Annotated in this window: 49 protein-coding genes and 2 tRNA genes (1 of these 51 running past the window's edge); 34 read left to right on the plus strand and 17 right to left on the minus strand. The window is 71.2% G+C overall.

Annotated elements, in window-relative coordinates:
- Positions 1-231: 231 nt before the first annotated feature.
- The 3 genes from Pph01_RS28900 to Pph01_RS28910 are packed head-to-tail and all read right to left on the minus strand — an operon-like array spanning position 232 to position 2,972.
- Positions 232-987, minus strand: coding sequence for an FAD:protein FMN transferase (locus Pph01_RS28900; protein WP_239117093.1), 756 nt, complete (start codon positions 985-987; stop codon positions 232-234).
- Entirely contained in the window at positions 984-1,574 is a 591-nt protein-coding gene (locus tag Pph01_RS28905; protein WP_204076328.1) for an FMN-binding protein, read from the minus strand. The genes Pph01_RS28900 and Pph01_RS28905 overlap by 4 nt, the downstream gene beginning before the upstream one ends.
- A 9-nt stretch (positions 1,575-1,583) precedes the next feature.
- Positions 1,584-2,972 carry a ferredoxin reductase family protein gene (locus Pph01_RS28910; RefSeq protein ID WP_239117094.1) on the minus strand — a complete coding sequence of 463 codons (1,389 nt, stop codon included), beginning with the start codon at positions 2,970-2,972 and terminating at the stop codon, positions 1,584-1,586.
- 198 nt (positions 2,973-3,170) lie between these two features.
- On the opposite strand from Pph01_RS28910, the gene Pph01_RS28915 reads away from it, so the two are divergent.
- From Pph01_RS28915 to Pph01_RS28980, 14 genes are all read left to right on the plus strand, one after another.
- Entirely contained in the window at positions 3,171-3,911 is a 741-nt protein-coding gene (locus Pph01_RS28915; protein WP_275412880.1) for a response regulator transcription factor, read from the plus strand.
- A gap of 14 nt (positions 3,912-3,925) precedes the next feature.
- Entirely contained in the window at positions 3,926-5,380 is a 1,455-nt protein-coding gene (locus Pph01_RS28920) for a sensor histidine kinase (protein WP_204076329.1), read from the plus strand.
- Between the two features lie 83 nt (positions 5,381-5,463).
- The gene (locus Pph01_RS28925) at positions 5,464-5,877 is read left to right on the plus strand and encodes a phage holin family protein (RefSeq protein ID WP_239117095.1); all 414 of its coding nucleotides are present in this window, start codon (positions 5,464-5,466) and stop codon (positions 5,875-5,877) included.
- 31 nt (positions 5,878-5,908) lie between these two features.
- Positions 5,909-6,427, plus strand: a complete 519-nt coding sequence (locus Pph01_RS28930) for a MaoC family dehydratase (RefSeq protein WP_204076330.1) — start codon at positions 5,909-5,911, stop codon at positions 6,425-6,427.
- The gene (locus Pph01_RS28935; protein ID WP_204076331.1) at positions 6,427-7,587 is read left to right on the plus strand and encodes an acyl-CoA dehydrogenase family protein; all 1,161 of its coding nucleotides are present in this window, start codon (positions 6,427-6,429) and stop codon (positions 7,585-7,587) included. The genes Pph01_RS28930 and Pph01_RS28935 overlap by 1 nt, the downstream gene beginning before the upstream one ends.
- Entirely contained in the window at positions 7,587-8,048 is a 462-nt protein-coding gene (locus Pph01_RS28940; RefSeq protein WP_239117111.1) for an HIT family protein, read from the plus strand. The genes Pph01_RS28935 and Pph01_RS28940 overlap by 1 nt, the downstream gene beginning before the upstream one ends.
- 10 nt (positions 8,049-8,058) lie before the next feature.
- Positions 8,059-8,952, plus strand: coding sequence for a haloalkane dehalogenase (locus tag Pph01_RS28945; protein WP_204076332.1), 894 nt, complete (start codon positions 8,059-8,061; stop codon positions 8,950-8,952).
- An 11-nt stretch (positions 8,953-8,963) separates the two neighbouring features.
- Complete coding sequence (locus tag Pph01_RS28950; RefSeq protein ID WP_204076333.1) at positions 8,964-10,145, plus strand: sensor histidine kinase; 1,182 nt, start codon at positions 8,964-8,966, stop codon at positions 10,143-10,145.
- A 158-nt stretch (positions 10,146-10,303) separates the two neighbouring features.
- On the plus strand, positions 10,304-11,062 hold the full coding sequence (locus tag Pph01_RS28955) for a LytR/AlgR family response regulator transcription factor (RefSeq protein WP_204076334.1): 759 nt from the start codon (positions 10,304-10,306) through the stop codon (positions 11,060-11,062).
- A gap of 7 nt (positions 11,063-11,069) precedes the next feature.
- Positions 11,070-11,441: a hypothetical protein gene (locus tag Pph01_RS28960; RefSeq protein WP_203956131.1), complete on the plus strand. Its 372-nt coding sequence runs from the start codon at positions 11,070-11,072 to the stop codon at positions 11,439-11,441.
- Entirely contained in the window at positions 11,438-12,910 is a 1,473-nt protein-coding gene (locus Pph01_RS28965; protein WP_204076335.1) for a sodium/solute symporter, read from the plus strand. Before Pph01_RS28960 ends, Pph01_RS28965 begins: the two co-directional genes overlap by 4 nt.
- Before the next feature lie 213 nt (positions 12,911-13,123).
- The gene (locus Pph01_RS28970) at positions 13,124-13,450 is read left to right on the plus strand and encodes a DUF485 domain-containing protein (protein WP_239117096.1); all 327 of its coding nucleotides are present in this window, start codon (positions 13,124-13,126) and stop codon (positions 13,448-13,450) included.
- Positions 13,447-15,057: a monocarboxylic acid transporter gene (locus Pph01_RS28975; RefSeq protein ID WP_204076336.1), complete on the plus strand. Its 1,611-nt coding sequence runs from the start codon at positions 13,447-13,449 to the stop codon at positions 15,055-15,057. Before Pph01_RS28970 ends, Pph01_RS28975 begins: the two co-directional genes overlap by 4 nt.
- Before the next feature lie 182 nt (positions 15,058-15,239).
- Positions 15,240-15,803, plus strand: a complete 564-nt coding sequence (locus tag Pph01_RS28980) for a TetR/AcrR family transcriptional regulator (protein WP_204076337.1) — start codon at positions 15,240-15,242, stop codon at positions 15,801-15,803.
- 7 nt (positions 15,804-15,810) lie between these two features.
- Here Pph01_RS28980 and Pph01_RS28985 read toward each other — a convergent pair whose 3' ends face one another.
- The 3 genes from Pph01_RS28985 to Pph01_RS28995 all read right to left on the minus strand — a co-directional run bounded on the left by Pph01_RS28985 (position 15,811) and on the right by Pph01_RS28995 (position 20,344).
- A complete protein-coding gene (locus tag Pph01_RS28985) occupies positions 15,811-17,379 on the minus strand; it encodes a WS/DGAT/MGAT family O-acyltransferase (protein WP_308441925.1) in 1,569 nt (522 codons plus the stop codon).
- A gap of 219 nt (positions 17,380-17,598) precedes the next feature.
- Positions 17,599-19,287: a DNA polymerase/3'-5' exonuclease PolX gene (gene polX / locus Pph01_RS28990; RefSeq protein WP_204076338.1), complete on the minus strand. Its 1,689-nt coding sequence runs from the start codon at positions 19,285-19,287 to the stop codon at positions 17,599-17,601.
- An 82-nt stretch (positions 19,288-19,369) separates the two neighbouring features.
- Positions 19,370-20,344, minus strand: coding sequence for an aldo/keto reductase (locus tag Pph01_RS28995; protein WP_204076339.1), 975 nt, complete (start codon positions 20,342-20,344; stop codon positions 19,370-19,372).
- 66 nt (positions 20,345-20,410) lie between these two features.
- Between Pph01_RS28995 and Pph01_RS29000 the strand changes: the two genes are divergently transcribed.
- Positions 20,411-21,037 (plus strand): TetR/AcrR family transcriptional regulator, encoded by a 627-nt coding sequence (locus tag Pph01_RS29000; RefSeq protein ID WP_204076340.1) that lies wholly within the window; start codon positions 20,411-20,413, stop codon positions 21,035-21,037.
- Positions 21,038-21,099: 62 nt separating this feature from the next.
- Positions 21,100-22,029: a GNAT family N-acetyltransferase gene (locus Pph01_RS29005; RefSeq protein ID WP_204076341.1), complete on the plus strand. Its 930-nt coding sequence runs from the start codon at positions 21,100-21,102 to the stop codon at positions 22,027-22,029.
- Here Pph01_RS29005 and Pph01_RS29010 read toward each other — a convergent pair.
- Positions 22,016-23,398 (minus strand): MFS transporter, encoded by a 1,383-nt coding sequence (locus Pph01_RS29010; RefSeq protein WP_204076342.1) that lies wholly within the window; start codon positions 23,396-23,398, stop codon positions 22,016-22,018. The two genes, Pph01_RS29005 and Pph01_RS29010, sit on opposite strands and share 14 nt — an antisense overlap.
- Before the next feature lie 107 nt (positions 23,399-23,505).
- On the opposite strand from Pph01_RS29010, the gene Pph01_RS29015 reads away from it, so the two are divergent.
- Both Pph01_RS29015 and Pph01_RS29020 read left to right on the plus strand, forming a co-directional pair.
- Entirely contained in the window at positions 23,506-24,369 is an 864-nt protein-coding gene (locus Pph01_RS29015; RefSeq protein ID WP_204076343.1) for a helix-turn-helix transcriptional regulator, read from the plus strand.
- Between the two features lie 380 nt (positions 24,370-24,749).
- Positions 24,750-25,139: a DUF2203 domain-containing protein gene (locus Pph01_RS29020; RefSeq protein WP_239117097.1), complete on the plus strand. Its 390-nt coding sequence runs from the start codon at positions 24,750-24,752 to the stop codon at positions 25,137-25,139.
- Positions 25,140-25,173: 34 nt separating this feature from the next.
- Here the strand turns inward: Pph01_RS29020 and Pph01_RS29025 are convergent, their stop codons facing one another.
- Complete coding sequence (locus Pph01_RS29025) at positions 25,174-25,947, minus strand: sirohydrochlorin chelatase (protein ID WP_239117098.1); 774 nt, start codon at positions 25,945-25,947, stop codon at positions 25,174-25,176.
- Positions 25,948-26,280: 333 nt separating this feature from the next.
- Between Pph01_RS29025 and Pph01_RS29030 the strand changes: the two genes are divergently transcribed.
- The 3 genes from Pph01_RS29030 to ligD all read left to right on the plus strand — a co-directional run bounded on the left by Pph01_RS29030 (position 26,281) and on the right by ligD (position 29,503).
- Positions 26,281-27,159, plus strand: a complete 879-nt coding sequence (locus Pph01_RS29030) for a ribokinase (RefSeq protein ID WP_204076479.1) — start codon at positions 26,281-26,283, stop codon at positions 27,157-27,159.
- Positions 27,160-27,295: 136 nt separating this feature from the next.
- Complete coding sequence (locus Pph01_RS29035; protein WP_204076346.1) at positions 27,296-28,294, plus strand: phosphotransferase enzyme family protein; 999 nt, start codon at positions 27,296-27,298, stop codon at positions 28,292-28,294.
- A gap of 30 nt (positions 28,295-28,324) precedes the next feature.
- Positions 28,325-29,503, plus strand: a complete 1,179-nt coding sequence (ligD, locus tag Pph01_RS29040) for a non-homologous end-joining DNA ligase (protein WP_204076347.1) — start codon at positions 28,325-28,327, stop codon at positions 29,501-29,503.
- On the opposite strand, the gene Pph01_RS29045 is transcribed toward ligD, so the two are convergent.
- From Pph01_RS29045 to Pph01_RS29055, 3 genes are all read right to left on the minus strand, one after another.
- Positions 29,479-31,815, minus strand: a complete 2,337-nt coding sequence (locus Pph01_RS29045; protein WP_204076348.1) for an FAD-dependent oxidoreductase — start codon at positions 31,813-31,815, stop codon at positions 29,479-29,481. The two genes, ligD and Pph01_RS29045, sit on opposite strands and share 25 nt — an antisense overlap.
- A 56-nt stretch (positions 31,816-31,871) precedes the next feature.
- Positions 31,872-32,987, minus strand: coding sequence for an alpha/beta hydrolase (locus tag Pph01_RS29050; RefSeq protein WP_204076349.1), 1,116 nt, complete (start codon positions 32,985-32,987; stop codon positions 31,872-31,874).
- Between the two features lie 86 nt (positions 32,988-33,073).
- A complete protein-coding gene (locus Pph01_RS29055; protein WP_204076350.1) occupies positions 33,074-35,977 on the minus strand; it encodes a helix-turn-helix transcriptional regulator in 2,904 nt (967 codons plus the stop codon).
- Between the two features lie 289 nt (positions 35,978-36,266).
- On the opposite strand from Pph01_RS29055, the gene Pph01_RS29060 reads away from it, so the two are divergent.
- The 4 genes from Pph01_RS29060 (at position 36,267) to Pph01_RS29075 (ending at position 40,837) form a co-directional block, all read left to right on the plus strand.
- Positions 36,267-38,456, plus strand: coding sequence for a molybdopterin-dependent oxidoreductase (locus tag Pph01_RS29060; protein ID WP_239117099.1), 2,190 nt, complete (start codon positions 36,267-36,269; stop codon positions 38,454-38,456).
- Between the two features lie 3 nt (positions 38,457-38,459).
- On the plus strand, positions 38,460-38,924 hold the full coding sequence (locus Pph01_RS29065; RefSeq protein WP_203884875.1) for a hypothetical protein: 465 nt from the start codon (positions 38,460-38,462) through the stop codon (positions 38,922-38,924).
- 91 nt (positions 38,925-39,015) lie between these two features.
- Positions 39,016-40,284, plus strand: a complete 1,269-nt coding sequence (locus Pph01_RS29070) for an MFS transporter (protein WP_204076352.1) — start codon at positions 39,016-39,018, stop codon at positions 40,282-40,284.
- A gap of 115 nt (positions 40,285-40,399) precedes the next feature.
- Positions 40,400-40,837 (plus strand): hypothetical protein, encoded by a 438-nt coding sequence (locus Pph01_RS29075; protein ID WP_204076353.1) that lies wholly within the window; start codon positions 40,400-40,402, stop codon positions 40,835-40,837.
- A 60-nt stretch (positions 40,838-40,897) separates the two neighbouring features.
- Here the strand turns inward: Pph01_RS29075 and Pph01_RS29080 are convergent.
- Together Pph01_RS29080 and Pph01_RS29085 are read right to left on the minus strand one after the other, a co-directional pair.
- Positions 40,898-40,969 (minus strand) — tRNA-Val (locus Pph01_RS29080).
- 26 nt (positions 40,970-40,995) lie between these two features.
- Positions 40,996-41,067, minus strand: a tRNA-Gly gene (locus Pph01_RS29085).
- A 186-nt stretch (positions 41,068-41,253) separates the two neighbouring features.
- Between Pph01_RS29085 and Pph01_RS29090 the strand changes: the two genes are divergently transcribed.
- The 7 genes from Pph01_RS29090 to Pph01_RS29120 all read left to right on the plus strand — a co-directional run bounded on the left by Pph01_RS29090 (position 41,254) and on the right by Pph01_RS29120 (position 50,475).
- On the plus strand, positions 41,254-44,664 hold the full coding sequence (locus tag Pph01_RS29090) for a phosphodiester glycosidase family protein (RefSeq protein ID WP_204076354.1): 3,411 nt from the start codon (positions 41,254-41,256) through the stop codon (positions 44,662-44,664).
- 105 nt (positions 44,665-44,769) lie between these two features.
- The gene (locus Pph01_RS29095; protein ID WP_204076355.1) at positions 44,770-45,315 is read left to right on the plus strand and encodes an XdhC family protein; all 546 of its coding nucleotides are present in this window, start codon (positions 44,770-44,772) and stop codon (positions 45,313-45,315) included.
- A 76-nt stretch (positions 45,316-45,391) separates the two neighbouring features.
- The gene (locus tag Pph01_RS29100) at positions 45,392-45,955 is read left to right on the plus strand and encodes a DJ-1/PfpI family protein (protein ID WP_204076356.1); all 564 of its coding nucleotides are present in this window, start codon (positions 45,392-45,394) and stop codon (positions 45,953-45,955) included.
- A gap of 173 nt (positions 45,956-46,128) precedes the next feature.
- A complete protein-coding gene (locus Pph01_RS29105; RefSeq protein WP_204076357.1) occupies positions 46,129-46,404 on the plus strand; it encodes a hypothetical protein in 276 nt (91 codons plus the stop codon).
- An 8-nt stretch (positions 46,405-46,412) separates the two neighbouring features.
- A complete protein-coding gene (gene glmS / locus Pph01_RS29110; protein ID WP_204076358.1) occupies positions 46,413-48,230 on the plus strand; it encodes a glutamine--fructose-6-phosphate transaminase (isomerizing) in 1,818 nt (605 codons plus the stop codon).
- A gap of 126 nt (positions 48,231-48,356) precedes the next feature.
- Positions 48,357-49,316: a Bug family tripartite tricarboxylate transporter substrate binding protein gene (locus tag Pph01_RS29115; protein ID WP_204076359.1), complete on the plus strand. Its 960-nt coding sequence runs from the start codon at positions 48,357-48,359 to the stop codon at positions 49,314-49,316.
- Positions 49,317-49,413: 97 nt separating this feature from the next.
- Positions 49,414-50,475 (plus strand): mechanosensitive ion channel family protein, encoded by a 1,062-nt coding sequence (locus Pph01_RS29120; protein WP_204076360.1) that lies wholly within the window; start codon positions 49,414-49,416, stop codon positions 50,473-50,475.
- Here Pph01_RS29120 and Pph01_RS29125 read toward each other — a convergent pair.
- Entirely contained in the window at positions 50,470-52,035 is a 1,566-nt protein-coding gene (locus tag Pph01_RS29125) for a hypothetical protein (protein ID WP_204076361.1), read from the minus strand. The two genes, Pph01_RS29120 and Pph01_RS29125, sit on opposite strands and share 6 nt — an antisense overlap.
- Positions 52,036-52,067: 32 nt before the next feature.
- Positions 52,068-53,159 carry a DUF5685 family protein gene (locus tag Pph01_RS29130; RefSeq protein ID WP_204076362.1) on the minus strand — a complete coding sequence of 364 codons (1,092 nt, stop codon included), beginning with the start codon at positions 53,157-53,159 and terminating at the stop codon, positions 52,068-52,070.
- A 441-nt stretch (positions 53,160-53,600) separates the two neighbouring features.
- Here Pph01_RS29130 and Pph01_RS29135 point away from each other — a divergent pair, with 441 nt between their 5' ends.
- Positions 53,601-54,191, plus strand: coding sequence for an Rv1733c family protein (locus tag Pph01_RS29135; RefSeq protein ID WP_204076363.1), 591 nt, complete (start codon positions 53,601-53,603; stop codon positions 54,189-54,191).
- Between the two features lie 16 nt (positions 54,192-54,207).
- On the opposite strand, the gene glgC is transcribed toward Pph01_RS29135, so the two are convergent.
- On the minus strand, positions 54,208-55,434 hold the full coding sequence (gene glgC / locus Pph01_RS29140; protein WP_204076364.1) for a glucose-1-phosphate adenylyltransferase: 1,227 nt from the start codon (positions 55,432-55,434) through the stop codon (positions 54,208-54,210).
- A gap of 98 nt (positions 55,435-55,532) precedes the next feature.
- Here glgC and glgA point away from each other — a divergent pair, with 98 nt between their 5' ends.
- Complete coding sequence (glgA, locus tag Pph01_RS29145; protein ID WP_204076365.1) at positions 55,533-56,729, plus strand: glycogen synthase; 1,197 nt, start codon at positions 55,533-55,535, stop codon at positions 56,727-56,729.
- On the opposite strand, the gene Pph01_RS29150 is transcribed toward glgA, so the two are convergent.
- Positions 56,701-57,671, minus strand: the 3' portion of a protein-coding gene (locus Pph01_RS29150; RefSeq protein WP_204076366.1) for a zinc-dependent alcohol dehydrogenase family protein. The gene runs 73 nt beyond the window's last position; the window shows 971 of its 1,044 coding nt (coding positions 74-1,044); its start codon lies beyond the right edge, outside the window — the gene reads right to left on this strand; the stop codon is at positions 56,701-56,703. The two genes, glgA and Pph01_RS29150, sit on opposite strands and share 29 nt — an antisense overlap.

Below are 57,671 nucleotides of genomic sequence, written 5' to 3' on the forward strand. Positions count from 1 at the left end.
CCGGCGTGCCGGTTCCATAACCGCGACCGCTACCGCCGCCCCCACCACTACCAACGCCGGAAAGCCGGCAAAGACCGCTGGACCTTCACCTACACCGGACGAACCACCGGACCACGCATCAACCACCCCACGCGAACATGACCAGCACACCCAGCCGGAACCGACGCCGGAAGGCCCGGCAAACGCCGCCGACCGGGGATGACTCCTGCCCCGAGCGCGGAGACGAAGACGTCAGTCAGTGAGGATCGCCAGCTTTGGGAAGTCTCCTGTGTGCCAGGTGGAGCCGGAGGCCGTGACGGCGAAGGCCTCGAAGCCTTCCAGTTCTCGGACCCAGTCGCGGGCGGCGTCTCCCATGGCGAAGGCTGCCGTGGCGTACGCGTCGGTCATGGTCAGGCTCTCTCCGATCAGCGTGATGGAGGCGAGCGCCGTCGCGGGGCGGCCGGTGTGGGGGTCGACGATGTGCGCGCCGCGCTCGGCCGTGCCCGAAGTGGCGACCGCCAGATCGCGCCCCGTCACCACGGCGGCGAGCTCGCCTGGACGCAGGGGATGGGCGATGCCGACCCGCCAGGGACTGCCGGAGGCGGCGGATCCGGTGAGCCGCACGTCGCCGCCGCCGTTCACGCAGTGGTTCGCCGCTCCCGCCCGCGTCAGGATGCGTGAGGCCCGTTCGATCGCCCAGCCCTTCACGACGGCCGACGGGTCGAGACGGCCGCCGGGGTGGGACGTGAAGTATCCGCGGGACACGCGCGACGCCTCGTCACACAGGCGCAGGACCTCCGCGACCTCCGGTGGGCAGCCGGCCAGGGTGATCTCACCTCTGTCCAGCCGGCTGACCACGCTCTCCGGCCGGTAGGTCGAGAATGTCTCGTCGACCCGGTGTAGCCACTCCACGGCCTCGGCGATGGCAAGTTCGACGCCTTCGAAGCCACCGTCCCGGACGTCGAAGGAGAAGACGGTGCCCATCACATGCTCGACATGTCGGGTCACAGGCCGGCCCGGTCGAGCGCGCTCTGCAGGGACTGGACGTAGCCGTCGCTTGTGTAGGTCGCGCCGGAGACCGTGTCGATCTGAGCGGACTGGGCGGCCAAGGCCTCCTGATCGAGGATCGGCAGTGCCTCGCTGTTGATGCTGAAGTCCCTGCGGCTCTCCTGCGGGGCCTGGAGGACCTGCACTCCCGTGATCTTCGCGTCGGAGAGTACGAGCTGCACCTGAACGGGACCGAACCGTGTGTCGGCGACAGCGCCGCCGACGACCTTCTCGCCGGCCGTCTCGCCCAGGCTCGCGCCGTCGCCAGACCAGCTTCCCGGGCTCGCCGTGACCTTCGGTGCGGCCTTTCCGGCGCCCGACGCCGTGCCCTTGCCCTTGTCTGTGCCCGAGGCCGTCCCCTTACCCGTGCCCGTGCCCTTCTTGCCGGACGTCGCCGGAGCCTCGGCCTGACCGTTCGCGTCGCCGGCTGGAGGGTCCGACACGACGCCCGGGCGTTCCGCGGCCGCAGTGACGTTGTGGGGCTTGAAGGACAGCAACAGCACAAGGCCGGTGGCGGTGACGATCACGGCGAATATCGCTCTTCGCATGGGCGCCCTTCAGAACTCGAACGATTCGTGGTGGATACGACGGCGGGGCACGCCCGCGGCCCGGAGCGCGGGGATCACACGGCCGGTCATGCCGGTCGGCCCGCAGACGTAGACATCGTGGTCGGGCAGGTGGGGGACCAGCGCCGTAAGCGAATGAGGAGTGAACGGGTCGCCCACCACGCTGCGGGGCCCGACGCAGTAGAGGAGCCCCGTGCCCCGTCTCGCGGAGATCTGCTCAAGTTCGGTACGGAACACCAGGTCCTCGGACGTCCGGGCACGATAGAGCAGCGTCAGGTCGCCGGGCGCCGCGGGGATCGACTCGAACAGAGCCCGCAGCGGCGTGATGCCCACTCCTCCGGCGATCAGAAGCACCTTGCGCCTCGTACGGCGTCTCGCGGTGAACGAGCCGTACGGCCCCTCCGCGAGGACTCTGGTCCCCGGGCGTATCCGGGCCAGCCCCCTGCTGTGGTCACCCAGGTCCTTCACGGTGATCCGCAACTCGCTGCGGCGGGGGGCGGCCGACAACGAGTAGGGATTGGCCGACCACCACAGTCCGCGGGTGAGAAACCGCCAGCGGAAGAACTGACCCGGCTCGATCTTCAACTTGTCGAGGCGGCGCCCGGCGATGTGGATCGAGATGACCCCTGGAGCCTCCTCGATGACCCGGGTCACCGTGAACCGGTGCAGCAGGGCTTGCCGTATCGGGGTGAGGAACCGGTACCACACCAACACCAGGGCGACCCCGATGTAGAGGGCGTACCACGCGAGCTGAGCCGGCCGGTTCCCGATGAACTCGTTGCCGTCGGCCAGAACGTGCCCGAAGGCCAGCCATGCGGCCAGGTAGGTGTAGAAGTGCAGGTGGAACCAGGTCTCATAGCGCAGTCTCGGCCTGATCGCCCGGGCGGAGACGATCCCGACACCGACCAGGAGAAGCACGGCCACGGTGGCCTTGAGCACGTCGGGGTAGGTCAGGTTCAGCGTGACGGTCTCGCTGACGACGCCGGTGCCGTCGGTCACCGCGTAGCCCCAGATGATCAGAAGCGTGTGGCTCACCGCCAGGCACACGACGTATCGCCCGCCCATCGAGTGCCAGCGGGCGAGCCGGTCGGAGCCGACACCGTGCTCCAGCACCGGGATGCGTGCCATCAGCGCGAGCAGCACCGTGATCGCGTACCCCGCGAGCAGACCGGTGATCCGGCCCGCGCCGGTCAGCCATCCGTCCAGGCCCACCACGGCCGGGGTGTTCGCCCACCACAGTCCCAGCACCGCCACGGCGCCCGCACCGATGGCCGAGATCGCGGCGGCCGGGATCGCGCCGGTGGTCATGTCGCCGGTCATGCCGGCGGTCATGTCGCTGCTCACGTCGCTGGTCATGTCGCCGGGCGCGTCGGTGATCACGCGAACGCCTCCCTTCTCGGTTGAACCGTCGAGCCGTCTCCGAGCGAGAGCCTGGCTCGCCGGAGTGCCTGTCGGATCACCACCGTGCCACCCGAACCTCTGAGTTGCCCTTGAAAAGGGGCAAAACGGATTATTCATAGGATTCTCAGAGACAACACAGAGAGTAGGCAGGGTGACCAGGAAGGACCCTTAGAGGCCATGCAGCCCGTTTCCCTCCCGCTTCCGAAGGTGCTCCGCCCCGACGGCACCCCTGTCAGGGTCCTCGTCGTCGATGACGAGCCCGATCTGGTCGAGGTCCTCAGCGCGGTCCTGCGCTACGAGGGCTGGGATGTCCGTGCCGCCGCTGACGGCCTGAGCGCCGTGACCGTGGCCCGCGACTTCCGGCCGGACGCGGTGCTGCTCGATGTGATGCTGCCCGACATCGGCGGTCTCGAGGTGCTCCGGCGACTGAGGTCCGAGGCGCCGCAGGTGTGCGTGCTGTTCCTCACCGCCAAGGACGCCGTGGAGGACCGGATCGCCGGGATCACCGCGGGCGGCGACGACTACGTGACCAAGCCGTTCAGCCTGGAAGAGGTGCTTGCCCGGCTGCGGGGGCTGCTGCGCCGCGCGGGCATGGCCCAGACCGCGGTGGGCACCCCACTGGCGGTGGGGGATCTCGTGATGGACGAGGACGCGCGGGAGGTGACCCGTGGCGGAGAGTTCGTCGAGCTGACTCCGACCGAGTTCGAGTTGCTGCGCTTCCTGATGCGCAATCCGCGCCGGGTGCTCAGCAAGGCGCAGATCCTGGACCGGGTCTGGTCCTATGACTTCGGCGGTCAGGCCCATGTCGTCGAGCTGTACATCAGCTATCTGCGCAAGAAGATCGACGTGGGCCGCCCGCCTCTCATTCACACGGTCCGGGGTGTGGGATACGTCCTCAGACCACCGGAAAAGCCATGAAGCCCTTGAACGCCATGAAGTCCTTGAACGCCGTGAGGCCACGCACGCTTCGGGCCCGTCTGGTGGCCGGAGTGCTCGTGTTGCTCGCACTCGCCTGCGCGGCGGTCGGCGTGGCGACCTCTCTCGCGCTCAGGGGGTTCCTGCTGCAGCGGGTGGACCAGCAGTTGTCGATGACGGTCGGCAGGTTCGCCGCCAGCCTGGAGCACCACGATGAGAACGGCGAAGACGGGGACAGCAGGGGGCAGTCGCGAGGCACGCTCGGAGTCCGCCTCGTGGGCGGGCACGTGACCGACGCCGCCGTTGTGGCGTCCGGGACCGTGCGCCTGACCCTGTCCGCGGCCGACGCGTCCGTCCTGGCCGGTGTGCCGCTTGACGGCAAGGCCCACAGCGTGGACTTGACGGTTCTCGACGACTATCGCGTGATGGCCGTCGCCGGCGCCGACGGCGACGTTCTGATCAACGGGCTCCCGATGGAAGGCGCCAACGCCACGCTTCACCGTCTTCAGCTCGTCGAGGCCGTCGTCTTCGCCGCTGTCATGGTGGGCACGGGGGTCGCCGGCACGATCTGGGTACGGCTCTCGCTCCGCCCCTTGCAGCGCGTGGCGGCCACGGCCCGGCGGGTGACCGAGTTGCCGCTGGCCAGCGGGGAGGTGGAGCTTCCCGAGCGGGTGCCGTACGACGACGACAGGACCGAGGTCGGGCAGGTCGGCGGGGCCTTCAACCGCATGCTCTTCCACGTCGGCGACGCGCTGGCCAGGAGGCACGCGAGTGAGCAGCGGATGCGCACGTTCGCGGCCGACGCCAGTCACGAGTTGCGCACGCCGCTCGCGACCGTCCGTGCGCACGTCGAGCTGGCCCGGAGGGACGCCGCCCCCGTTCCCCCTGCCGTACGGCACGCCCTGGAGCGGATCGACGCGGAGTCCGCCCGGATGCGGTCGCTCGTCGACGACCTGCTGTTGCTGGCCAGGCTCGACGAGGGCAGGCCGCTGGCCCGGGACGAGGTGGACCTCAGCCGCCTGGTCATCGACGCGACGGGAGACGTACGTGTGTACGGCCCGGGCCACCGGTGGCGGCTGGAGCTTCCAGAGGAGCCGCTGACGGTGACCGGGGACGTCGACCGGCTCCACCAGGTCGTCGCCAACCTGCTCGGCAACGCCCGGCTGCACACTCCGGAGGGCACCACTGTCACCGTCGCCCTCCGGGTCTCCGGCACGGGGGAGGCCAGGAGGATCGAGCTGACCGTGGCCGACGACGGGCCGGGCATCCCGGAGGAGCTGCAGAAGGAGATCTTCGAACGCTTCGTCAGGGTGGACAAGGCCCGTTCGCGGGCGTCCGGCGGCAGCGGCCTCGGCCTGGCCATCGTCCGGGCGGTGGTCGCCGCCCACGGAGGGACGGTCGACCTGGAAAGCCGTCCGGGTCGTACGGTGTTCCGCGTGTTCCTCCCGGCCAGGGATCCGGCCGTTTCTTGACCGAAACTTTCATCTCCCTCCGGGTGGGTTAGGGCTCCGGTCTGCGGGTAGGCCGCACCCCATCGCTGGAAGGGAGGCATGTCATGACCGACCAGATGATCAGGCAGACCGAGACGCCGTCGACCGGCGAACTGGTGCGACGCCTTTCCGAGGACGTCTCCCGGCTCGTCCGAGACGAGCTGCGCCTGGCCAAGGCGGAGATGACCCAGAAGGGCAAGCAGGCGGGCCGGGGCGCGGGGCTGTTCGGCGGGGCGGGAGCCATGGCCTTCTACGGCGGGGCCGCCTTGGTGGCCGCCGCCATCCTCGCTTTGGCGCTGGTGCTGCCCGGATGGGCGAGCGCGCTCGCCATCGGCGTCCTGCTGCTGATCGTGGCGGCCGTGCTGGGCATGCTCGGCAAGGGACAGGTGTCCCGGGCGACGCCGCCGACGCCCGGCCGGGCGATTCATGGGATCAAGTCCGACATCGACGCCGCGACACCGCACAAATCGTATCGATGATCCGCGGGGGTCATCCGAATACGATTCCAGTGTGACGGTGCATGAGGCCCGGATCGGGCGCTACTACGAGGATTTCGTGGTCGGAGACGTCTACCAGCATCCCCTCGGCCGGACCATCGGCGAGGCGGACAACACCTGGTTCACGTTGCTGACGATGAACACGAACCAGAACCACTTCAACGCTCATTTCGCGGCCAACGCGCCGGTCGGGCGGATCATCGTCAACTCCGGCCTGTCGGTGGCGATCGTGCTCGGGTTGTCGGTCATCGACGTCAGCCAGACCGCGATGATGAACCTCGGCTGGGACGAGATCAAGCTCACCCATCCCGTCTTCGTGGGCGACACGCTCTACGCGGAGTCGATCGTGATCGAGGCGCGGGAGTCCAGGTCGCGGCCGTACGCCGGCATCGTGACGTGCCGGACGCGCGGGCTCAACCAGGACGGCGACGAGGTCATGTCCTGGCGCCGTTCCGTCATGGTCTACCGGCGGGACGCGCCGCACGACAAGGGCTACTTCCCGCGCGCCAAGACCGGCCCGCTGGAGGCGTGATGGACTTCGAACTGAACGAAGACCAGCGGCTCTTCCAGCGGACTCTCCGGGAGTTCGTCGAAAAGGACATCGTGCCGGTCGCCTCCGAATGGGAGCGGTCCGGGCGCTACCCCGCGGAGATCGTCGAACGGTTCCGCCAGATGGGGCTGTTCGGCATCACGGTCCCCGAGGAGTACGGCGGGCTCGACCTCGACCGGGTGTCGTTCGCCCTCGTCTTCGAGGAGATCGCCCGGGGCTGGATGGGGGTGGCCGGCATCCTCGGCTCGCACTCGCTCGCGACCTGGATGATCGCCCGGCACGGCACCGAGGAGCAGCGCGCCCACTGCCTTCCCGACCTGGCCACCGGTGCCCGCCGTACGGGGATCGCCCTGACCGAGCCCGGCGCGGGGACCGACCTGCAGGGCATCCGCACCCGCGCGGTCAGGGACGGGGACGAGTACGTCATCAACGGCACGAAGACGTGGATCACCAACGCCCGGCACGCCGACCCGCTGCCTGTGCTGGTGAAGACCTCCGAGGAGACCCCCGCGCACCGCGGCATGTCGGTGCTGCTCGTCGACGGCTCGCGGGAGGGCCTCACGATCAGCAGGGACCTGCCGAAGCTCGGCTACAAGGGCACCGAGACGTGCGAGGTGGTCCTGACCGACGTGCGCGTCCCCGCGTCCTGCCTGCTCGGAGGCGTGGAGGGGCGGGGGATGCAGCAGGTGTTGTCGGCGCTCGAGCTCGGCCGCATCAACATCGCCGCGCGGGCCGTGGGCGTGTCCCAGTGCGCCTTCGACGCGGCACTGGGCTACTCGCGGCAGCGGCAGGCCTTCGGCCAGCCGATCGCGGACTTCCAGGCCGTCCAGCTCAAGCTGGCCGACATGGCCACCGAGATCCAGGCCGCCCGGCTGATGACCTACTGGGCGGCGGTGCGGTCGGAGGCGGGCGCCGTCGCCAGCGAGGCCGCCATGGCCAAGTACTTCGCCTCGGAGGTCGCGCTCAAGGCGACGATGGAGGCGATGCGGATCCACGGCGGCTACGGCTACTCCCAGGAGTTCGTGGTCGAGCGCCTCTACCGCGACGCGCCGCTGATGGCGATCGGCGAGGGCACCAACGACGTGCAACGGCTGGTGATCGCCCGGGCGCTCGTCCAGGGCACCGCCACCCTCGGCTGGTGATGGACAATACCGAGATGCCGAATGCGGGGCCGTACGTGCCCGGATGCCTGTTCTGCGAGATCGCGGCCGGGGAGCGGCCGGCCCATGTGGTCTTCTCCGACGAGATCGCGGCGGCCTTCCTCGACGCCCGGCCGGTGTTCAAGGGCCATGTGCTCGTCGTCCCCCACGGGCACATCGAGACCTTGACCGACCTGCCGGTCGAGGTGGTGGGCCCCTTCTTCGAGCGGGTCCAGGCCGTCGCGCGGGCGGTCGAGGAGGGCATGGAGGCCGCCGGCTCCTTCGTGGCCATGAACAACCGGGTCAGCCAGAGCGTCCCGCACCTGCACGCCCATGTCGTCCCCCGCAACCGCAAGGACGGCCTGCGCGGCTTCTTCTGGCCGCGCATGAAGTACGCCGACGACGCGGAGGCCGCCGAGATCGCCGACCGCATCCGGGCGGCGCTCAAAAAATCTACATCGTAAAGGACCGCGCATGGACGTCCTCCGCACCCCCGACGAGCGCTTCACCGGTCTCCCCGGCTTCCCGTACGAGCCTCGCTACGCCGACGTGGGCGACGGGCTGCGGATGGCGTACGTCGAGGCGGGTCCCGCCGACGGGCCGCCGGTTCTGCTGCTGCACGGCGAGCCGAGCTGGTCGTTCCTCTACCGCCACGTCATGGAGAAGCTCGCCGCGGCGGGACTGCGGGCCGTCGCGCCCGATCTCATCGGCTTCGGCCGGTCGGACAAGCCGGCACGGCCGGAGGACCACTCCTACGCCCGTCACGTGGAGTGGACCCGCGCGCTCGCCTTCGACGTGCTCGACCTGCGCGGCGTGACGTTGGTCGGGCAGGACTGGGGCGGCCTGATCGGCCTGCGGCTCGTCGCCGAACATCCCGGCCGGTTCGCCCGGGTCGTCGCGGCCAACACGGGTCTGCCGACCGGCGACATCCCCATGCCGGAGGTCTGGCACCGCTTCCGGGAGGCGGTCGCCACCGCGCCCGTCCTCGACGTCGCGAGGTTCGTGCAGTCCGGCTGCGCCACGACGCTCTCCGACGACGTACGGCGGGCCTACGACGCGCCCTTCCCATCGGAGGAGCACAAGGCGGGGCCGCGGGCCATGCCGGGGCTGGTGCCCATCACGCCGGACGACCCGGCGTCGGAGGCCAACCGGGCGGCCTGGGCCACGCTGACGACTCTGGACCTGCCGTTCCTGGTGGCCTTCTCCGACGGAGACCCCATCACGGGCGGGATGGCGCCGATCCTGAAGAAGTCGATGGCGGGAGCCGCCGGGATCGACCACCCCGTCATCAAGGGCGCCGGTCACTTCCTCCAGGAGGACGCCGGTCCCGAGCTGGGGGAGATCGTGGCGGCCTTCGTACGCGAGTAGGCTCCGGCGGCGTGGAACCGCTCGTCGCCGCCCTCGTCGTCGTGGCACTCATCGCGGTGCCGGCCATCGTTCTGTGGCGGGTCCTGCGCGGCCGCCGCGACCTCGGGAGCAGTCCCGCCGAACGGGCCACCTTCGAGACCCTGCACACGGCGTCGCTGGCCGCACCGCCCCTTCGGGCCGGGCTGACCCCCGCGGGGGCGCTCAAGGCGTCCCGCCACCTGCGCGAGCTGCTCGGCTCGCGCGCCGTCGCCATCACCAACGGCGAGGAGCTGCTGGTCTACGACGGCGCGGGGGAGCACCACGCGCGGGAGGCGTTCGCCCACGCGGCGGAGACGTTGGAGGACGGCCGCACGCAGGTGCTCGCCCTCGACTGCGGGCTGCCGGAATGCCCGATCCGGCAGGCCGTGGTGGTCCCGCTCACCACGGACGACCGGGTCATCGGCTCGCTGGCGGCGTACGGCGACCACACCTCGGCGGGGCTCGTCCGGGCGGCGCAGGAGGTGGCCCGCTGGGTCGACTCCCAGCTCGAACTGGCGGAGCTCGACCGGTCGCGGACCATGCTCATGGAGGCGGAGGTTCGGGCGCTGCGCGCGCAGATCTCGCCGCACTTCATCTACAACTCGCTCACCACCATCGCGTCCTTCGTCCGCACGGATCCCGAGCAGGCGCGGGAGCTGCTGCTGGAGTTCGCCGACTTCACCCGTTACTCGTTCCGGCGGCACGGCGACTTCACGACGCTCGCCGAGGAGCTCCGGTCGATCGACCGCTACCTCACCCTCGAACGGGCGCGCTTCGGCGACCAGCTGCAGGTGACGCTCCGCGTCGCGCCCGAGGTGCTGGCGGTGGCCGTGCCGTTCCTGTGCCTGCAGCCGCTGGTGGAGAACGCCGTACGGCACGGCCTGGAGAGCAAGCCGGGCGTCGGCCACGTCACGATCATCGCCGAGGACGCCGGAGCCGAGTGCGGCATCACCGTCGAGGACGACGGCATCGGGATGGACCCTGAGCACCTGCGCCGCGTGCTCGCGGGGGAGGACAGGTCGGGCGCCGGCGGCATCGGCCTGGCCAACGTGGACGAGCGGCTGCGCCAGGTGTACGGCGACGAGTACGGCCTCGTGGTCGAGACCGGCCATGAGGCGGGGACGAAGGTGACCGTGCGCGTCCCCAAGTACCACCCCGGAGTCTCGGTCCACTGAGAGGGCCACCGAGAGGGTCACTGAGAGGGCCACTGAGCGGGCCACTGAGAGGGGCCGTGCGGGCTCCACTGTGATCCGGTCGTGATGGCGGGAAGCGTTGACTTTCCGATGTCCGGGTCATCACTCTCTAGGGGATTCGTCGGTGAGAGGGGTGGAGCTTGACCGGCCTCCGGGTCCTGGCGGTGGACGACGAGCAGCCCGCTCTGGAGGATCTGTCGTACCTGCTGCGGGCGGATCCGCGCATCGGCGACGTCCTGACGGCCCGTGACGGCGCGGCGGCGCTCAAGCTGCTCGACCGGGCGATCGCGGACGGGCGGCCGGTCGACGCGGTCTTCCTCGACATCCGCATGCGCGGTCTGGACGGCGTGGTGCTCGGCCGCCTTCTCACGCAGTTCACCAGCCCGCCGAAGGTCGTGTTCGTGACGGCCTACGAGGACCACGCGGTCGACGCGTTCGAGCTCAAGGCCGAGGACTACCTGCTCAAGCCCGTCAGACCGGAACGCCTGACCGAGGCGATCCGGCGGGTGTGCGGGAACCGCGACGTCAGCGAGGCGGGGCCGCGGGCCGACACGATCCCGGTCGAGCTGGGCGGCGTGACCAGGTTCGTCGCCAGCACCGAGGTCAGGTACGTCGAGGCCCAGGGCGACTACGCCCGGCTGCACACGGCGACGGGAAGCCATCTGGTGCGCATCCCGCTCGCCGCGCTCGAGGAGCGATGGGCGTCCGCGGGGTTCCTCCGGGTCCACCGCAGCCACCTCGTCGCGGTCAAGCACATCGAGGAGCTGCACATCGACTCGGGCAAGTGCGTGGTGCGGGTCGGCGGGGCCGAGATCCCGGTGAGCCGCCGTCACACCCGTGAGCTTCGCGACCTCCTCGTACGGCGGGCCCGCAAGGTCAAGCGGGAGGACGCGGAGTGACAGAGCGATGACCGGCAAGCCGCGAAGGGTCGTGGTGACCAGCCCCCGGACGGCCGCCGCCCGCAGGCCGCGCCATCCGCTGACCCGCGAGATCGACGAGCAGACCCGTCTCGGCGAGGTCTACATGCGCTCGCTCGTGCGCACGCAGTTCCGCCTCGCACTGTTCGTCTGCACCCTGCTCGCCTGCCTGGTCGGCGGGCTTCCGCTGCTGTTCCTGCTGGTCCCCGACCTGCGCTCGGCCCAGTTGCTGGGCCTGCCGCTGCCGTGGGTCGTGCTCGCCGGGCTCATCTACCCCGCGTTCATCGCGGGCGCGTGGCTGTATGTGTGGCAGGCCGAGCGCAACGAGCGTGACTTCGCGGACCTGGTGGAGCGCCAGTGAGCATCGCCGCCATCGTCGTCGTGGCGCTGGCGACCATCCTCATCGGCGCGTTCGGGATCCGGATGTCCCGCACGACCTCGGACTTCTACGTCGCCTCGCGGACGGTGTCGCCGCTGTGGAACGCGTCGGCGATCGGCGGGGAGTACCTGTCCGCGGCCTCCTTCCTCGGCATCGCCGGCCTGCTCATCACCTACGGCGCCGACATGTTGTGGCTGCCGGTCGGCTGGACCGGCGGCTACCTCGTGCTGCTCGTGCTCGTCTCGGCGCCGCTGCGCCGTTCGGGGGCCTACACGCTGCCCGACTTCGCGGAGGCGCGGCTGGAGTCGATGGCGGTCAGACGGGTCTCCAGCGTGCTGGTCGTGCTGATCGGCTGGTTCTACCTGATGCCGCAGATCCAGAGCGCCGGGCTGGTCTTCCGCACGATCACGGGCGCGCCCGAATGGGCTGGAGGTCTCGTGGTCGCCGCCGTCGTCGCGGCCAACGTCCTTTCGGGCGGGATGCGCTCGATCACGTTCGTCCAGGCGTTCCAGTACTGGCTGAAGCTCACCGCGCTCGCCGTGCCGCTGGTGTTCATGCTGCTCGCGTGGCGGTCCGACGGGTTCCCCGGCCTGCCGCCCGGCGATCCGTGGGCGCTGCCGCTGCACGGCCGGGAACATCCCCTCTACGAGACCTACTCGCTGATCCTCGCCACGTTCCTCGGCACGATGGGCCTGCCCCACGTGCTCGTGCGCTTCTACACCAACCCCGACGGCCGCGCGGCCCGCCGTACGACCCTGGTCGTGCTGACGCTGCTCGGCGCGTTCTACCTCATGCCCGCGATCTACGGCTACCTCGGCCGGGTGTACGGCCTGCCGGCGACCGACACGGTGGTGTTGTCGCTGCCCGGGCGGCTCATCGGAGGCATGGGAGGCGACCTGCTGACCGCGCTGATCACGGCGGGGGCGTTCGCCGCATTCCTGTCCACCTCGTCCGGGCTGACCGTCTCGGTCGCGGGTGTGATCGCGCAGGACATCCTGCGGGGAGGCGTGCGCTCGTTCCGGGTGGCCACGATCCTCGCGGTGGTCGTGCCGTTCGCGCTGGCGGGCACGGCCAGGTCACTGCCGGTGGCCACCGTGGTCGGACTGGCCTTCGCCGTCGCCGCGTCGTCGTTCTGCCCGCTGCTCGTGCTGGGCATCTGGTGGCGGCGGCTGACGACGGTCGGCGCGATGTCCGGGCTGCTCCTCGGAGGCGGCCTCGCGTGCGCCGCCGTACTGGCGACGATCACCGGCGGGCCGGACACCGGCTGGATGGGGGCGCTGCTGTCCCAGCCGGCCGCGTGGACGGTGCCCGTCTCCTTCACCGTGATGGTGGTCGTCTCCCTCCTCACGCAGTCGCGGGTGCCGCCCGGCGTCGCCCGCACGATGGTCCGCCTGCACACCCCGGAGACGCTGAACCTCGACCGCGGCGACTGGCGGCCGCGTTCCCTCTGAAGCCCACACTGACGGTCACACTGACGGTCGCTCATGACGCGTTCCTGACGGGGCGACTGCCGTTCGGCGCGTGGAACCGACCTCTCGTCGCATGCGGTGCTCGCGCGAACGAGCGGCCGGTACGGCTGGGCGACGGGACGGCGCCGGGGTCTCGTAAGGAGGGGACCGCGCTCCTACGTTGAGGTGATTCAGATCACTGTCGAAGGAGGGCATGTGACCGTACAACACGACTCATCGGTCTACGAAGAGATGCAGGCCAGTGAGCAGTTCCAGGAACTGCGTCGCCGGTACCGTTCCTGGGCCTTCCCGATGACCGTCGCGTTCCTGGCCTGGTACCTGCTCTACGTGGTGCTCTCGGGCTTCGCCCGGGGCTTCATGGGCACCAAGCTGCTCGGTGAGATCAACGTCGCGCTGGTGTTCGGCGTGCTGCAGTTCGTATCCACGTTCCTGATCGCCTGGGCGTACTCGCGCCACGCGGCCGGCAAGCTCGACCCGCTCGCCGACGAGCTCCGTGCCCAGGTCGAGGAGAAGACCCCGTGAAACACGAGACGCTTGCCACCATCCTGTTCCTGGTGTTCGTCGCCGGAACCCTGGCGATCACCTTCTGGGCCAGCCGCAACACGAAGACCGCCACCGACTACTACGCCGGAGGCCGCTCGTTCAGCGGCGTGCAGAACGGCCTGGCCATCGGCGGCGACTACATGTCGGCCGCGTCGTTCCTCGGCATCGCCGGGATCATCGCGCTGTCCGGCTACGACGGGTTCCTCTACTCGATCGGCTTCCTCGTCGCCTGGCTGGTGGCGCTGCTGCTCGTCGCCGAGCTGATGCGCAACTCCGGCAAGTTCACGATGGCCGACGTGCTCGCGTTCCGGATGTCCCCGCGTCCGGTCCGCACGGCCGCCGGGGTCTCCACGATCGTCGTCAGCATCTTCTACCTGCTCGCGCAGATGGTCGGCGCGGGCGCCCTCGTGGGCCTGCTCCTGGGCATCACGTCGGATTCGGGCAAGGTGTGGACGATCATCGCCGTCGGCCTGCTGATGGTGGTCTACGTCGTGATCGGCGGCATGAAGGGCACCACCTGGGTGCAGATCGTCAAGGCCGTCATGCTGATGACCGGCGCCGCCCTGGTGACGCTGCTCGTCCTGGGCAAGTTCGGCTTCAACCTGTCCAGCCTGCTCGGCGACGCCGCCACGCAGAGCGGCAAGGGCGACGCCTTCCTCAACGCCGGTCTCAAGTACGGCACCGAGGCGCAGGGCATCTGGGGCAAGATCGACCTGATCAGCCTGGGACTCGCGCTCGTGCTCGGCACGGCCGGCCTGCCGCACATCCTGATCCGCTTCTACACGGTGCCGACCGCGAAGGACGCCCGCAAGTCGGTCATGTGGGGCATCGGCATCATCGGCGTCTTCTACCTGCTGACCCTCGTCCTCGGTTTCGGCGCCGCGGCCGTGGTCGGCTCGGAGAAGATCGCCGCGGCGAACGCGGCGGGCAACACGGCCGCGCCGCAACTCGCCGAGGCCATCGGGGCGGACATCTTCGGTGAGGTGGGCGGCACGATCCTGCTCGCGGTCATCGCCGCGGTCGCGTTCGCCACGATCCTCGCCGTCGTCGCCGGCCTCACGCTGGCCTCGTCGTCGAGCTTCGCCCACGACCTGTACGCCCACGTGTTCAAGCGGGGCGAGGTCACCGACAAGGAGGAGGTGCGGGTCGCGCGGATCGCCGCGTTCGTCATCGGTGCGATCGCGATCGCCCTCGCCATCCCCGCCCAGTCGCTCAACGTCGCCTTCCTGGTGGCCCTGGCCTTCGCGGTCGCGGCCTCGGGCAACCTGCCGGCGATCCTCTACAGCCTGTTCTGGAAGAGGTTCAACACCGCCGGCGCGGTTTCGGCGATCTACGGCGGTCTGATCTCGGCGCTCGTGCTGGTGATCTTCTCGCCGGCCGTCTCCGGCGCGAAGACCGCGATGTTCCCCGACGTCGACTTCCACCTGATCGAGCTGTCGAACCCCGGCATCTTCTCGATCCCGATCGGCTTCCTGTGCGGCTACCTCGGGACGATCTTCAGCAAGGAGTACAACGCCTCGAAGTACGCCGAGATCGAGGTCCGCTCGCTCACCGGCGTCGGCATGGAGAAGGCGTCGGAGCACTGATCGGGCACTGAACAGGCACTGATCAGGAGCTGACCGGCGCTGAGCCGCTGCGGCTCTCTCCCGGTGAAGCCCGGCCGCGACCCCTCCCGCGGCCGGGCTTCTCCGATTTCGCCCGGTTTTGCAGGATCCACTGTCTATTGCGTCATGGTGTTGAGGCCCCAGGTCCGGATATCGTCTGGCCCGTGGACGACCCGCTCGAACCCGCCAAGGCGAGGACCCGCATCCTCGACGCCGCTGAGGAGTTGTTCGCGGACGGCGGCTACGACGCGACGCCGACGGCCAGGATCGCCGAACTGGCCGGCGTTCCGAAGGGCCTGGTCTTCCACTACTTCCCGCGCAAGATCGATGTGCTGGTGTCGCTCGTCGACGAGCGCACGCTGGTGACCGAGGAGGACGTGGAGGCCGTCCCCGGAGACGCCGCGGGCACGTTGTCGAAGCTGGCCCGCATGCTGCCGCTGCGGGCGTCCCCCGACATGCGGCGCATCCTGTTCCGTGAGGCGGACACCCACCGCTCCGTGCGGGACCGGCTCGGGCGGCTGAACGCCGAGATCATCAGGCGGGCCAGGTTCGCCCTCGAACTCGCGCTGCCGGGCAGCAGGGGCGACGCGGCCCGGCTGGAGGCTGCGGCCGCCACGTTCGCCGCCGTCCTCCTCTACCAGGAGAGCCTCTGCCTGCTGACCGGCCACCACATCGACCCGGACGCGGTGGCGGAGCTCATCGCCCACGCCCTGGGCAGAGCGGGCTGAGGAGCGTCTAGGCCGGGATCTTCTCTCGCATCGGAGGGGCCTGCCCGGGTACGGCCGCCGCCTCGTTCTCCTCGACGGCCTCCTCGACGGGCTCCTCGGCCGGCTTCTCGGCGGGCTTGTCGGCGGGCTTGTCGACCAGGGCGAGCAGTTCGTCCATCGCCTCGCGGAGATGGCCGATGACGTTCCAGACGTCCGGCACCCGGCTCGGGCACGCGACGACGCCGAAGTCGAGGCGACCGTCGTAGGACATGCAGGTGACGCTGATCCCGCCGGTGACGTCGGTGACCACGGACATCGGGTGGTAGGACAGCAGCCGCGCGCCGCACATGTACAGCGGGGCCCGCGGTCCGGGGACGTTCGAGACGATGAGGTTGACCCCCGTGCCGGCCATGCCCGCCAGGCGGAACAGCGCCGGGGTGGCCAGGGCCGAGAACGCCGCGGGGAACATCGCGCAGACGTCGGTCAGCCAGGTCCTGCGGGACAGCGCGAAACGCCGCTTGGCCGCCGCCATGGTGGAGCGGACGGTGGTCAGGCGCTCCTTCGGGCACTCGACGTGGGTGGCCAGCGGCGTGATCATCGCGGAGATCTGGTTGCCGATCGTCTCCCCGCCGCGAGCCGTGCGGACCGCGACGGGCACGGCCGCGACCAGCGGCCGGTCAGGCAGCGCGTCGTGGGCGGCAAGCCAGCGCCGCAGCGCCGACGAGCACAGGGTCATCACCACGTCGTTGGAGCTCATCCCGAACGAACGGGCGACGGTCCTGACCTCGCTCATCGGGATCGAGCCGTACGAGAAGGCACGCTCGGCGGAGATCGGGCCGTTGAACGGCGTGCGCGGAGCGGCGAGGGGCGGCAGATCGGGGAGCGGCCTGTCGTCGCCCGTGATCCGCCGTGTCAGCTCGGCCATGAACCGCGCGCCCGGCAGCGCGGCCACGACGGGGATGGCGTCGAGGTCGGCGGCGGCGCGCGCGATCGAGCGCAGCGTCTCGACGGGCTGGGTGATCGACCGGGCGAACGCGCCCGCGAGCATCGGCAGGAGTCCCGGCTCGGCCGCCGGGGCGGCCTCGGGCGGGGCCTCGACCAGGCGCGGCTCGGGGGAGGGGTCGAGCAGCGAGGAGAGGATCTCCGAGCCGGAGACGCCGTCGATGGCGCAGTGGTGGACCTTGGTGTAGACGGCCACCCTGCCGCCGGGCAGGCCGTGGATCAGGTGCAGCTCCCACAAGGGGCGCCCGCGGTCGAGCCGCCGGGCGTGGATCTCCGCCACATGCGCCGCGAGTTGCCGGTCGTCGCCCGGCGCGGGGAGGGTCGACTCATGGACGTGGTCCTCGAGGTCGAAGTCGGCGTCGTCGATCCAGTAGGGCCGGTCGAGCCCGAAGGGCAGCCCGGCGAGCCGCTTCCGCAACGGGGGCGCCAGATGGATCCGCTCACGCAGCAGGCTGATCAGGCACTGCCTGGTCACGGTGCCCGACGGCGCCGACGACGGGTCCAGAATCGCCATGCCGGCCACATGGGCGGCCGTCGTGCTGGACTCGACGCTCAGGAACTGCGCGTCGAGTGCCGTCAGCTGGCGCATGGTCATCCCCCCTGCTCGCTTCCGGAGTGTGACCATAATGGCGGCAGAGAGTTACCGGGACATTACTCAGGCATCTCCGGGAGATTCCTTCAGCGCGACGCGCTCGATCTCGCGTCGTCCGCGAACCGTCCGCCTAGCTGACTGCCGATGACATTCCCCGATCCCGTCGATGGAATGACCCGTGATGTCGTATCGGTGTCGTATGGCCTGCGCAAAACCTCACGATCACGGCCGGTCGAGGTAGGCCAGCAGGCGCTCCAGCGGCCAGGTGTTCACCACGTCCTCGGTCGTCAGCCAGGCGCGTTGCGCGATGCCGATCCCGAACCTCTGGTGGGCGAGGTGGGGGATGGCGTGGGAGTCGCTGTCGATGGAGAACTTCACGCCGTGGTGGCGCGCGAGCCGTACGAGATCGGAGGGGAGGTCGGCCCGGTCGGGGTAGGAGTCGATCTCCATGACCGTGCCGGTGCGCGCGGCGGCGCGGAAGACCGCGTCCCAGTCGGCGTCGACCGGCGGGCGCTTGCCGATCTTCCCGGTGGTGGGGTGGCCGATGATGTGGACGTGCGGGTTCTCGCACGCCGTGATGAAGCGGCGGGTCATCTCCTCACGCGACTGGCCGAAGTGCGAGTGGACGGAGGCGACGCAGACGTCGAAGCCGGCGAGCACGTCGGCGGGCCAGTCGACCGAGCCGTCGGGTGCGATGTTGAGCTCGGTGCCGTGCAGCAACCGCATGTCCGGATACCGCCGTTGAAGGTCGGACAGGCGGGCGCGCTGTTCGAGGGCCTTGTCCAGGGTCATCCGCTGCATGGCCAGGTCCGGCGCGTGGTCGGTGACGGCGTAGTAGGCGTATCCGCGTGCCGCGCCCGCCGCCACCATGTCCTCCAGCGAGGCGATTCCGTCCGTGAGGTCGGTGTGGGTGTGCAGGTCGCCCTTGAGGTCCTCGAGCGTCACCAGGCCGGGGAGCTCGCCGCGCAGGGCGGCCTGGACCTCGCCGCCGTCCTCGCGGAGCGTCGGCGGCACCCACGACATCCCGAGCGCCCGGTAGACGTCCTCCTCGGTCTCGGACGCGATGACCTGGTCGTCGGCGTCGAACAGGCCGTACTCGGACAGCTTCCAGCCCTTCTTGACGGCCATCTCCCTGATGCGGATGTTGTGCTGCTTGCTGCCCGTGAAGTACACGAGCGCCGCGCCCCACGACTCGGCGGGCACCACCCTGAGGTCGACCTGGATGCCCCGGTCGGTCCGCACCGACGTCTTGCGCTCGCCGTGCGCGATCACCTCCGTGACGTACGGCTGTCGCACGAAGGTCTCCATCAGGCCGGCCGGGCCGATGGCGAGGACGTCGATGTCGCCGATGGTCTCCTTCATCCTGCGCAGGGATCCCGCGAAGGCGATCCGCTCGGCGGGGAGCGAGGCCATCACCCGCTCGGCGACGTCCATGGCGATGCCGAGGTGGACCCGCCGCCCCGACTGCTCCATCTGCTCGATGCCCTTGAGCAGGTTCTCCTCGGTCCTGGCGCCGAATCCCCTGAGCCCGGTCAGCCGTCCGGCCCTGATCGCCTCGGCGAGCGCGTCCGGGGAGTCGATGCCGAGCTCCTGGAACAGGAACAGCGCCTTCTTGGGCCCGAGCGACGGGACACGGGTGAGCCTGCGTACGCCGTCGGGCACGCGGCCGCGCAGGTCGTCGAGCTGGCGGAAGCTGCCCCTGGCGAGGAACTCCTCGACCTTCTTGGCGATCGCCTCGCCGACGCCGGGGATCTTCCTGACGTCGGTGCTCCTGAGGTCCTCGGGGAAGCCCGCGATCGACTTCGCGGCCTTCTGGTAGCTCCGCACGCGGAAGGCGTCGCCGCCCGTCAGCGCGAACAGGTCCGCGTACTCCTCGAGCGCCGCCGCGGCCTCGTCATTCGACCGTCCCATGGAGATCAGCGTACGGCCTGGACCCGCCGGCCCGGGGGGATCCCCGGGCCGGACAGGCTCCTCGGCCGGAAGGAGCGGCCGGTCAGAACTGCTGGGGCCGCGTCTGGTACGGCTCGTCCAGGAAGGAGATCTCCTTGTCGGACAGCGTGAGGCCCACCGCCGCGATCGCGTCGTCCACGTGACGCTCCTTGGTCGCCCCGATGATCGGAGCGACGACGCCGGGCCGGCTCAGCAGCCAGGCCAATGCGACCGTCGCGGAAGAGGTCCCGCGTTCCGCGGCGGTCTGCGCGACCCGTTCCAGGATCTCGGCGTCACCGTACCCGCCGTAGAGCTGCTCCTGGCGTGCCCCGTCGCCGACCTGGCGCGTGGTGTCGGCGGGCGCGCCCGCGCGCGCGAGCAGGCCGCGGGCGAGAGGGCTCCACGGGATGAGCCCCACCCCCTGGTCGACGCAGAGCGGGATCATCTCCCGCTCCTCCTCCCGGTGCAGGAGGTTGTAGTGGTCCTGCATGCTCACGAACCTGGTCCAGCCGCCCCGCTCCGCGACGTGCTGCGCCTTGGCGAACTGCCAAGCCCACATGCTCGACGCCCCGATGTACCTGGCCTTGCCCGCGCGGACGACGTCGTGGAGCGCCTCCATCGTCTCCTCGATGGGCGTCTCCGGGTCGAACCGGTGGATCTGGTACAGGTCGACGTGATCGGTGCCGAGCCGGGTGAGCGAGGCGTCGATCGCCGAGAGGATGTGCTTGCGGGACAGGCCGTAGTCGTTCCTGCCGCCGCCCATCGGGAAGTAGACCTTGGTGGCGAGCACGTAGTCGTCGCGGCGCGGGAAGATCTTGCGGAGCAGGTTGCCCGTTATCTGCTCGCTGACGCCCCCCGAGTACACGTCGGCGGTGTCGAAGAAGGTGACGCCGCCGTCCGCAGCCTTGCGGACGATCGGTTCCGCCTGCTCCTCGCCGAGCACCCAGCCGCCCCATGTGTCGGGGTCGCCGTAACTCATCATTCCCAGGCACACCCGGGAGACCTTCATTCCGGTGGAGCCGAGCCGTACATAGTCCAATATCCACACCTCCTCCGGACATCTCACCACGATCAAGGCCGAGAGGCGCGCGGTAATGTGGCGCCCGTGAGTGACGGCACGGCCGACAGGAGCGGGGGCCAGGTCAGCCGCAGGGCCGAGTACGCGGAGGCGACCCGGCAGGCCATCGTGGACGCGTCCCGCCGGCTGTTCGCCGAGCGGGGCTTCTTCGCCACGAAGGTGGACGACATCGCGCGGGCCGCCCGGGTGGCGCCCGCGACCGTGTACGCGGTGGCCGGCGGCAAGCAGGGGCTGCTGCGCACGCTGATGGACGCCTGGACGACCGCGCCCGTCGTCGCGGCCACCCTGGAGCGCATCGAGCGGCTCGACGACCCGGTCGCGATCCTGCGCACCGTCGCGACGGTGACCCGGGAGATGCGGCAGGAGTTCGGCGACATCATGCGCGTCATGATCGCCACCGCGCCGCACGACCAGGCGGTCGCCGAGAGCCTGAAGACCGCGACGGCCCGCTACCGGGCGGGCAACGCCTTCGCGGGGCGGCGGCTGGCCGAGCTCGGAGCGCTGCGCCCGGGACTGGACGCCAAGGGCGCCGACGACATCCTGTGGTTCTACTTCGGCTACTCCGGGCTCTTCACCCTCGTGGAAGACAACGGGTGGACCTACTCCCAGGCCGAGGAGTGGCTCGTCGAGGCCGCCGGCCGGGCGCTGTTCTGACGCCGCGGACAGCCGCCGATATTCGTAGGCGCGAACCCCGCCGTACGGCGTAGAACTGCCGGATGAGCACATTCCACACCAGGCGTCCGGCCGTCTCCGACGCCGAGGCGGTCCACGATTTGGTCGCCGAGCACGACACCGCGGTCATCGGCAGGCCGGACATGACCCTGGCCGACGTCTCCGACCTGCTGGAGGAGCTCGACCTCGGCAACGACAGCTGGCTGGTCCACGAGGGCGACCGGATCCTCGGCTGGGGATGGGCCCAGCGGCAGGGGGGCGGCGACATCGTCGACATGGACGTGCGTGCCAGGACTCCGCAGGCCGCGGACCTGCTGTGGGATGCCGTGACGGAACGGGCGCCGCGGCTCGCCCAGGAGGCGGGCCACCCGCGGGTGCGGATGGACATCGCCGTCTACGAGCAGGACGCGGCCATGCGGGCGGCCGCGGGCGAGCGGGGGTTCGCCCCGGCCACCAGCTTCCATCGGATGCGGATCGACTTCCCCGCGCCCGCGCCGGTCCCCGTGCCCGGGGCGAGTGTGGAGACCGGCTCTCCCGGCGACCGCCAGTTGATGCGCACGGCCCACGGGATCCAGCAGGAGGGGTTCGCCCGGCACTTCGGGTTCGTCCCCCGGACGTTCGAGGAGTGGGTCGAGGCGATGGAGGCGTCCAGCGCCAACGACTGGAACCAGCTCCTGGTCGCTCGCCTCGACGGCGAGCCGGCGGCGATGCTGCTCGGCACCGACCACTTCGTCGAAGACGCGAACTGCGGCTACGTCAGGACGCTCGCCGTGCTCCCGCGCTTCCGGGGGCGGGGGCTCGGCAGGCTGCTGCTCGGGCACGCCTTCGCGGCCGACGAGCGGCGGGGGAGGGCGGGCACGATCCTGCACGTCGACTCCAACAACACCACCCCCGCGCTCGGCCTCTATCTGTCCGTCGGCATGCGCCCCGTGCTCGCCATCGACGTGTGGCGGAAGGAGGTCAGCGCCTCCTGAGCAGGGGAAGGGCGACGACGCCGGCGGCGAGGGACGTGGCGGCCAGCCCGACGGAGGTCACGGTGATGGCGTGCGCCGACGGTGTCAGGCTGAGGAACAGGGTGCCGAAGGCGGCGACACCGACGACCTGGCCGAGCTGGAGCATCATGGCCATCAGCCCGCTGGCGTCCGGAGCCTCCGACTGCGGGACATGGGCGAGAGCCACCGCCATCAGCGGGCTGAACGCGCCCGCCATGCCGGTTCCGATGACGGCGAAGAGCAGCTCGAGCAGCACCTCGTGGTGGCCGCCGTCGGACAGGACGGCCGCGAGGCCGAGCTCGCCGAGCGCCGTCACGACGGTGGCCGACACGATCATCGGCCGGTGCAGGCGGGCGGGCAGGCGCTTCCAGTTGAGGCTGGTCAGGCCGAACGTGGCCGCCGCTGGAATGAACAGCAGACCGGCGCGCAGGGCGCTGTCGCCGAGCGCGCCCTGAAGATGCAGGGCCATCGTGAACAGGTAGCCGCCGTAGGTGACCATGACCAGGAAGATGCCGGCCGCCGCGGGGGAGACCCCCGGCGTACGCAACAGGTTGCCGGGGACGAGCGGATGCCTGGCCCGCCGCTCCACGAGGAGGAACACGCAGAACACCACGACCGACGCGGCCATGGAGATCCAGCCCCACAGCGGCCAGTCCTGCTCGTGGCCGAGCACGAGGGGAACGACCAGCAGCGACACGGCGAGTGAGAGCGTGACCAGGCCGGGCACGTCGACGCCCTGCTCGCGGGGCACATGGCCGGTGGGCAGCAGCCTGCCGCCCACGATGAGCAGGACGACGCCGATCGGCACGTTGACCAGGAAGACCGGGCGCCACGACGTGCCGAAGAGGTCGGCGGTCACCAGCAGGCCGCCGAGCACCTGGCCCACGACGGCGGCGCCGGAGATGACCGCCGCGTAGACGCTGATCGCCTTCAGCCGGGCCGCGCCGTCGAAGGAGAGCTGGATCAGGCTGAGCACCTGCGGGACCATCAGGGCGGCTCCCGCGCCCTGCAGGAGCCGGAAGGCGATCAGAAGGTCGGCGGACGGGGCCAGCCCGCACATCAGCGAGGCGACGGTGAACAGGCCGAGGCCGTAGAGGAAGAACTTCCGATATCCCACCAGGCCGCCGAGGCGGGCGCCGGTGATGAGGAGCATCGCGTACGCGATGGTGTAGCCCGAGATGACGAGCTGGAGAGCGGATCCGCTGGCGTTCAGGTCCGTACGCAGCGTGGGGGCCGCGACGTTGACGATGGAGACGTCGAGGATCGCCATGAACTGCCCGGCGAGGATGACGGTGAGCAGCCATGACCTCGACCGCTGCGCCGGGGGCGCGGCTGTTGCGAGGGTAGTCATGGTGTCATCATGGGGAGGCCCCGGTACCAGTAACGAGAGCCTGCTGATACTGGTACTGGCACCACCAGGCTGTGCGCGCCGCCGTCAGCCGGAACGGGAGGACGAGCATGGCGACGGCCACGGACACCAGGCGGGACCAGCTCGCCTCGTTCCTGCGGAGCAGGCGGGAGCGCGTCACACCCCAGGACGTGGGGCTGCCGCCGGGCACGCGCCGCCGTACGCCGGGGTTGCGGCGCGAGGAGGTCGCGCAGCTGGCCGGGGTGGGCGTCACCTGGTACACCTGGCTCGAGCAGGGCCGGCCGATCAACGCGTCCGTGCAGGTGCTGGACGCGATCGCGCGGACGCTGCGGATGGATTCCGCCGAGCGGGAGCACCTCTACCGGCTGGCCGACCTGCCGGAGGTGGTCGAACCGGGCGCGGACGACGAGCTGGACCCCGAGATCCACCAGATCCTCGGGCACCTCGACCCGGTGCCCGCCTGCGTGTACAACAGCCGCTACGACCTCCTCGCCTGGAACGCCGCCTACGCCGCCTTCTTCCCCAACCTCATCCGTCAGCCGTCGTGCTGCCGCAACGTGCTGTGGCTGGTGTTCGCCATGCCGGGCTGCTGCTGCCCGATCCTCAACCGGGAGCAGGAGTTGCCGCAGATGGTCGCCGCCCTGCGGGGGGCCTACGCCCGGCACGCGGGCGAGCCGGCGTGGACGGCACTGGTGTCCCGGCTGTGCGCGGAGAGCCCCGAGTTCGCCCGGATGTGGGCGACGCACGACGTGGCCAGGCCGGGCAGCCGGATGAAGATCCTTAAGCACACGTCCGCCGGGCTCATCCGGGCGAACTCCACCAGCCTGGCCCTGTCGTCGCCACAGGAGACGCGGCTCGTCGTCTACAGCCCGATGGACGACGAGAGCAAGCAGCGGATCGAATGGGTGCGGGCGCATCCGGGGACGCCGGCCTGTGAGCATGACGTGGCGTAGAGCCGTCGCATCGCCCATCAGGGGAAGATCCTCCCGTCGTCGCACACCGGGTCCCGCGAATCTTCGCATTTACCCCAAACGGGTAGCAACATCTCTGGCGCCAATCCTGCGTTTCGGCGGAAACGGCTGCCACGGTGGAAGGAGGTGTGACATATTGCGCCCGGATCGCGGTCAACCGGGGGTATCGGCGCGGTCAAGTGAAACGGGGGATCGGCGGGGCCGGACGGGCGTTTGTTGCGTGGCCCTGCAATTCCTTGACACATGATCGCTGCCGGGAGTACAAACCACCCAGCGCGTCGCATGTAACCGCTTTTCACCGCGGTATGGCGCTTTCCGCCCGTCGAAGCGTTGCCGAGCCCTGCCGAACGTCGCCGAATGAGGTGGACAGGATCTTCACCGTAGAAGAGGCCAAGTCGCTGTTGCCGAAGGTGCTCGAACACGTCCGCGAGCTCGTCACGTTACGGGCCGATCTGGCGGAGCTCTCCTACGACCTGAAACAGTCGGGGCTCTCCGCCATCGGGGGGATTCCCGAGTCCAAGGCGTTCGAGGCGCGGATGGACGAGATCCTCAGCTGGTTCGCCGCCGAGGGCATGGAGATCAAGGGGGTCGCCCCCGTGCTCATCGATTTCCCCGCCGTGCTGGACGACGGCGTCTCCGTCCGGCTGTGCTGGATGGAGGGGGAGGAGGAGCTGGCCTGGTACCACCGCAGCGAACTGGGCTTCGCGGGCCGCAGGCCCCTCCTCGGCGACCACATTCAGTCGCCAGCCTGACCTGGGCGTGCCCCGCCCGGCGCGGGCGGGGACGCTACTCCGCGAGGTCGTCGAAGTCGGGAAGGTCGCCCAGCGCGGCGCCGTAGCGCACGCACACCATCCTGGCCACGGCCTCGTGGGCGCCCAGAGGCGAGGAACAGCCCGCTTCGATCGACTCCGCGGCGGCCGTGATGCGGTCGGCGTCCGCCTCGGGCCCGATGACGTAGGGCGCCACGGCCAGCCGGTTCGCGCCGATCTTCCGCAACCGCTCGGCCGCGTCCCTGACCGTCGGCACGCCGTCCAGCGACGCGGCCACCACCGGCAGCGTGAGCCGGGAGGCCAGCAGGACGACGACGGTCCTCTCGGCGTCGCGCGCCGCCTCGTCGCCTCCCGCCGTCGTGACGATGATCCCGTCGACGGGCGAGGTGACGTTGAACAGGCGCATGCGGTCGGCGCGGGCCAGGCCGGCCTCGGACAGCCGGATGTGCAGCGCCTCGGCGAGCAGCGGGTGCGGGCCGAGAGGCTCGGTGACCTTGACGGTGGCCTCGCTCTGCGTCACGGCGTCCCGGACGGCGCGCAGCACGCGCGGGTGGGGCCCCGTGACGAGGGGGACGACCACGGCGGACGGGCCCTCGGCGGTGCGCTCGGCCGATATCGCGGAGAACTCCGTGATGAGGTCGGCGCCGCCGTCGCCGAGGGAGACGAGACGAAGGTCGATCTGGGGGTTGTCGAGCTTGATGACGGCGGCCACCTCGGTCGCCACCTCGCCGGCCTTCCCCGGGACCGCCAGGACCAGAGAGGGGGCGTCGGCCGGCAGGTTCGCCGGCAACGGCCGTCGGTGACGGCCGCTACCCATTCGGGAGGATCGCTCCCGGATAGGGAGCTTTGGCGGCTCTTCGTGACCTTCGTTCACATCGGCGGATTCTAGGGCGAATCAGCGCCAATAGCAGAACCAACGCGCGGCTTGTTGCCGACGGGTGATCATTCGCGTCCGGTCCCCCGGGACGGAGCCGCCTCCCGCGAGGCGCTGGAAGGGCCGTTCGCGGGACGGGGTGATCCTCGCCTGGGAGAACCCGGCCTGGCCGTCCTGGGTGGCTCTCAGCCCCGCGCAGACCCCCGCCGGAGACGTGAGAGCCTGGGCGGGCATGGGAGAGGACGGATGATGATCTCGGTTTTCGGCAGCGCCAACATGGATCTGGTCGCCTACACCGCGAGGGCTCCCCGGCGCGGTGAGACCGTGGCGGGCAGGGCGTTCGCGACGATCCCCGGGGGCAAGGGCGCCAACCAGGCGACGGCCGCGGCCCGGGCGGGTGCGGACGTCGCCTTCTTCGGCGCGGTGGGGGACGACGCCTTCGGCCCCGTGATGCGGCGGGGGCTGGAGTCCGCGGGGGTCGACGTGAGGGGCCTCAGGACGGTCCCGGGCTCCTCCGGCATCGCCCAGATCGTCGTGGACGACGACGGATCCAACTCGATCATCGTCATCCCCGGCGCTAACGGCTCCGTCACGGGCGCCTCGGCGGAGGATCTCGAGGTGATCGGCCGCTCCGACGCGTTGCTGCTCCAGTTGGAGCTCCCCATAGCGGCCGTGGTGGCGACCGCACGGGCCGCCCGGGCGCCCGTCGTCCTCACTCCCTCGCCGGTCCGGGAACTCCCGCGCGAACTGCTCGACGCCGTTGCACTGATCGTCCCGAACGAGCACGAGGCGCGGGCGATCACCGGTCGGGCCGACCCGGAGGAGGCGCTCGACGCGTTGCTTGAGCGTGTGCCGGAGGCGGTCGTCACCCTCGGGTCCGAGGGCGCCCTGTACGGATCACGCGGGGGGGAGCGCCTGCGTGTGCCCGCCGTGCCGGTGCGGGCAGTGGACACGACCGCCGCGGGCGACACCTTCGTCGGCGCGCTCTGCGTGGCCCGCGCCGAGGGCCGGTCCAACGCGGAGGCCCTGCGCTTCGCCGCGACCGCGGCGGCCCTGTCCGTGCAACGGGAGGGGGCGAGCACGTCCATGCCCACCCGCGCCGAGATCGACGCGGCTCTGACGACCTGACTCCTGATTCCCCGAGCCGGTCGGCGTCGGGCTGAGTCCACGCCTCGGTGAGCACGGCGGAACATCTCCCGTTTTGTCGCCGGCCGCTGAATTTGGGAGCCTGTGACGTTCAGGTGACCGGCTGACGGGGGAGCGCATGGGGATCCACGACCTGTCCGCGGGAGACGGTGTCCTCGCCCACGTGGAGGCGGTCGCCCGGCGCGCTCTGCGTCACTACGACGTGGCGCCCGACGCGGAGGTCCGCCTCATCAACGTGTCGGAGAACGCCACCTTCACCGTCGACGACGGCGGCGTCCGCACCGTCCTGCGCGTCCACCGGCTCGGCTACCACTCGCCCCGGGCGATCGCGTCCGAGCTCGACTGGGCCCGGGCGCTGCGGGTCGAGGCGGGGGTGCGCACGCCGGGGGTGATCCCCGCGCGCGACGGGTCCAGGATCGTCACCGTCGAGACCCCGGGAGCCGACACCCGCCAGTGCGTGATGTTCGAGTTCCTGCCCGGCGGCGAGCCGCCGCTGGACCGGCTGGTCGAGGACTTCGAGCCGCTCGGCGCGATCACGGCGCGGATGCACCTCCACGCCCGCGGGTGGACCCGGCCGCCGGAGTTCACCCGCTTCCACTGGGACCTCGACGCGGCCTTCGGCGCCTCCCCGCGCTGGGGGAGCTGGCGGGACGGTCCCGGTATGGACGCCGAGGCCCGCGCCGTCCTCACCCGGCTGGAGGCGAGGCTGCGCGACCGGCTGCTGCGTTTCGGCGCGGGACCGGAGCGCTACGGACTGATCCACGCCGACCTGCGCCTGGCCAACCTGCTCGTGGACGGCGAGGCCGGGACCAGCGTCATCGACTTCGACGACTGCGGCATGGGGTGGTACCTCTACGACTTCGGCGCGGCCGTCAGCTTCATCGAGCACGACCCGCGGGTGCCCGAGATGATCGACTCGTGGGTGCGCGGCTACCGGTCCGTGGCCGACCTGCCGCCCGCCGACGAGGACGAGATCTGGACGTTCGTCATGTTCCGCCGTCTGCTGCTCGTCGGCTGGATCGGCTCCCACTCCGCGGTCGACGTCGCGCGCGAACTCGGCGCGGGATACACCCGAGGCACGTGCGAACTCGCCGAGCGCTACCTGGCAACTCCGTGATCATGGGAGGCCGCGACGTATCGTGGCGGCATGACGCTGGAGGTCGACGGCAGGGAAGTGAAGATCACCAATCCTGACCGGGTGGTCTTCCCGCAGACCGGGCACACGAAGCGGGACCTCATCGCCTACTACCAGGTCGTCGCCGAGGGCGCGCTCCGCGGCGTGGCCGACCGGCCGGTGATCCTCAAACGGTTCGTCCACGGCACCGACCAGGCGGCCTTCTTCCAGAAGCGGGCGCCGTCCAAGCGGCCCCCCTGGGTCGAGGTCGTCGAGCTGAGCTACCCCTCCGGCCGCACGGCCGACGAGGTCGTCATGCGTGACCTCGCCCATCTGCTGTGGACGGTCAACCTCGGCTGCGTCGACCTCAATCCGCATCCCGTCCGCGCCGAGGACCTCGACCATCCGGACGAGCTGAGGATCGATCTCGACCCGGTGCCGGGGATCGAATGGGAGCAGATCGTCTCGGTCGCCCTCGTCGCCAGGGACGTGCTGGAGGAGCACGGCCTGACCGCCTGGCCCAAGACGTCCGGCTCCCGCGGTTTCCACGTCTACGCGGCCATCGAGCCCCGCTGGGCCTTCCGCGACGTACGGCGGGCCGCCGAGGCCGTCGCCCGCGAGGTGGAGCGCAGGGCGCCCGGCGTCGCCACGAGCCGGTGGTGGAAGGAGGAGCGCGAGGGCGTCTTCGTCGACTTCAACCAGAACGCCAGAGACAGGACCGTGGCCTCGGCCTACTCGGTCCGCCCCACGGGCCTGGTCTCCACCCCGCTCGCGTGGGACGAGGTCGAGCGGCGCAGGCCGGACGAGTTCACCCTGGCGACCGTGCCCGACAGGTACGGCGAGGCCGGCGACCCATGGGCGGGGATGCGGGAGCAGGCCGGCTCGCTCGACGGCCTCCTCGAACTGGCCGACGGCCAGGAGCCGCGTCCGGCGGCGCCCAAGGGAACCGGACGCCGCGTGTCCGTCATGCCACTGATCGAGATCGCCAGGGCCGAGACCAAGGAGGAGGCCATGGCCGGCCTCGAGCGCTGGAAGGCCAGGCATCCCGAGGCCGCCGCCCGGCTCGAACCCGCCGACGTCCTGGTCGACTCGATGCGCGGCAGCAGCACCAACTGGACGCGGATCCGGGTGAACCTGCAGCACGTCCCCGAAGAGGAGCGGCCCGCCCAGGAACCCCTCGAAGTCGACTACGACCCGTGGCGCGGCCGGTAGATCTCCCACAGTTCGCCGAGGAAGAACCCGCAGAAGCGGGCCAGTGAGGACGGCCCGTCGGGGCCCGCGGTGCGGAACGTCGTCAGCATCTTGACCAGGTCGGTGGGCAGGATGTGCAGCGTGCCCGCGGCGATGACCTTGGCGTCGTCGTCCGCGCCCTCCTCGACGTGGCCCTCCAGCAGCCGGGCGTACAGCGTTGAGGTGTCCAGCCACAACCGGGTGGGCGGGCCGTGGTGGACGTCCTTCCACCCCGCGAGGGTGCGCGGCCGGTTCTCCGAGTCCCAGAAGTGCAGCCGGTAGCGCATCTCCCTGCGGTCGGGCGAGTCCCCGGGCACGAACAGGTTGAACCAGCCGCGGGTGATCGGGCGCCTGCCCCCGCACATCCCGGACTCGACCCAGCCCTCGGCCCTGGCCTGATGCTCCGGCTCGGTGAGGAAGCGCTGCACGTCGTCGGCCGTGATGGTGAGGCGGAACATGAACTGGCCCGCCTCGGACGTGCCCATCCGCGAGTGCGGATCGGTCCTGCCCACCGCGAGGGACCCGCGCATCTCCTCGACGAACCACAACGACGTCGGGTCGCCGGGGGAGCCCGCGTCCCACGCGGGCACGGCGGCCTTCGCCCGCGGCGCCTCGAGGGCGGCGGTCCGCCGGTTCTCGAGGATGCGCGTCGACATGCGGTCGGACAGGGCCGCGATCGTGAGCGCCGGGTTGGCGCCGACCGGTCCCGGCATCGCCGCGCCGTCCGCGATGTAGAGCCCGGGGTAGCCGAAGACCTCCCCGTAGGCGTCGCAGACGCCCTCCCCGGGATGGCGGCCCATGGGAGCCCCGCCGAGCGGATGGACGGTCATGACCCGCTTGTGCCGCCACGACGGGCTGTCGGCGTACTCGGCGCCCAGCACGTCGCTGATCCGCCGCATCGTCGAGCGGACCCGGTCGAAATACTCCTCGCTGGTCTCCGCCGTCCAGACCACGTCGAGCCGGCCGTCGCGCAGCCTGAGCACACCGTCGGGCACGTCGCGGCCCATCCCGAGGAGCGGCAGCGAAGTCCCGGACAGCTCGCCCGGGCCGATGAGCCCGGCGATCTCGGCGGACAGGTTGGTGTCGTGGGTCACCAGGCCGCGCAGCCGCTCCAGCAGGAACCGGGCGGCCCTGCCGAGCTCGCTTCCCACGCTGGCGCCCTCGACGAGGAAGTCGACGAACGAGGGGTAGCCGCCGTCCTCGATGTAGGCGCCCCGGCCCTCGTCGCCGTCGGCCAGCCTGATGGCGCTCGTGATGACCGGGCCGCGGCTCGCGTTGATGGGCCTGGTCCTGGTCCGGTCCTTGGCGCGGAGCAGGAACGACAGCAGGTCGCCGTTGCCCGAGTACCGGGTGCCCAGCGCCTCGCTCAGGCGGGGGAACCGCGCGCGGTTCTTCAGCAGCAGCGAGGTCGTCCCGTACGTGCCGGCGGCCAGGACGAGACGGTCGCAGCTGATCGTGTGCGGGCCGGTCCAGAGTCCGCGGCGCGGGCCGTCCTCGTTCTCCGCGCGCGGCATGTGCTCGACGTAGTCGACGTCGTAGCCGCCGCCGACGCTGGGCCGGATGGCCCGCACCTCATGGAGGGTGCGCAGGTCCGCGCCGTTGCGGCGGGCGGCGGCCAGGTAGGTGTGGTCGAGGCTGTTCTTCGCGCCGTCGTTGCACCCGATGTCGCACTCCCCGCACAACCGGCACGTACGGCGGGGCACGCCGTGGGCGTTGCCGTACACCGGGTCGACGATCGGCAGCCCGAGCCCGGGCTCCGCGCCGGGTGAGGGGGCGAAGCTGACCGCGAGGGGCGGCAGCCGCCAGTCGAGCCCCAGCTCCGCGGCGGCGTCGCGCATCGCCAGCGTCTTCAGCGTGTCGTCGTAGCTCGGATGGCCGAGCGGGTACGGCGTCGCGCCGATCATGCGCTCGACCACGTCGTAGTGGGGGTCGAGGTCGGCCCGGGTCACCGGCCAGGACTCGTATCCGCCGCCGGGAAGGGGCTCGTCCCGGACGAACCAGCTCTCCTCCTTGCGCAGCAGCACGTTCGCGTAGATGAGCGAGCCGCCGCCGAGCCCGCTGGACACCACCGAGTCGCAGTCGCGGAAGCTCCACACGTCGAACAGGCCGTGCAGGCCCTCACGCGGATCCCAGAAGGCCTGCCCCAGCTCCGAGGGGCTGCGGGGGAACGAGCCCGGAGGGTACGGCCTGCCCCGTTCGAGCACCACCACCGACAGTCCCGCCTCGGCGAGCCGGTAGGCCGCCACAGCGCCGCCGAAACCCGAGCCGACCACCACCGCGTCGACGTGTTCCATCTCTTTCGCTTTCCGTATCGCCCCGTGCGCCGAGTGGCCGAGTGGCCAGAGCCGGTCTAGTGCCGCTTGATGAAGTCGAGGATGTGCGGGAACACGTCCAGGTGCGCGTCCTTGCCGATCAGCGTGTCGATGTGCCCGTAGCCGGGAACGATCCGCAGCTCGTGCCGTCCGGGTGCGGCCTCGGACAACCTCTCGTGGCACACGATGTTGGAGTCGGTGAAGACGTCGTTGTGGTCGCCGGTCATGAGCAGGATCGGCGTCGTGACGTCGGCCGCCGCCGCCAGGTAGTCGTCCCCCAGGTCGTCGTGCCGGCGATCCCCGGGGTCGAACCTGACCGCCTGCCCGGCCGCCACCATCTTGTGGACGTGCCGGTAGTAGTGCATGTCGCACGCGCCGTTGAGGTCGGCGAGGCGCTCGTGCAGGTGGGTCTCCGGCCGCAGGTTGCCGTGGCGGTACATCGCGGGCTTGCCGCTGCCCCACATGAAGCTCTGCATGTGGCAGGCCGGCTCGTCGCACTCGGGATGGAGGAACGAGACCGCCCGGGCCAGCAGCCAGCGGCGGGTCAGCGGCGGCGCGTCCTTGAACCGCGGATCGAGGTAGGACAGGCCCGTGCCGTACTCCATCAGCACGGGCCCCAGGGACAGCTTGACCCTGGACCACCGGTGCACGCGCGGCGTCAGCGCCACGCTGTTGGCGACCATGCTCGCGATCCCGTCGACCGCCCCGGCGAACAGGCTCATGCTGAACGACAACGACCCGAGGCAGTGTGCGACCACGTGAATCCGCCGCGCCCCCACATGGCGGCGGAGTTCACGCAGTGCTGCCGGGTAATCGAAATGGGCGATGTCGTCCAGCGTGTGCCTGCGCGTCTCGACGTTGTACGGGAACCGGTTGCTCATCCGGAAGTCCAGCGCCCATACGTCGCCGAAACCGTTCTCGTGCAGGAACCCGACCAGATTGGTGTGCTCCGGCATGATGAACATGTCACTCGACGAGGTCAGGCCATGGATGAGCAGGACCACGTCGTCCGGCGTCCCCTCCGCCGTCGGACCTCCCGCCCGGCGGAACCGGGTCAGCGTGAGCCCCAACTCGTCCTCGGTGGCGAACGGATGGACCGAGACCTCGGCTTCCCGCACGCCGTCAAGCGTGAACCGGGGAATTCGGTGTTCCATCTGATCGTCCTCCTTGGCCCAGGCCAACGATCCCAATCCGGCGGTGTCCGGCGGCATCGTGGAAAACCCGTACTCGTGGTGAGACGTCAGTGGCGCCGGTTGAGCGCGGTGGCCACGCCCACCCGCGACGAGACGTCGAGCTTGGTGAAGATGCGGGACAGATGGGTCTCGATCGTCCGCACGCTGAGGAACAGCCGCTGCGCGATCTGCTGGTTCGTGAGCCCTTCCGCGACCAGCCGGGCCACCTCGAGCTCCCTCGGCGACAGCCCGAGATCCGCGGCCTCCCGGCCGGCGCCGGCCGCGCTCGGCGCGCCGCTCACGCGGACGCCGAGGCGGCGCAGCTCACGGTCGGTCTGCGCCTTGAGGCCCCGCGCACCGCACGCGTCGAACGCGGCGGCGGCCGACCTGAGGCTGTCGCGCGCCGCGCTCCTGTCGCCGGCCTCTATGTGGGCGAGCCCGGCCGTCAGCAGGGCCCGGCCGGCGTCGAGGTCGCGCTGTCCCGCTGACAGGAGGCGGGCCGCCTCCTCCGCGGCGGCGGCCGCGGCCGCCGGGTCCTTGTCGCGCAACGCGTGGGCCCGCGCGAGGGGGACGATCCCGGACGACGTCTCCAGTCCCCGGTCGTCGAGCTGCGCCGCGCGCGCCGCCCACGACATCGCCTCGGTGTCGTCGCCGCGAGACGCCGCCACCCGGGCCAGGACCTCGCACGACGCCGTCAGCGTCGCCCGGTCGAGGCGCGGCGCCTCGAACCGGTCGCACGCGTCGAGGACGGCCTCGGCGCCCTCCTCCAGCCGCCCCGCGTTGATCAGCGCCTGTCCCCGCGCGTAGCGGGCCTGGGCCCCCCACACCTCGCCGCCTCCGACGCCGCGCTGCACGGCCTCGTTCCCCGCGAGCAGCGCGGTTTCGTCGTCACCCGCCCACGACGCGGCCAGGCAGACCTGAGTGAGCGCGAACACGAGCTGCTGCCCCGAGTCGAGCAGCCGGGCGCCCTCCACGGACTCCTCGGCGGTGGCCATCGACTCGGCCAGCCGTCCCATCGTCACGAGCGTCTTGGCCCGGCCGGCGAGCAGGTTGGTGAGGATGTAGCTCTGGCCGGTCGCGCGGGCCACCTCCGCCGCCCGGTCGAAGTGGCGCAGCGCGTCGCCGTACCGGCCGAGGTTGATCTCCGCCCAGCACAGCCAGGCGATGGCGTCGAGCCACTCCGCGAGATGGTCGTCGGGCACGGAGGCGAGAAGGCGGTCGGCCGCCTGGGCGTACCCGAGCGCGTCGGCGGCGCGGCCCGCCGCGTAGGCCGGCATCGGGCGGAGCGCGGCCACCGCGACGGCGAGGCCGGGCTCCCAGTCCTCGGCCGCGTCCGGCATCAGGTCGAGGACGGCCTGGGCGGCGCGGAAGTCGACGCGCATGAGGCTCTCCGCGACCAGCCGCATCCGCAGGGGCACCGCGGCGGCCGACCGCGGGTTGGGCATGCGGCTCAGCTCGTCGAGGAGCAGCGCGCGGGCCTCCTGCGGGCGGTCGAGCTGGCGCTCCATGAGGGCGCACACCCGTGCGGCCCGGCCTCTGCGCGGATAGTCGTCACCGGGGAGGAGCCGCAGCAGCTCGCGCGCGGTGTCGCGGCCCTCTGCCAGCCTCCCGCTGACGCCCTGCGCCCAGCTGAGCTCCATCAGCAGGGCCAGGCGGTCCTCACGCGTCGAGTGGTCGTCCGGCATGAGCCGCAGCGCGGCCTGCAGCCAGTGGGCCGAGGTGGCGGGCGCCTGCGTGATCACCGTCCGGGCGGCCGCGAGCAGGACGCCGACGGCCTTGTGGTCCCCGAAGGAACCGGAATGCTGCACGTGGTGGGCCTGGACGGTGGAGGGCGCGCCCAGCTCGGCCAGGTGGGCGGCGATCCGCGCGTGGGCGCCCACACGCCAGCCGGCCGCGGCCGACTCGTAGGCGGCCCACCGGACGAGGGGATGCCGGAAGCGGAAACGCCCGCCGCGGGTCCTGACGATGTCGCGCTCCACGAGCTCGTCGATGGCGGCAAGGGCCGTGGCCTGGGACACCTCGGCGGCCACGGCGGCGATCGCCGGCTCGAATTCGTCCGCGGCCACCGCGGCCGCCTGCGCGACCCGCAGCGCGTGGGGGGACAGGACGCCGAGCTCGACCTGGAGCACGGCCGGCACGGTGGGCGGCAGCTCCCCCGCCTCGGTGTGGTCCATCCGCGCGAGGGCCTCGAGGTAGAACGGGTTGCCCCCGCTGGCGTCGTAGAGGGCCTTGCCGCGGCTGCGGGCGACCTCGGGGCCGAGGAACTCCTCGACCTCCGCGCGGCTGAGCGGCCCGACCGCGACCTCGTGGCCGCGCGGCCCGGCCGCGGTGACGAGCGTGGCCAGGCGCGGCGGTGCCTGCGCCGGCCGGTAGGCCGCGGCCACCAGCACGGGACCGCCCGGAGGGTGCCGGACGACGTGGTCGAGGAACTCCATGGAGCTCTCGTCGGCCCAGTGGACGTCGTCGAGGATGAGGACGAGCCCCTTGGACCCGGCCAGGGCGTCGATCATCTGGCGCAGGGCGCGGTAGAGCCGGTAGCGGGCCAGTCCGCTGCGGTCGTCGGCGACGCCCTCGCCGGTGTCCTGCGCGGCCAGGGCGGGGAACACCCCGGCCAGCATGGCGGCCTGCGCGGCTCCGACGGCGTCGACGACGTCCGCGTGCCGGGCGTCGATGTGGTCGTCGAGTGCGTCCACCAGCGCGCTGTACGGCATGACCTGCTCGTACTCTGCGGCTCTTCCCCACAGGGTGGTGAACCCCTGCGCGGCGGCCATGGTCATCAGTTCGGACAGCAGCCGCGTCTTGCCCGCTCCGGGGTCGCCGACCAGGGTCAGGAACCGGAAGCCGTCGCCGATGCTCAGCGCGCTCCGCAACATGTCCAGTGCGTCCCGCCGTCCGACCAGAGGCCCTGCCGGTGCGCCTGGCGCAGGCGCGGGAGAGCCGGTCACGGCCGGCGAGGTCGTACGACCGTCCATTCCCACCCCACAGCGACGCGGAGACGCCCGAGGTCCCGATCGCTCGCGCCGACATTCCTCAGTAAACGCACTTTACAGATCATGCTCCCCCCACACCGGACACACAACGTCATTAACCCCCTATGGAAATTATTCGAAAAGAAACCGGTCAGTTCTCCCGTTTCCGGGGTCAGCGATGCGCCGCCGGGTACGAGCAGCCTCGTTCGCGCAGGTCGTCTCAGCCATGTGGCTGCCATGTAGCAATGCATGTAGCAATGTCGGAGCTGTCGCGTCACCGCGGAGGTGCCAGGTGCCTGAGCCGATCGCCGACCACGGGGGAAGGCGCACGCCGTACGGACCTCCGGGTGGGGTGGAACGGCTCGCCGCGGCACTGCCGGGACGCCTGCGTGACGCGCTTCCCGCGGAGATCGGCCTCGGCAGCCCCTGGCCCGTGCGGGTCGACACCTTCCTCGACGAGGGTGTGACCGAGGCCGACGTCGACGCCTGGGTCCAGAACGTCTCGGCCACCCACTCGAGCGGCGACGCGCTCGACATCGGGGTGCGGGACGGTCGGATCGTGGGCGTCCGCGGCCGGGCGGTGGACCGCGTCAACCACGGCCGGATCGACCCCCGGGACCGGCACGGCCCGTCGACGGCGGGCGACGGCGTCCGGCTGACCCGCCCGATGATCAGGCAGGAGGGCCGGCTGGCCGAGTGCGACTGGGACACGGCGATGGACACGATCGTCCGCCGGTCGAAGGAACTGCTCGGCCCGCCGGGAGGCTGGGGCCGCCTCGGCTTCTACACGGGCGGCAGGCTGCTCCTCGAGGAGCACTACACGCTCGCGGTGATCGCCAAGGCCGGGATCGCCACACCTCATGTCGACGGCAGCACCCGCGTCGGCGACGCGACGGCCGCCGCCGCGCTCAAGGCGAGCTTCGGCGCGGACGGGCAGCCCGGCTCCTACACCGACGTGGACCACTGCGACGCCATCGCCCTGTGGGGGCACGACATGGCCGAGTCCCGGGTGGTGTGGGAACGGATGCTCGACCGTCGCCTGGGCCCGCGCCCGCCCGCCATGATCGCGGTGGATTCGCGGGACGCGCAGGTGGCCAAGGAAGCCGACGTCCACCTGCCCGTCCGCTCCGGCACCAACATCGCCCTGATGAACGCGCTGCTGCACGAACTGATCGCCGGCAACCGCGTCGACGCGGCGTACGTGGCCAGGCACACGATCGGCTTCGCCGAACTCTGCCGGGTCGTCGAGGCCTACCCGCCCAAGCGGGCGGCCGAGATCTGCGCCGTCCCCGCGGCCCTGATCGAGCAGGCCGCCGAGATCCTCGGCTCCTGCGAGCGGCTGGTGTCGACCCTCCTGCCGGGCTTCTACCGGTCCAACCAGGCGACGGCGGCGGCCTGTCAGGTCAACAACCTCCACCTGCTCCGCGGGATGCTCGGCCGCCCGGGCGCGGGAGTGTTCCAGATGACGGGCCGGCCCGCCGGTCAGCACGCCAGGGAGACGGGCGCGAGCGGCGACCTCCCGGGGATGCGCAACTGGGAGAACCCGGACCACGTGCGGGAGCTCGCCGAGTTGTGGAACGTCGAACCCGCGGCCATCCCGCACTGGGGGCCGCCGACCCACGCCATGCAGATCTTCCGCTACGCCGAGCAGGGCTCGATCCGGCTGCTGTGGATCTCCGCCGCCGACCCGGTGGTCGCGCTGCCCCACGCCGACCGGGTCCGCAGGGTCCTCGAGAGCGAGGAGCTGTTCCTCGTCGTCCAGGACCTCTACCTGACCGAGACCGCCCGGCTGGCCGACGTCGTCCTCCCCGCTGCGGGCTGGGGGGAGAAGCCGGGGACCGTCACCGGCGCCGACCGGACGGTCCACCTCTGCGAGAGGGCCGTGGAACCCCCCGGGGAGGCCCGGGCCGACCTGGACGTCTTCCTCGACTACGCCCGGCGGATGGACTTCCGCGACCGGGACGGGGCGCCCCTCATCGCCTGGCACGACGCGGAGTCGGCGTTCGAGGCGTGGAAGGCCTGCTCGAAGGGCCGGCCGTGCGACTACACCGGCATCACCTACGACCGGCTGCGGGGGGCCGGCGGAATCCAGTGGCCGTGCACCCCGTCGACGGGCCACGGCGCCGAGCGGCTCTACGCGGGCGGGCGGTTCGCCACCGACCCCGGCGTCTGCCAGAGCTTCGGACACGATCTCGCGACAGGCGCCGAGTGGGGCGCGGAGTACTACCACGCCAGGGAGCCGCGTGGGCGTGCGTTCCTCCACGCCGTGGACTACGAGCCCTCGTCCGAGGCGATCGGAGACGGGCGCCCGCTCTACTGGGATCCGGTGTCCAAACAGCCGATATACAGCGTGGCGACCGTGCCGGTGACGCCGGACGCCGCCACGGACGCCGAAGCCGCCGAGCTCGCGGACGTGAGAGGAGGTGCTGGGGCGGACGGCGTCGTGCCTGTTGAGGTCTCCCAACGGCTAGAGGAGGTATGAGCGATGCACCTCGCCCACTACCTGCGGCTGCTCCACAGGTCCCAGACCGCGCTGGCGGAGGCGTTCCGCGAGATCAGGCGCGGCCATCCACACGAGCCCGACATGTACGGCGTCTGCGAGCGCCTGGCCGTACAGTGCCGTGACCAGGCCAGATGGCTGGAGCCGTTCGTCCGGCGTTACGAGCCGTGGACGTCGCCCGCCCAGGAGCCGGAACGACTGCACCAGCCGCTGTTCGCGGGGACCAGGCCCGGAGGGCTCGGGCTGCTGCGCGACCTGCACGACCTCTACCTCCTGGTCACCGAGTGCGACATCGCCTGCGCGATGATCGCCCAGGGCGCCCTGGGCGCGCGCGACGACGAGTTGCTCGACGTGGTCCGCCGCTGCGGGGGCGAGCTCGCCGTCCAGCTCCTGTGGTTGCGCACCCGCATGCGGCACGCCGCGCCGCAGGCCCTGGTTGTGGCGTCCTGACCTGCCGTACGGCCCGCCGGCCGTTGCGGTTCCCCGGCGCCGCGCCTAGCGTTGACGCGGCCGGAACAAGATCGTGCGGAGGGATGCCGGGGTGGCGGGGGACGAGGAACCGGAGATCTCACCGCCGCTGCGGGCCAACCGCGGCTTCCTGATCTTCACGGGGGTCCAGACCCTGTCGGTCGCCGGCGACTCCTTCTCCGCGGTCGCGCTGCCCCTGCTCGTCTTCCACGCGACGGGGTCGGTCACGCAGATGGGGCTCGTGACCGCCCTGGCGGGCGCGGCGGCCATCGTCGCCGGAGTGTTCGCGGGGGCGATCGCCGACCGGCTGGACCGCCGCCGCCTGCTGATCGCCTGTGACGCCGTCCGGGCCGTCCTGTACGCGGTCATCCCGATCGTCTGGCTGGTCTCCCCGCAGACCTGGCTGATCTTCGTGATCGTGCCGCTCGGGGCCGCCATCGGGATGGTCTTCGAGGTGACGTACGTCACCGTGGTGCCCGCCCTCGTCGCCGAGGGCCAGGTCATGAAGGCCAACAGCCATCTCTACGGGACGTACGCCGTGGCGAGCCTCGTCGGTCCCGCGCTCGGCGGCACGGTCTCCGCGCTGCTCGGTCCCGCCGCCGCGATCGGAATCGACGCGGCGACCTTCGCCGTCTCCGCCGCCGGCCTCTGCCTGGTGCGCCCGCGTGCGCGGGCGACTCCCGCGCCGGCGGCCGCCGAGCTCGGGGGAGCGCGGCGGGGGGCCTTCTCCGACTTCCTCGCCGGCGCGCGGTTCCTGTGGCGGCACCCGGTCCTGCGGACGCTGACGGTGCTGCTGTCGGTCCTGACCTTCGTCACGTACGGCATGTCCGACGTGCTGATCTACCACCTCAAGCACGACCTGGAGCAGCCCGACTCCGCGGCCGGGTACGTGCTGGCGGCGGCGACCGCGGGAACGCTGGCGGCCGCTCTCCTGGCACCCGCCCTGCGCAGGTCCCTGGGCTTCGGCCCGCTGTGGATCGGCTGTTACGCCCTGGGCGGCCTCGCGGTCGCCGGGATCGGCCTGGCGGCGAGCGTCCCGGCGGTGGCGGTGCTGGCGACCGTCTTCCTCTTCTGCACCGGCGCGGCGGGGATCTCCTCCATGTCGCTGCGGCAGGAGGTCACTCCCGACGCGCTGCTCGGCCGGGTGACGTCGGCCTTCTGGACGGTCCACTCGGCCCTCGGGCCGCTCGGCGCCGCCCTCCTCACCTGGGCGGCCTCACGGCATGGTGTGGCCGCGGCGTGCCTGGTCGCCGGGCTCACGTGCGTGGTGATCGCCGTGGTGGCCACGCTGACGCCGGTGCGACGGCCCCGTCCGGAGGGACTCGGCGCCGAGACCGCGTGATCCCCAAGGTGATCTACCCTTGGTAGCCGCGAGGCCGATCACCGGGGGGCTGATCGCCGAGGCCGGCCCCAGCGGTGTCCCGCGGCAGTCGGCACTGAGGAAGGTAACGCACCACATGAAGCGTGGAAGGCTCCTGGGAATCGCCGCGGCCGGAGGCGTCGCCGCGACGGTCCTGGTGATCGCGACGCCGACCCACGCGGGACCCGGGTGCGGAACGCCGTTCAACGGATTCGACATCGGCTCGGAGCTCCGGACCGCCGTCACGACCGTGGAGACCGCCGAGGGCGCGCGGACCCTCGTCGTCCGGCTGGTCAACGGGCGGATCTTCGACGAGTCCCGCGCGGTCATCACCGATGGGTACCGCCCGGGAGACCTTGTTTGGGTCGAGCGCTCCTACGACGACAGGTCGACCTGGACCACGTGCGGTCCGTTCAGCGCGTCCTCGTCGAACGAGCAGGACAACATCGGCGCCTGGATGCGCGCCTGCGCCGCGACGAAGGAGGACGGCGTCGACGGAGGCATCTGCACGCGCTGGTACTTCGACCACGACTGATCACGGATCCGGATACGCCGAAGGCCTCCGGGACGTCCCGGAGGCCTTCGGATCTTGCGGTGGGCGATACTGGGATTGAACCAGTGACCTCTTCCGTGTCAGGGAAGCGCTCTCCCGCTGAGCTAATCGCCCGTGCCCAGTGCTTAACGCACTCTGCGAGCGGAAGACGGGATTCGAACCCGCGACCCTCACCTTGGCAAGGTGATGCTCTACCACTGAGCCACTTCCGCGTTGTCGCGAGATGAATCATTCGCGACGCTTCGCCAACTCTAGCGGATCCCCGGGCGTCCCGGCGCCATCGCGTCCGTCCCGAGGACATGATGATGTTCCCCGTGATGTCATCGGGACGTCATGGGAGATCTTCTGACCGGGTGCCGCACCTGTCTACCTTCAGGCGGTCGTGCTTGGAGGTAGGGATGCGGAGATACGCGCGTGCACTGGCCGTCGCCCTGGTGGTCGGCGTCCCCGTGCTCGCCGGCGGCACCGGAGTCGCCGAGGGGAAGGCACAGGTCCAGCTCGGAGCCGGCGGGGTCGGCCAGGGGAGCGGGAGCGGCTACGAGATCGCGGTGCCGGGGGAGTCCGTCGAGGCGGACAGGACCGGCCGTACGGTCGCGCCCGGCATAGAGCTCACGTCGTTCGACACGTTCGGGCGGGCGGGCTGGATGCGGGCCCACGTGCTCGACGCCGACCTGAAGGACTCCCGGGTCGACGTCGGGCTGGTGGGCGGCAAACTGACCGAGACCCGGGCACTGTCCAAGTCGGCCGACGCCCAGGGCGCCGTGGCCGCGGTCAACGGCGACTACTACGACATCAACCAGACCAACGCCGTCATCGGGCCCCAGGTCCGCGGGGGCGAGCTGAGCAAGGCGACCACCCAGTCCGGCACGGTCGCGGCGATCGGTGAGGACGGGGTCGCCCGGCTGGCGAACGCCCTGCTTGAGGGCACTGTCACGGTCGCCGGGACCGCCCAGCCCGTCGCCTCCCTGAACACCGCCTCGATCCCGCCGAACGGGGTCTCGGTCTTCACCGAGCAGTGGGGTCCCGGCCTGCGCACGCTGATCCCGCACTCCGGCTCGCTCGTCGAGCTCGTCGTGACAGGCGGCGCCGTCAGCGCGGTGAACCAGACGGTCACCACGACGCCGGTGCCGGACGGCGGCCTCGTGGTCGTCGCCCAGGGCAGCGCCGCCGCCCGGCTGGCCACGGCCAAGCCCGGCGACCCTGTGAGCCTGGACGTCGGCCTGCGAACCGACTCCCCGGCCAAGTTGCGCACCGCCCTGGGCAGCGGCGAGGTCCTCGTCAGGAACGGCGAGCCGATCGACTTCCCGCCGTCCACCGGCAACGACGCGCCCAAGCCGCGCACCGCCATCGGCTGGACCGACGGAGGCCGCCGCCTTCTCCTCGTGACCGTGGACGGCTCCGCCAACTTCTCTCCCGGCCTCAGCTTCGACGAGACGGCCAAGCTGCTCGTACGGCTCGGCGCGCAGGAGGCCTTCATGCTCGATGGGGGAGGCTCCTCCGACATCGTCGCGCGCACTCCCGGCGACGCGGGCGTCAGCGTGGTCAACACGCCCTCGGACGGCGGCGAGCGGCTGATCCCGAGCGGCGTCGGCCTCTTCACGAAGAAGGGCTCGGGCACGCTGAAGGGCATCGACGTCCGCACGGCCGCCGACCGCGTCTTCCCCGGCCTCACCCTCGGCGTCTCCGCCGCCGGCTACGACGAGTCGTACGCTCCGGTCGCCTTCGGGCGCGACAAGGTCCACTGGGACGCCGGGCGGCTCGGCAAGGTGCGCGACGGCGTCCTGCACGCCGAGCGCTCCGGTGAGGGAGACGTGGCGGCCCAGGCAGGACGGGCGCACGGCGGCGCCGACGTCCGCGTGCTGGGCGACCTCGCCTCCGTGAAGTTCAGCGTCCCGAGCCTGACCCTGGACGCGGGCGGTTCCGGCAGCGTCCGGATCACCGGGTTCGACGCCGACGGCTTCGACGCGCCCGTGGCCGTGCGCGACGCCGACCTGTCGTACGACTCGGACGTGGTCAAGGTGGAACCCCAGGATGACGGCTCGCTGAAGGTGACCGGGCTCGCGGCCGCCGACGGCACGGGAACCGCCATCACGGCGACCGTCCAGGGCAGGGTCGCGCGGCTGCCGGTCGCGGTCGGGCTCAAGCACGTGACGCTGGCCGAGTTCGGCGCCGACGAGGGCTGGGGCGTCTCGACGGCCAAGGCCACCGCGTCGGTGTCGGCCGTGAGCGCCGCGGACCGGCCGGACGCGCCCGCGGGCAACCAGGCGGTCCAGCTCACCTACGACTTCCGCGGCACCACGGGCACCTCCGCGGCGTACGCGGTCGCCAAGCCCACCCCGATCACCCTGCCGGCCGGCACCAAGCGGCTGGGCCTGTGGGTGTACGGCGACGGCAGGAGGCACTGGCTGCGGGCCACGCTGCGCTCGCAGGGGACGACCAACGTGCCCTTCACCTTCGCCTCCGTCGTGGACTGGACGGGCTGGAAGTGGGTCGAGGGCGCGCTGCCCTCCGGCTTCTCCGAGCCGATCACGCTGACCAACGTCTACATCGTCGAGACGTCCGACCTGGCCAAGGACGCCGGGCAGCTCAGGTTCGACGCGCTCACCGCGCTGGTCGGGCAGGACCTGCCGGTGGACGCCGCCGTAGAGCCCGATCCCTTCGTCATGGAGCAGGCCGACATCGCCGATCGGCGGTGGCGCTTCGCGATCATGTCGGACCTGCACGTCGGCAGTGCCGGGGGTCCTGGCTCGTTCGCCGCGCAGCAGGCCGGGGAGGCGCTGAAGCAGGCCGTCGCAGCCAAGCCCGACTTCATCGTGATAAATGGCGACTTCGTGGACAACAATGCGCCGGCGGACTTCGCGCTGGCGCAGCAGATCCTCACGGCTAACGTGCCGGCGAGCGTCCCGGTCTACTGGACGCCGGGCAACCACGAGTCGGGTGCCACGGCCACGGGCACGCTCGACAACTTCCTCGCGACCGGACGCCCGGCGAACCAGGTGTTCGACCACAAGGGGACCCGCTTCATCCTGCTCAACACCACCCTGGGCGGGTTGCGGGCCTCGGACTGGTCGCAGGTGCCGCTGCTCCAGCAGGAGCTGGCGAAGGCGGCGAAGGACCGTTCGGTGAAGTCCGTGGCGGTCGTCTTCCACCATCCGCTGCACGACCCCAGCGGAGCGGGCGCCTCGCAGTTCTCGGACCAGATGGAGGCCGGCCTGGTGGAGAAGTGGCTGGCCGACTTCCGCGAGAGCGCGGGCAAGCCGGTCGCGCTGTTCACCGGCCACGCCCACACCGCCGCCGCCGGCCGGGCGGACGGCGTACTCGAGGTCACCACCCCGGCGGTCGGCAAGACCCCGTACAGCTCGGCCGACAAGGGCGGGTTCTTCGGCTGGGACCTGGTCGGCGTGGACCCCACGCCCGGCAGGATCCGGGGCGGCCTCCCGAGCCCGGACTCCCGCGACTGGCTGACCGCGCGGGTGAACCCGGTATTCGACAAGGTGTCGCTCGCCGTCCCCGGCACGCTCGCCGCGGGCACGACTGCGGCCGTCTCGGCCACCGGCACCACGACCGGCTTCGGGCTGACGTTCCCGCTGCGGTACCCGGCCAGCGTGACCTGGAGCGGGGACCGCGCGCTCGCCGTGGTCGAATCGGCGCGCGAGGTCCCGGCCGCGGGACGGCGCCACGGCGTCGTCGCCGTCCTCGACGTCTCCTCCGGCAGGCTGACGGCCGTACGGCCGGGGCAGGCCACGATCACCGTCGCGTCCGGCGCGGAGTCGGAGTCGGCGACCGTCAGCGTGACCGCGTCGCACTGAAGCGGATCACTGGATCAAAACTGGATCACTGGATCACTGAGCACGGGCCCGGGGCACACGTCCCGGGCCCGGCCCTTTCCGTGGACGCGGTGCGAGACTGGGGCCATGGCTCATTCGGACACCCATGTGCACGAGGCGGACCCGGCCTGCGCGGTGGCGCACGGGGAGACGGCGCCGCCGCAGGACGACCGCACCCTTGTGGCCGTGTTCGCGTCCCCGGTCGCGGGCTATCTGCTGCGGTACGGGGCGGATCTCGGCTATCGCGGCATCCTCCTCGAGCCCGACCGCGATCTCGCCGAGAAGGTGCGGGCGGAGGCGCCGGCCTTCGAGGTGACCAGCGGCCCGCCCGCCGGCCTGGACGGCACGGCCGACGTGGTCGTCACCGACCACCACCGGGCCGACCTCGGGCCCGTGCTCCGCGACCTGCTCGCCCACGAGTGCCGGTGGATCGGGGTGATGGGCAAGCCGTACCATCCGGCGCCCCACGAGGTCGCGCTGGCCGAGCTGGGGGTCCCGGCGGAGGTGGTCGCCCGGGTCCACCGGCCCATCGGGCTCAACATCGGTTCCCGTACGCCGCCGGAGATCGCCGTCGCCACGCTGGCCGGGCTGGTCGCGGACCGCAACGGCCGGCCGGGCGGCTTCGCGTTCTGAGGGGCCTCGCGGCGTTGACCCGATCGGCCGCTCGTGCGCAGGATCGAAGGCAGAGCGCACGAGAAAGGGTGATCCCATGACGAAAGTGCTGATCATCACCGGTGACGCCGCCGAGGACCTCGAGGTGATGTACCCCTACCAGCGGCTGCTCGAAGAGGGGTTCGACGTCGACATCGCGGCGCCGTCGGCGAAGAAGCTCCAGTTCGTGGTGCACGACTTCGTCGACGGCTTCGACACCTACACGGAGAAGCCGGGCCACGCGTGGCCGGCCGACGTGTCGTTCGCCGACGTGCGGCCCGGAGACTACGACGCACTCGTCGTGCCGGGCGGGCGCGCGCCCGAGTACATCAGGAACGACGCGGCCTGCCAGGAGATCGTCCGGCACTTCGCGGAGCGTTCGAAGCCGATCGCCGCCCTCTGCCACGGCCCGCTCGTGCTCGCGGCGGCGGGAGTCCTCAAGGGGCGGGTGAGCAGCGCGTATCCGGCCTGCGCGCCCGATGTCGAGCAGGCGGGCGGCACATGGGTCGACAGCGAGGCGCACGTCGACGACAACCTCGTCACCGGCCGCGCCTGGCCCGACCATCCGGCGTGGATGCGGGCGTTCCTCAAGGTCCTGCGCGCCTCCGGGTCGGAAGCCTGAGACCGGGCCCCTGGGAACCGAACGTATCGCGCAGTTCAGTACGATCTACAAAGAGCCCGCCCTTTGGTGGCGGGCTCTTTCGTGTCTCGTGACACCACTTAGCGACTGATCCTGCCCGAATCCGGGCAGGAATCTTGATAGTCGGCATCCGCGCTACGTTAAGGTCCTGCTCTGTGTCCACGGCACGACATCCCTTCGAGGACCTGATCGGTCATCTCACCAGGACGACCCCGCTCGGCCCCGGTGAGGCGGCACGGGTGGTCGCCGACGTCCTGGCGTACTTCGGCGAGCCCGCCGAGGACTTCGTCCGGCGGCGTCACGGCGAGCTCCAGGCGAAGGGGTTCACCAACGACGAGATCTTCCCCAGGATCTCCGTCGAACTGTCGGGAAGGCGTGTCGCGGCGCCGGAGCTGTCTCTCCGCCAGCTCCGTCGGATTGTTTACGGATAGGAGCGGATATGTGCGGAATCGTCGCTTACGTGGGATCGCAGGACGCGGCGCCCATCCTGCTCGAAGGACTCCAGCGCCTGGAATACCGCGGATACGACTCCGCCGGCCTCGCCGTCGTCAACTCCAAGAGCCTGCGGACGCGTAAGGTCAAGGGCCGCGTGGCCGACCTGGCGGCGGCGGTCCCCGCCCGGTTCAAGGGCGGGTCGGGCATCGGCCACACCCGCTGGGCCACCCACGGAGTCCCGAGCGACGTCAACGCGCACCCGCACCTCGACCAGGAGCAGCGCATCGCGGTCGTCCACAACGGCATCATCGAGAACGCCGACGAGCTCCGCCGCCGCCTGGAGGCCGACGGGGTCGTCTTCGAGAGCGAGACCGACAGCGAGGTGCTCTCCCACCTGATCGGCAGCACCGTCAAGGAGACCGACACCCTCGAGGAGGCCGTCCGCCGGGCGCTCAAGAGCGTCGTCGGCACGTACGGCATCGCCGTCGTCGACTCCCACCGCCCGGGTGAGATCGTGGTCGCCCGCAACGGCAGCCCGATCGTCCTCGGCATCGGCGAGAAGGAGATGTTCGCCGCCTCCGACGTGGCCGCGCTGATCCGCTACACCCGCCAGGTCGTCCACCTGGAGGACGGCGAACTGGCCGTCCTGAAGGCCGACGGCTTCAACACGTTCACGAGCGACGCGCGCGAGACCTCCAAGGAGCCGTTCACGGTCGACTGGGAGGCCGGCCACTACGACAACGGCGGCTACGAGCACTACCTGCTCAAGGAGATCTCCGAGCAGCCCGACACGGTGGCCCGCACGCTGCGCGGCCGGCTCGACGACCGTTTTCACATCGCCCACCTCGGCGGCCTCAACATGGACCCGCGCGAGAGCCGGTCGTTCCGCCGCGTGAAGATCATCGGTTGTGGTTCCGCGTACTACTCCGGTCAGATCGGCGCGCAGCTGATCGAGGAACTCGCCCGCATCCCCGCCGACGCGGAGCCCGCGTCGGAGTTCCGCTACCGCAGCCCGGTCGTCGAGGCGGACACCCTCTACATCGCGATCAGCCAGTCGGGGGAGACCTACGACACGCTCGCCGCCGTCCAGGAGCTGAAGCGCAAGGGCGGCAGGGTGCTCGGGATCGTCAACACCGTGGGCAGCGCGATCGCCCGCGAGTGCGACGGCGGCGTCTACCTGCACGCGGGGCCGGAGGTCTCGGTGGCCTCGACCAAGGCGTTCACGTCCACGGCGGTGGCGTTCGCGCTGATCGCCCTGCACCTGGGCCGGGTCAGGGACCTCTCCCCAGCCGACGGCAGGCGGATCGTCGACGGTCTCAGGCGGCTCCCCGAGCAGATCAAGGAGATCCTCACCCAGGAGGAGCACATCAGGACGCTGGCGATGAAGTACGCCGACGCGCCCGGGATGATGTTCGTCGGCCGGGTCCGCGGCTACCCGGTCGCCCGTGAGGGGGCCCAGAAGCTCAAGGAGATCTCCTACGTCCACGCCGAGGCCTACCCCGCGAGCGAGCTCAAGCACGGCCCGCTCGCGCTCATCAGTCCCGAGCTGCCGACCGTGGCGGTCGTCCCCGACGACGAACTCCTCGACAAGAACCTCACCACGCTCGGCGAGATCCGTGCCCGGCAGGGGCGCATCCTGATGGTCGGCCACCGGACGGCCGAGGCCGCCGACGACTGCATCGTGGTCCCCAAGAACGAGACCGAGCTCGACCCGATCCTGCTGACGATCCCGCTCCAGATCTTCGCCTACCACGCGGCCGTGGCCCTCGGGCGAGACGTCGACCGGCCGCGCAACCTGGCCAAGAGCGTGACCGTGGAGTAGGCGCCGAAACTCGCCGTGGGGTGTCACGGCGGAGACGTGAGAGCACCTCTGCCCGAAATGTAGTCACATGGCGTGATAAGTCGTACGCTGTCGGTATGCAGGCTCCTTTGGGGGGAGGATGCCGACGTGCGACGCCGATCGGTCTTCGCGCTGGGGGCGGGGGTGCTGGCTCTCGCGGCGGGGTGCGGAACGGCTGATCCGCCGGTCCAGCGCGAGATCGCCTTCGTCGTCCCCGGTCCCTCCGGAGGGCAGAACGCGGCGTTCGCCCGTGTGATGAAGGCGCTCATCGAGCATCGCCGGTGGGCGCACAAGGTCGGCGTCAGCACGCGGCCGGGCGGTGGCGGGACGCTCGCCATCGCCCGATTCGTGGCGGCGGGCCGTCAGGGCGACCTGATGGTCGCCGACCCGGCGCTGGTCGCCGTCGCCGCGATGGACCGGGCGGCGCCCATCGCGGGCAGCACCTGGCCGCTGGCCCGGCTCGCGGGGCAGTGGGAGGTCCTGGTGGCCTCGCCCGCCTCGCGGTTCAGGACCTTCGACGACTTCGCCGCCGCACTCCTGCGCGACCCCGCCGGGCCCAAGGTGGCCGGCGGGGCGACGGGCGGCCCCGACCACCTGCTGTACGGCCTGACGGCCCAGGGCCTGGGGGCCGACACCCGGCTGCTCGACTACGCCTCGTTCCCCAACGGCGCGCAGGCGGTGGACGCGGTCGTCGACGGCAGGGTCGCCCTCGGGTTCGGCGGCCACCGGGACGTGGCCGCCCACATCAGAGCGGGACGGCTGCGCCCACTCGCCGTCTCCGCGTCCGCGCGTCTCGAGGGCGTGGACGCGCCGACGCTGATCGAGTCGGGCGTGCGCCTGATCTACGCGAACTGGTGGGGTCTGCTCGCCTCCCGGAGGCTGGGCCAGCCCCAGCGGGACGCGCTGCTGGCCCTCTGCCAGGCGGTCGGGGAGTCGGGCGCGTGGGCCCAGGCCTGCTCGCGCAACGGGTGGACGCCGATGTTGCTGGCCGGCGACGACTTCCGCCAGTGGCTCGAGGCCGAGACGGGCCGCACCGACAAGCTCCTCGGCGATCTCGGTCTGCTCTGACCGTCGTAATCCGGGCGTTCGACCACGTCAGCCCATCTGGCAGTATTCGTCACTGGTGTGTGTTTCCTCCTCACCGTGGAAGGGCAAAGGGCGGACGATGACGACGAGTGGGGGCGCCGTCCTGTCGGCCGCGTGGAACTGGGGCACTCTGACCGGTGCCGTCGTCGTCGCGATCATCGCCGTCGAACTCGTCCGGCGGGTGCTGAAGTCCCGCCTCGTGGGCGATCGCTGGTCGCTCGCCGGCCCGGTCGTCAGACGCTGCACCTGGCCCGGGTTCGCCTCCGCCGTCGTCGCGGCCGCCAACGCCGTGTACACGCCGGACATGATCGCCCCACGGGCGGACGGCCTCCTCCGGCACGCGTTCACGCTCCTGCTCATCACCTGTGTGACCTGGCTGGTGATCCAGGCGGCGTACGCGGTGACGGACGTGGTCCTCGACCGCCTCCTGCACGTCCAGGGCGACCGCAACCGCCGCGCGAGGCGGATCCGCACGCAGATCACCCTGGTCCGGCGGATCTCCGCCGCGGTCGTCGTGATCGTCGCGCTCGGCGCGATGTTGTTCACCTTCCCCGAGGTGCGGGCGCTCGGGGCCGGGCTGCTGGCCTCGGCCGGCATCGCGGGCGTGGTGGCCGGCATCGCTGCGCAGTCCATCCTCGGCAACATGCTGGCCGGTCTGCAGCTCGCCTTCAGCGACGCGATCCGCCTCGACGACGTCGTGGTGGTCGAGAACGAGTGGGGCCGGATCGAGGAGCTGACGCTCACCTACGTGTCGCTGCGGCTGTGGGACGAGCGGCGGCTGATCCTCCCGGTGTCCTACTTCACCAGCAACCCGTTCGAGAACTGGACCCGCCACGAGAGCCGGATCCTGGGGAGCGTCTACCTGAGGGTGGACTGGTCGGTGCCGATCGAGGAGCTGCGCACCGAGCTCTACCGGGTGTTGCGCGACAACCCGCTCTGGGACCAGAAGGACTGGACCCTCCAGGTCACCGACGTCACGCCGGAGGGGCTGGTCGAGCTGCGCGCGCTGATGAGCGCCGCCGACTCGGCCAGTGCGTGGGATCTGCGGTGCGACGTCCGCGAGCAACTGGTGACGTTCGTCAGGGAGAAGTATCCGGAGGCGATCCCGCGGCTGCGGGTCGAGCCGATCGACGGGTCATGACGTGTTCGAGGGGCGCAGCACCCGGGTGCCGCCCGCGATGAGCGCCGTGGCCAGGATCCACCCCGCCACGATCAGGCAGTTGGCCAGCCACTGGGTCCAGCCCACCGGCTCCCACGCGCCGCGCTGCTCGAACACGCTGACGGGCGCGAGCAGGTCGATCGTGTAGGTGAACGCGTTGAAGCTCCGCGACTCGTCGAGCCCGATCTGGTGGGGTCTCCAGTGGGAGAAGACCGAGGTGCCGGCGGCGAGGAGCAGGGTGACCCACAGGCCCGCCAGCCAGGGGCGGTAGCCGTACCCCACGACGATGTCCAGCAGCCGCCCCCACACGCGTCCGGGGAGCTTGAGCGTCCGCCGCCGTGCCCGCTGCTTGGCGAGCAGGACCCGCCGGGCCTCGGACTCGTGCCCGATCCTGCGGTAGTACGTGGCGAGCTGCTCGTACGGCTGCGGCCGGTAGCCGTCGGGGTCGCGGTGGAGCCACGGCAGCCGGTCGGCCAGGACGGCGGGGCCGCGCAACGACTCGTAGGTAGTGCCGTTGAGGTGGACGTCCCCCGGATAACAGTCCGGGCGGTCGAACAGCACGCCGACACGGGAGTAGCCGAGGTTGATCCCCCCTTCGATGGAGGCCGGCAGCAGGATCAGCTCGTCGACCTGCATGTGGCTCAGGTGCAGGACCCGCCCCTGCGCCTTGAGTACCGCTCCGTCGAAGGACAGCACGCCGGAGATCCGGGCGCCGCGCAGCCGGACCGTCCCTGTGGCGGTGAAGCCCTGGCTCAACTCCGCCGCCGTGGCCTGCATGTGGTCGGCGAACACGGCGTGGCCGTCGGTGCCCGACAGCACCGCGCCCTCCAGGTAGAGGCCGCTGTTGAAGCGCGCGCCGATGAACCGCAGCCCGCCGACGGTCCGCAGGCCGCGCATGAACGCGCCGCCCTCCACGGTCAGGCCCCCCGCCCAGACCGCCACCGCCACCTGCGTGACCGGCTCCGAGGCCCTGCCCTCGTTGTACGGCTGGCTCCAGCCGCGAAGGTCGTCCGTTCCGCCGCCCTTCGACGGGCCGGACGGGGATCCGACGACGGCGCGGGACATGCGGAACTGGCCGGTGACGTGGGTGTTGTCGAGACGTACGCCGTTCTCGATCGTGGATCCGTCGAGGTCGAGCAGGCCGTCGATCGTGGCCCGTCCGGCCCGTAACCGGCCGATGTGGCACCCGCGCAGGCGGACACCCTGAGTGCGTGCGTCGTTGAGGGAGACGATGCCCGGGATGTAGCAGTCCAGAAGGTGCAGCCGGGAGGTGACGACGGCGTCGGAGAGGTTCAGGTCGCCGACGATGCGCGCTCCCGCCAGGCGGATGCCCGGCACCCGCCCCGGCTGGTTCTCGCTGATGCCGAGCAGCAGGGCGGCGAGTACCTCCGCGCGGACCTCACGCCCGCGGCCCCAGGTGCGTCCTTCGCCGGGATCGTCGTTCTTCCCGTCGCGGAGGTCGACGGGGGTCCCGGTGGGGTAGGCCTCCCAGATCCTCCGCTCAGCCGCGTTGAGGCGCCAGAAGGGCCGTGATCTTCCCACGGTTGGACCATACCGGCATTCCCACCACCGAGTCATGAGCCGCAGTCGCAGCTGCAGCAGTCGCAACAGTTGCAGTCACAGCAGTCGGAGCACGTGGAGCAGTCGCAACAGTCGCCGCAGTCGGAGCACCCGGAACAGTCGCATTCGGTGAGGAGGCAGCGGTCGGAGGCGGGGCTGTCGCGTTCGCTGCTCCACTCCGGCCGGTAGAGCCCGCAGGTCACGAGGGTGAAGAGCCCCGCGACGGCCTTCCTCGCCGGCCCCGGGGGACGCACACGCTCGGCGAACCCCCGCCGGACGGCCCTGCGGGTCTCGTCCACCAGCAGCGCCTCGACGAGATGCCGCTCCCGCAACTCCAGGTCCCGTACGGCCAGGCCGAGCCCGATGGCGGCCTCGTCGCACAGGTGCCTGGCCTCGGCGAGCGACGTGCCGGTGGCCGCGAGGGGGTTGTAACGCCCGCGGGACCGATCCTCGTCGAGGTCCTCGACGGCGTCGATGATGTGCGCGATCCGGCCGAACAGGCGCCCGGCCTCACGGAGGCTCTCGGCGTTGCGGGGCTCTCCCGCCAGCACCGCCGTATGGGCGAACGCGGCCGCCACGGCCGTCTCCGTGGGTTCGGTGATGTGGAGGAGGGACGACGCGGGAGCGGCCTCCAGGGCCGCCTGCCGCTCGACGGCCTCGGTCAGCACGGCCGTGTCGAACCCGAGCGGCGCGGCGTCCCGATCGGCGGCCGCGGACCAGGAGACGGCGGCGTGGCGCAGTGGGGCACCGGAGATCCGTCGGGCGGCCACCCCGTCTCCATCGGCCGCGTGGTCGCGGATCTTCCCCGCGGCCAGGGCGAGCGACACGACGGCGGCCAGTCGCGCGCCCTGATCGCCCGAGGAGATCACGTCGGCGGTGCGGAAGCCGCGCAGGGGGCAGGGGCCGGCCGTCCGGCGCGCCGTCGGCCGGGAGTCCTGCGCCTCGGCCAGGACGGACAGGATGAGCCCGTCGTAGTTGGTGGCCATCCTGGCGAACGGGCCGTGGCGGTCACGCAGGGTGAGGCACAGCCCGCACAGATGGGCCCGCCAGGCCGTGAGGACGGTTCCGCAGGAATGATCTACGCATGGCCGTATGATCCCGAACATTTCCGGCGCTCCCCGTGATGATCATCCCCGATTCGTCGACATTGTGACATCCGGCGATGGCTTTCGGTAGGGAGCGTTGCCTCGGGGATCGGGCTATCGAAAGGCGCGTATTGCAGAGAGGCTCCGGCCTTGGCCCAGGCTCTCGGGTGAGCGGGCTTTCCCGGCCCCACCTCCGATTACGCTTCGCTGCTCATATTCCGCAAATTCCGTCACTTAGGGATAAAAGGGGTAACTCGCGGCGCACGGCCCACGCCGGTGGGGCCGTCCAGGCTTCTCCCGGGCCGCGCGGACGCGATCACCCGGCGGTCGGCGAGCCCGTCGCGGGCGCGAAATGGCCGGTGGACGCGAGGTATTCGGGGAGGGGAGTTCCCCTCGATTCTCTTGGGCGGCAAAATAGGCATAAACGGGACTCGCAGTGGTAATGACCCTGTGAGGTGTGTGATGTCACAGAATCCATTCGCCAGGTTCGCCAGATGGCTCGGACTGGACAGGAATCCGCTTCGGCGCCGGTGTGACCGGGTCGAAGCGGTAGTCCGGCTTGTCGCCGTGCTGGGCGCCATGATCGCCATCGTGGCCGGCGTGGTTCTCGGCGTCCGGGAGTACGGCGCCGGCCTGAAGGCCGAGGCCGATCAGGCCCGCGTCCGGCACCTGGTGAGCGCCACCCTGACCGAGAACGTGCTCGCGCCGCGCCTGTCGGCTGCCGGAGCCGCCGTGGGCCACGCCCAGGCGACCTGGAAGGCGCCCGACGGCACCCCTCGGACAGGTGTGATCGACGTCAGCCCCACCAAATCCGCGGGCGACGTGGTGCAGGTCTGGATCGACGACAGCGGCGCCATCGCCCAGCGGCCCCAGGACAGGGAGACCACGATCGTCGCCGCGCTGACGGTGGGAACCGGAGTGCCGCTGACCACCGCGGCGTTCCTGGCGATGGTGGTCGTCGTGACCCGCTCGGTGAACCAGCGGCGTGCCCGGCGCGCGTGGGAGGCGCAGTGGACGGTCGTCGAGCCGACATGGCGGATCAACGGCCGCTGACGCAGGCGCTCGCGGATCAGCGCTCGATGATCTCGTTCTTCCCGATCACCACGACGCCGCTGCGGGTGACGGCGAAGCGTTTGCGGTCGTAGTCGAGGTCGAAGCCGATCCTGGCGCCGTCGGGGATGACCACGTTCTTGTCGATGATCGCCCGCCGGACCACCGCGCCCCGGCCGACCTTCACGCACCCCATCAGCACCGAGTCCTCGACCTGCGAGTGAGAGTGCAGCACCACGCCCGGCGACAGGATCGAGCGCAGGGCCGTGCCGCCGGAGACGATCACACCGGGGGAGACGATCGACTCCAGCGCGTGACCGATCCGGTCCCCCTCGTTGTGCACGAACTTGGCGGGAGGCAGCGGATCGTTGCCGGTGTAGATGGGCCAGCGGTCGTTGTAGAGGTTGAACACCGGGTGCACCGAGATGAGGTCCATGTTGGCTTCGTAGTAGGCGTCCAGGGTCCCCACGTCGCGCCAGTAGCCGCGGTCCCGCTCGGTCGAGCCGGGGACGACGTTGTGGGCGAAGTCGTACACCTCGGCGCCGCCGCCCTTGACGAACATCGGGATGATGTTGCCGCCGAGGTCGTGCCGGCTGCTCGGGTCGAGTGCGTCCTCGCGCAGCGCCTCGATCAGCGCCTGGGTCTTGAAGACGTAGTTGCCCATCGAGGCGAAGATCTGGTCGGGCGCGTCGGCCAGGCCCACCGCGTCCTTCGGCTTCTCCCTGAAGGCCACGATCCGGCGGCCCGACGGGTCGGTCTCGATGACGCCGAACTGGTCGGCCAGGTCGAGAGGCTGCCGGATCGCCGCGACGGTGACGTCGGCCCCGGAGTCGATGTGCTGGTCGACCATCTGCCGCGGGTCCATCCGGTAGATGTGGTCGGCGCCGAACACGATCACATGGTCCGGGAGCTCGTCGTAGATGAGGTTGAGGTTCTGGAACAGTGCGTCGGCCGACCCGGAGAACCAGTGCGGGCCGAGCCGCTGCTGGGCGGGGACGGGCGTGACGTAGTTGCCCAGCATCGACGACAACCGCCAGGTGCGGGAGATGTGCCGGTCCAGGCTGTGGTTCTTGTACTGCGTGAGCACCACGATCTGCAGGTAGTGGGCGTTGGCCAGGTTCGACAACACGAAGTCGATCAGCCGGTAGATCCCTCCGAACGGAACGGCGGGCTTGGCCCGGTCCGCGGTCAGGGGCATCAGCCGCTTTCCTTCGCCACCTGCGAGCACGATCGCCAGGACCTTCATAGGGAGGACCCTAACCCCCCAAAGCTCTGACAAACACCCGGGTGATACGACAAGGTGCAGGGAAGCGTGATCCATCGGACACGACCTAAGCTCCTGCTATGCGTGTCGATCTGCTCAGCCGCGAGTACCCCCCGGACGTGTACGGCGGGGCCGGGGTCCATGTCGAGTATCTGGCGCGGGAGCTGCGGAGACTGGCCGACGTGCGCGTCCGGTGCTTCGGGGCGCCCCGCGAGGAGTCCGGCGTCAGCGCCTACCGGGTGCCCGGCGGCCTGGAGACCGCCAACGCCGCCCTCCAGGTGCTCGGCGTCGACCTGGAGATGGCCGCCGGCTGCGAGGGCGCCACCCTCGTGCACAGCCACACCTGGTACGCCAACTTTGCCGGGCACGTCGCCAAGATGTTGTACGGCACGCCCCACGTGGTCACCACCCACAGCCTGGAGCCCCTGCGGCCCTGGAAGGCCGAGCAGCTCGGAGGGGGCTACACGTTGTCGTCGTGGGCGGAGCGCACCGCCCTCGCGAGCGCGGACGCGGTCATCGCGGTGTCCGAGGGCATGCGGCGCGACGTGCTGACGGCCTACCCCGAGATCCCGGCCGACCGGGTGACCGTGATCCACAACGGCATCGACACCGGCCAGTACGCCCCCGACCCCGGCACGGAGGCGCTCACGCGGCACGGCGTCGACCCGGACCGGCCCTACGTCGTGTTCGTCGGGCGCATCACCCGGCAGAAGGGCCTCGTGCACCTGCTGCACGCGGCCCGGTCGTTCGACCCGGCCGCCCAGCTGGTCCTCTGCGCGGGGGCGCCCGACACCCCGGAGATCGCCGAGGAGGTGAGCGGGCTGGTCCGGGAGCTCTCCGCGGCCCGCGACGGCGTCGTCTGGATCCGCGAGATGTTGCCCAGGCCCGAGGTGATCCAGATCCTCACGCACGCGACGGTCTTCGTGTGCCCCTCGGTCTACGAGCCGATGGGCATCGTCAATCTGGAGGCCATGGCCTGCGAGACCGCCGTCGTGGCGACGGCCACCGGCGGCATCCCCGAGGTGGTCGCCGACGGCTCCACCGGTCTGCTCGTGCCGATCGACCAGGGCGCCGACGGCGAGCCGCACGATCCCGGCGCCTTCGCCGCCGCGATCGCCGAGCGGGTCAACGAGCTTCTCGGCGACCGCGAACTGGCCGCGACGATGGGCAAGGCCGGGCGGAGGCGGGCCGTCGACCACTTCTCCTGGGGCCGGATCGCCGAGCGCACGCTGGATCTCTACACGAGCGTCACGGCAGCCGGGGATCGATCATCGTGATCCCGGCGGCGCCTCCGGCCTGAGGCAGCGCCTTCATCGCGGCGGGCACCTCGCCGAGCCCGATCGTCCGCGTCACCAGGAGATCCGGGCGGAGCACCCCCGCTGTGATCATCTCCAGCATCGGGGGGTAGGCGTGGGCGGCCATGCCGTGGCTGCCCAGGATCTCCAGTTCGTGCGCGATCACCCGGCCCATCGGCAGCTCCGCTCCGTCGGGGAGCAGGCCCACCTGGACGTGGCGGCCACGACGGCGCAGGCTCTCGATCGACGCCGCGCACGTCGCCGGGCTGCCCAGGGCGTCGACGGAGACGTGCGCGCCCCCGCCCGTCACCTCGCGCACGCGGGCCGCGGGGTTCTCGCCGGGTTCGGTTCGCAGGCACTCGGCCGCGCCGAACCGTCGCGCCAGGTCGAGTGCGCCGGGGGAGACGTCGACGGCCACGACCCTGGCGCCCATCGCCGCCGCGATCATCACCGCCGACAACCCGACGCCGCCGCACCCGTGCACGGCCACCCACTCGCCGGGCCGGGTCCTGCCCTGGGCGACCACCGCGCGGAAGGCCGTGGCGAACCTGCAGCCGAGGCTCGCCGCGGTCGCGAACGACATGTCGTCGGGGAGGCGGACGAGATTGACGTCGGCGTAGTCGATCGCGACCTTCTCCGCGAAGGACCCCCAGTGCGTGAATCCCGGCTGGGTCTGGCGCTCGCAGACCTGCTGGTCGCCCGCCGCGCACTGAGGGCAGCGGCCGCACGCGCCGATGAAGGGGGCGAGCACCCGGTCGCCCGGCCGCGCGCCCGTCACGCCCGCGCCGACCGACTCCACGACTCCGGACAGCTCGTGGCCCGGCACGTGGGGGAACGCCCTGATGTCGTCGTCGTGGCCCATCCAGCCGTGCCAGTCGCTGCGGCACAGCCCGGTCGCCTCGACCCTGATGACCGCGCCCTCCG

Origin of the sequence: Planotetraspora phitsanulokensis (assembly GCF_016863295.1) — a bacterium.
GTDB classification, from domain to species: domain Bacteria; phylum Actinomycetota; class Actinomycetes; order Streptosporangiales; family Streptosporangiaceae; genus Planotetraspora; species Planotetraspora phitsanulokensis.

Bases quoted from the DNA above. Each gene is read 5' to 3' on its own strand.
- Pph01_RS29010 (WP_204076342.1), bottom strand. From the start codon at position 23,398: ATGACTACCCTCGCAACAGCCGCGCCCCCGGCGCAGCGGTCGAGGTCA.
- Pph01_RS29050 (WP_204076349.1), bottom strand. From the start codon at position 32,987: ATGGAACACCGAATTCCCCGGTTCACGCTTGACGGCGTGCGGGAAGCC.
- glmS (WP_204076358.1), top strand. From the start codon at position 46,413: ATGTGCGGAATCGTCGCTTACGTGGGATCGCAGGACGCGGCGCCCATC.
- Pph01_RS29065 (WP_203884875.1), top strand. From the start codon at position 38,460: ATGCACCTCGCCCACTACCTGCGGCTGCTCCACAGGTCCCAGACCGCG.
- ligD (WP_204076347.1), top strand. From the start codon at position 28,325: ATGACGCTGGAGGTCGACGGCAGGGAAGTGAAGATCACCAATCCTGAC.
- Pph01_RS29035 (WP_204076346.1), top strand. From the start codon at position 27,296: ATGGGGATCCACGACCTGTCCGCGGGAGACGGTGTCCTCGCCCACGTG.
- Pph01_RS28945 (WP_204076332.1), top strand. From the start codon at position 8,059: ATGGACGTCCTCCGCACCCCCGACGAGCGCTTCACCGGTCTCCCCGGC.
- Pph01_RS29015 (WP_204076343.1), top strand. From the start codon at position 23,506: ATGGCGACGGCCACGGACACCAGGCGGGACCAGCTCGCCTCGTTCCTG.
- Pph01_RS29045 (WP_204076348.1), bottom strand. From the start codon at position 31,815: ATGGAACACGTCGACGCGGTGGTGGTCGGCTCGGGTTTCGGCGGCGCT.
- polX (WP_204076338.1), bottom strand. From the start codon at position 19,287: ATGGGACGGTCGAATGACGAGGCCGCGGCGGCGCTCGAGGAGTACGCG.
- Pph01_RS28915 (WP_275412880.1), top strand. From the start codon at position 3,171: ATGCAGCCCGTTTCCCTCCCGCTTCCGAAGGTGCTCCGCCCCGACGGC.
- Pph01_RS29075 (WP_204076353.1), top strand. From the start codon at position 40,400: ATGAAGCGTGGAAGGCTCCTGGGAATCGCCGCGGCCGGAGGCGTCGCC.
- Pph01_RS29100 (WP_204076356.1), top strand. From the start codon at position 45,392: ATGACGAAAGTGCTGATCATCACCGGTGACGCCGCCGAGGACCTCGAG.
- Pph01_RS28925 (WP_239117095.1), top strand. From the start codon at position 5,464: ATGACCGACCAGATGATCAGGCAGACCGAGACGCCGTCGACCGGCGAA.
- Pph01_RS29090 (WP_204076354.1), top strand. From the start codon at position 41,254: ATGCGGAGATACGCGCGTGCACTGGCCGTCGCCCTGGTGGTCGGCGTC.
- Pph01_RS29030 (WP_204076479.1), top strand. From the start codon at position 26,281: ATGATCTCGGTTTTCGGCAGCGCCAACATGGATCTGGTCGCCTACACC.
- Pph01_RS28985 (WP_308441925.1), bottom strand. From the start codon at position 17,379: ATGACCATGCGCCAGCTGACGGCACTCGACGCGCAGTTCCTGAGCGTC.
- Pph01_RS29095 (WP_204076355.1), top strand. From the start codon at position 44,770: ATGGCTCATTCGGACACCCATGTGCACGAGGCGGACCCGGCCTGCGCG.
- Pph01_RS28935 (WP_204076331.1), top strand. From the start codon at position 6,427: ATGGACTTCGAACTGAACGAAGACCAGCGGCTCTTCCAGCGGACTCTC.
- Pph01_RS28940 (WP_239117111.1), top strand. From the start codon at position 7,587: ATGGACAATACCGAGATGCCGAATGCGGGGCCGTACGTGCCCGGATGC.
- Pph01_RS28920 (WP_204076329.1), top strand. From the start codon at position 3,926: ATGAAGTCCTTGAACGCCGTGAGGCCACGCACGCTTCGGGCCCGTCTG.
- Pph01_RS29005 (WP_204076341.1), top strand. From the start codon at position 21,100: ATGAGCACATTCCACACCAGGCGTCCGGCCGTCTCCGACGCCGAGGCG.
- Pph01_RS29130 (WP_204076362.1), bottom strand. From the start codon at position 53,159: ATGTTCGGGATCATACGGCCATGCGTAGATCATTCCTGCGGAACCGTC.
- Pph01_RS29120 (WP_204076360.1), top strand. From the start codon at position 49,414: ATGACGACGAGTGGGGGCGCCGTCCTGTCGGCCGCGTGGAACTGGGGC.
- Pph01_RS28905 (WP_204076328.1), bottom strand. From the start codon at position 1,574: ATGCGAAGAGCGATATTCGCCGTGATCGTCACCGCCACCGGCCTTGTG.
- Pph01_RS29055 (WP_204076350.1), bottom strand. From the start codon at position 35,977: ATGGACGGTCGTACGACCTCGCCGGCCGTGACCGGCTCTCCCGCGCCT.
- Pph01_RS28960 (WP_203956131.1), top strand. From the start codon at position 11,070: ATGACCGGCAAGCCGCGAAGGGTCGTGGTGACCAGCCCCCGGACGGCC.
- glgC (WP_204076364.1), bottom strand. From the start codon at position 55,434: ATGAAGGTCCTGGCGATCGTGCTCGCAGGTGGCGAAGGAAAGCGGCTG.
- Pph01_RS29135 (WP_204076363.1), top strand. From the start codon at position 53,601: ATGTCACAGAATCCATTCGCCAGGTTCGCCAGATGGCTCGGACTGGAC.
- glgA (WP_204076365.1), top strand. From the start codon at position 55,533: ATGCGTGTCGATCTGCTCAGCCGCGAGTACCCCCCGGACGTGTACGGC.